Raw genomic sequence first — 40,869 nt, 5'->3', positions numbered from 1 at the left:
GTCACACTCACATGTGAAGATGGCGTCACGATCCCGTTGGTATGGCGTGTGTTTTGTCGCCAAACCGTCACAATCCAACGGTACCGTGTTAATCTAGTGTTAACCGTTGCGGCTGAAACCAGCTCGCGGCTAGGGAACCCAGATAAAAGTCCAGTCAGCCGCCAGCAAGGCTGCTTGGACGCGTTTTTTTCTCCGCCATCGCCAATCTCGCATCGAGGCTACTCCCCAATGACCCACTCCCGTTGTCTCCGGATGTCCAAGCTGACGCTTGGTCTCGTGGCTGCACTTGCTGCCGCTCCCGCCTTCGCCCAGAGCACCTCTGCAGGTGTCGGCGGCCAGGTAATGTCGGCTGCAGGCGCGCCTGTCGCCGGTGCGGAAGTCACCATCACGCATACCGAGTCGGGCACGGTCAGCCGTGCGACCACCGATGCATCGGGTCGTTACAACGCGCGCGGCCTGCGCGTGGGTGGTCCGTACACCATCACCATCAACAAGCCCGGCGCTGGCACCAAGACCGAAGAGGGTGTCTACCTCGGCGTGAGCCAGTCGGCGACCGTCAACGCCACGCTGAGCGGTGATATGGCCGCGACCAACCTGGATGCCGTCCAGGTCACCGCCGTCGCGGCCGGCTCGGAAGTGTTCAGTGCGACCAAGATGGGCGCCGGTACGAACATCAGCCGTCAGACCATCGATGCACTGCCCTCGGCCGGTGGCAACATCCAGGATTACGTCCGTCTGGATCCGCGCATTGCGCAGACCAACAAGGCCGACGGTCAGATTTCCGTAGGCGGCCAGAACCCGAAGTACAACGCGATCCGCGTTGACGGCGTGTCGATCAGCGACACCTTCGGCCTGGAAGACAATGGCATGCCGACCCGTCGCCAGCCGGTTGCGATGGATGCGCTGGAAGCGATCAATGTCGACCTGTCCAGCTACGACGTCACCATTGCCGGCGCCACCGGTGCGGTGATCGACGCGGTGACCAAGTCCGGTACCAACGAGTTCCACGGTTCGGTCTACGGCTCGTACCGCGACGGCGATTGGTTCGGCAAGGACCCGGCCGGTTACAAGTTCGACGGCTTTGACAACGAGCGCACCTACGGCATGACGCTGGGCGGTCCGCTGGTCAAGGACAAGCTGTTCTTCTTCGCCAACTACGAAAAGCAGGAGTGGAAGTCTCCGGGCGCAAGCGTGGCCGACAGTGCGCTGGGCAACGGCACGATCAGCCAGGCCCAGATCAATGAAGCGACGCGTCTGGCCAGCACCCTGTACGGTGTTGATGCAGGCAGCGTTGGCGACGTCGATGGCAGCACCGACCTGGAAGAGTACGCGGTCAAGCTGGACTGGAACATCAACGACAATCATCGCGCCAGCTTCCGTTACAGCAAGGTCGAGCAGAACCAGGCACGTACTCCGACCACCGGCGGTTCAATCGTCAACCTGAGCTCCTCCTTCTTCCAGCAGCAGAAGACGATCGAAAACTATGTCGCCCAGGTCTTCAGTGACTGGACCGACAACTTCTCGACCGAATTGAAGGCGTCGTACCGTGACTACACGTCGGCGCGCATCATGCCGGGCGAAAAAATCGCCACCACCAAGATCTTCTTCGGCGGCAACGTGGATTCTCCGACCGGTGAGTACATCATGTTCGGGCCGGACCCGAGCACCCCGGGCAACCTGCTGCAGACCAAGACCTGGAACGGCTACGCATCGGGCGTACTGACCCTCGGCGACCACGATGTCAAGTTCGGTACCGACTTCAGCAGCAACGACGTGTACAACATGTTCGTCCAGAACCTGTACGGCACGTACGAGTTCTTTGGCCTGGACAACTACGCTGCCGGCAACTGGAGCAACTATGTCCAGCACCTTCCGCAGCCGGGCCTGAGCGATGACACCATCGCCGCCAGCTTCAAGTACCGTGAGCTTGGCCTGTTTGCGCAGGACACCTGGTATGTCAACAACAACCTGACGCTGACCTATGGCGTTCGCGCCGACAAGCCGTCTGTCAGCGGTCGTCCGACCCTGAACGCGGCCGCCCTGGCCTCGTTCGGCCTGGACAACAGCTACGTCAACGGCAAGGACAAGTGGCTGGTTCAGCCGCGCTTCGGCTTCAACTACACCTTCGACTCGGACCGTCCGACGCAGCTGCGCGGTGGCGTGGGCCTGTTCCGCGGCGCATCGCCGCAGGTGTGGTTCGGCAATGCATTCAGCACCACCGGTCTCAACTACCTGCGCTACACGGGCGAGCAGGGCGGCACGATCAACTCGGGCAACTGGGCATATGAGCCGATCGTGGCGGATCAGGTCCGTCCGTCTGTCGGCACGCCGGAAACCAACGTCACCTACGTGAGCCCGGACTTCGAGCAGCCGTCGGTGTGGAAGGCCAACCTGGCGCTGGATCATGAGTTGCCGTGGTATGGCCTGGTCGCATCGGCCGAGTTGCTGGTGACCAAGGTCAAGAGCGATCTGTTCTACCGCAGCATCAACATCGGCGAGTCCACCTTCAAGGGTCAGGACGGTCGCGACATGTACTACGACCCGTCGCGCATCGGCCGCTCGTGGACCACCGGCAGCAATCGTTACAAGCGTGACCGCAACTTCGGCAACGTGTATGTGTTGGAAAACACCGACCAGGGCCGCAGCAGCCAGTTCACCGTTTCGTTGGCCAAGCCCTTCTCGCCGGAAAGTGACTGGAGCTGGAACGTGGGTTACACCTACACCGACTCCAGCATGGTCAGTGACATGACCAGCTCGACCGCCGGTTCGACGTGGAACTACAACTACATCTTCAATGCCAACGAAGAAACGATCGGTACCTCGCGTTACCAGATCCGCAATCGTGTCAGCAGCAGCATCAACTGGAGCCACAAGTTCTTCGGCGACTACAAGACCAGCGTAGGCATGTTCTACGAAGGTCGTAACGGCCGTCCGTTCAGCTACGTGTACTCCAACGATGCCAACGGCGAAGGCCGCAGCGGCAACGACCTGTTCTACGTGCCTGCCGGCCCTGGCGATGTGCTGTTCGGTACCCTGAGTGCGACGGGTCAGTTCACGGCCAACCCGGCGATGGAAAAGTCGTTCTTCGAATGGCTGTCCGCCAACCCGGATCTGGCCCGTTATGCTGGCCAGGCGGCACCGCGTAATTCCGGCCGTTCGTCCTGGGTGAACAGCTTCGATCTGCGCATCAGCCAGGAACTGCCGGGCTTCTTCAAGGGGCACAAGTCCGAGATCTGGCTCGATGTGATGAACATCGGCAACCTGATCAACAAGGACTGGGGCCATATTGAAGATTACGGCTTCTTCGCGAACCGTCGCGTGCTGACCGCTGCGGGCATGTATGACGGCAAGTATGTCTACAGCAACTTCAACCCGAACAATGTCGAGCGTCCGACGGTTGCCAATGGCAGCAACGGCAACGGCAACACCGGTGTGTCCCAGTGGTCGATGCAGCTGGGCTTCCGCTACAAGTTCTGATGAAGTGATCTAGCACCGCTGTACCCGGAACGGCCAGGGCAACCTGGCCGTTCTGCTGTCCGGCGCCATGCTTGCTCCCGCGCCGGGTTGCGCGTATGCTCAATTGGTTGCGCCGAAAAAGGCGCACGTACGGCGGCCCAAGGCAGCGCCGGGGCGCCACACATCCAACGGTCGGGTCTCCCCGGCCGTTTTGCTTTTTAAGGGGGCAGCGGTACAGTCGGACACCTTGAGGAAAGCAGAAAAGATGGAAATGAAAATCACCGAAACGCCGGCGCGCACGCTGCCGGTGCAGGACGCGCGGATCTACCCGCGCGGTGGGCTGGACGTGTTGTCGCGCGCCGAAGTGGCGCGCCTGCGCGACGCCTCCGGCGGCGGCATGCACGAGCTGCTGCGCCGCTGCGCGCTGGCCGTGCTGACCAGTGGCAGCGCGTCGGACGATCCGCGCGCCGCGCGCGATCTGTACCCGGATTTCGACATCCAGGTGGCGCAGCAGGATCGCGGTGTGCGCATCGATCTGGTCAACGCGCCGGCGATGGCTTTCGTCGACGGCGAGATCATCCGCGGCGTGGCCGAGCTGCTGTTCGCGGTGGTCCGCGACCTGGCCTACATGGCCATCGAAATGGGCCCGGCCTACGCCGCCGAGCTGGAATCCTCCGAGGGCATCACCAACGCCGTGTTCGGTTTGCTGCGCAACGCGCGCATCCTCAACCCGGGCGATCCGAACCTGGTGGTGTGCTGGGGCGGCCATTCGATCGGCCGCGATGAGTATCTGTACACCAAGCAGGTCGGCTACGAGCTCGGCCTGCGCGGGCTGGACATCTGCACCGGCTGCGGCCCGGGCGCGATGAAGGGCCCGATGAAGGGGGCCACCATCGCCCATGCCAAGCAGCGCAAGCATGTCACCCGTTACATCGGCCTGACCGAGCCGGGCATCATCGCCGCCGAGTCGCCCAACCCGATCGTGAACCACCTGGTGATCATGCCGGACATCGAGAAGCGTCTCGAAGCGTTCGTGCGGATCGGTCACGGCATCATCGTGTTCGCCGGTGGCGTGGGTACCGCCGAGGAAATCCTGTACCTGCTCGGCATTCTGCTGCGCGAGGAGAACAAGGACCTGCCGTTCCCGCTGATCCTGACCGGCCCGACCGTGGCCGCGCCGTACTTCGAGCAGATCGACCGGTTCATCCGTCTGACCCTCGGCGATGAGGCCGCCAGCCGCTACGAGATCGTCATCGGTGATCCCGTCGCGGTGGCGCGCCAGATGTCGGCCGGCATCAAGCGTGTGCGCGAGCATCGCCTGGCGCAGAAGGATGCGTTCTTCTTCAACTGGTCGATCGAGATTCCGTGGGAGTACCAGCAGCCGTTCGTGCCGACCCACGAGGCGATGGCAGCGCTGGACCTGCATCACGGGCGGGCGCCCCATGCGCTGGCGGCCGATCTGCGCCGGGCCTTCTCGGGCATCGTCGCCGGCAACGTCAAGGAGGATGGCATGCGCCGGATCGAGCAGTTCGGTCCGTTCGAGATTCATGGCGACGCCGACATGATGCAGGCCCTGGACGAGCTGCTGCGCGCGTTCGTCGAACAGCGCCGCATGAAGATCTCGGGCGAGTACCAGCCCTGTTACAAAGTCCTGGCCTGAGCCGGGCAGGGGGCTGACGGCGGGCAGGGGTGCCCGCGGCCAGCCCCGTCCGTGGTCCCGGGCGTCAACGCATTGACGCCTGTCGCCTCCGGGCGACCGTTCGTCCTGTCGCCGCTTGCCGCCGGGCGGCAGGGCGTCCATCTTCTGTGTCATCACGCTGGGGAGCGTTCCATGTCTTCACGCCGTTCCAACGGCTTCACACTCGTCGAACTGCTGACCACGGTCGCGGTGATCGCCATTCTGTCGGCGATCGCCTACCCGAGCTTCCAGGGCGTCATGCGCTCGAACCGGATCGCGACCGCCAGCAGTGAGGCGTCCGGCCTGATCGCGCTCGCGCGCAGCGAGGCGATCCGCAACAAACGCGGGGGCGGTGTCTGCGGCAGCGCCACCGGCACCAGCTGCGATGGCAGTTGGGACAAGGGCATGCTGGCCTGGGCCGACGTCGACGGCGGCGGCACGTTCAGCGATGGTGAGGTCGTGCTCCGTTTCATGGCGGTCAACACGGCGGTGAGCGCGGTGGGGCCCGACGCCGCCGCGATCGCCTTCGACGGCCGCGGCCGCCGCCGCAGCGCCGATCAGCAGGAAATCGACCTGCAGCCGGACAGCTGCAACGGGCAGCCATTGCGCCGTCGTCTGACGGTCAACGCGTCCGGCCAGCTCAGCACCCTCAAGGAGAACTGCTCATGAGACGTTTCCGTGCCTCCGGAGGGCGCAGGGCCGCCGGCGGTTTCAGCATGATCGAGGTGCTGGTCACCATCATCGTGCTGGCCTTCGGCCTGCTCGGCTTCGCGCTGCTGCAGACCATGAACGTGCGTTTCGTACAGAGCGCCAACTACCGTACCCAGGCGACGAACCTGGCTTACGACCTGATCGACCAGATGCGGGCCAACCGGTTCCAGTCGGCCTGGTACACGGGCGCGTCGTTCGCGTCCGGCACGGTGACCCGCGCCGCCTGTACGCGTCCGACCGGGACCGTGACCATCGGGCAGAACGTGGCCCGCTGGCAATGCCAGGTGGTGCAGGCGCTCGGCGAGGGCGCCAGTGCCACCGTCACCAACGTCAACGGCCAGGTGCAGGTGGACATCGTGTGGGGCGACCAGCGTTGGGACAAGGCCAACCCCAATGCGCGCACCACCTTTACTGCGGTGACCCAGCTATGAGCCGTGCGTTTCCCCTGCCGCGCGCCGTCGCGGGCATCTCCCTGATCGAGGTCATGGTCGCGATGGTGATCGGCCTGGTGCTGATGCTGGGCGTGATCCAGGTGTTCAGCGCGTCCCGCGAGGCCTCGCAACTGGCGCAGGGCACCGCGCGCGCGCAGGAGAACGCCCGGTTCGCGCTGGAGTTCCTGCAGCGCGACATCCGTATGGCCGGTCACTTCGGCTGCGTCAACGACCAGGCGCACTTCGTCAAGAACCAGGGCGATCCCGTGGTGAACATCGCCGGCGTTGCCACGGGCGATGGCAGCGCACTGGATTTCTCGGTCTCGATACAGGGCTACGAAGCCCCCAGCAGTGCCCCGGACAGCAACCTCACGCTGGGCGCGACCTGGGCGGAGCCGACTGACCTGCCGACGCCACTGAAGAGCCTGGTCCCGCGCGGCGGCAGCGATGTCATCGTGCTCCGCTACCTCGCGCCGGTGGGCGTGCCGGTGACCAGCATCAGTGCAGGCAGCGACAACACCATCGGCTTCGACGGCGATCTGGGCAGGCGGCTGACCGAGGAGGGTGTTGCCGCCCCCACACTTTTCGGTATCGCGGACTGCAGTCATGCAGACGTGTTCGTCGGCACCTATGCGGTGGGCAGCGTCACCGCCAGTGGTGCCACGCTCAGCCGCTACAACGTGCAGCCGACCGGTGAAACCATGCTTTACCGCGCCGAGTCGATCGCGTACTACGTGGGGACGTCGGCCAGCGGCGAACCGGTGCTGATGCGCGCCCGCGCCAACGCCGCCGGCAATTACGACGTGCGCGAGGAGCTCGTTGAGGGCATCGAGAACCTGCAGGTGATGTACGGCCTGGACACCACGCCGGTGATCAGCCAGACCCAGTTGCCGGTCGGCAACGTTACCGTGCAGGGCACGGCGGCCGACGTCAGCACGGGCAACGATGCAGTGGCGGCCAATCAGTGGCGCCGCGTCGGTCAGGTCCAGGTGGGCGTGCTGGCACGCAGCCCGAATCCCTCGATGGCCTCGTCATCTGCCGCCGCTGTGAATGATCCGCGCCTGCTGGGCGTGCGTTTCGTACCGGCGGCCGCGTCCGACGGTCGCTACCGCGCCGCATACGAATCGACCATCGCCCTGCGCAACCGTCTCTTCGGGAACTGATGCCATGAACCGGTCTTCCAGAACCTTCACCGCACCTGCGCGTCAGCGCGGTGCCGTGCTGTATGTCGCCCTGATCATGCTGATCCTGTTGGCACTGATCGGCATCGCCGGCATGCAGGTGGCCGGCATGCAGGAAAAGATGGCAGCCAACTATCGGGCCACCAACACCGCCTTCCAGGCGACTGAAAGCATGACCCGGCGCACCGAGCACGCCATCGAGGCGATCGCCAACCGCACCTCGCCGGCCAGCGATGCGCCGATCACGGCCAGCAACATCGCGCTGAACTGTGATGATGGCTACGACCCGGTTGACTGGGGCCGGAGGAAGTCCATCACCGGCGCCGATGCGGTCAACGTGCGCCGTATCGACTCCTGCATCATCGGCGGCGGCTCGCTGGGCATGGGCAAGGCTCTGGACCCGACCGCACCGATCTACCAGATCACTTCCTTCGCCACCGATGTGCCGGCCGGTCCGTCCTCGTCGGCCGTCATCGACACCGTATTCAAGCTCTGAGGGCTGCCGACATGATTTCCCGCAAACTCGGTATCACCGCAGGGGCAGGTGTGCTGCTGCTCGGTTCCGGCCTGTACTTCATGTACAGCCTGTTCGCTGCCCAGGGGCAGGGCGAACTCGCCACGGCGCCGCTCAATTCGGTCAGCTCGGCGCCCCCGGCTTTCATCATGGCCGTCGACGATTCCAACTCGATGACGTTCGAGCGCATCTTCGTCGGCGGCGACGGGCGTCTGCAGTGGAACGGCAGCAGTTTCTTCAAGTCGGCAGGTGTGTTCTACAACGTGGGTGTGGGTTGCAACAACAACTCGGTGGACTGCTATGTCTATCTGTTCCCGCACAACGGCTACAACGCCAGTTACACCGCCGGCCGGGCCGTTCCACCGCTGGATGAATTCGGCTTTGCGCGCTCGCCTGCCTACAACGCCGGCTACTTCAATCCGGCCGTGACCTACGAGCCGTGGCGCAAGGCCGACGGTGTGGGAGCTGCGGGTCTGTGGGATGCGGCGGTGCCGGGCAGCACCCGTGCCGATCCGCGTTCGGATTTCAAAACCGGCTACAACGTCATCTACAACCTGACGACCTCACGTGCGCTGACCTCTGAAACCTACAGCATCCTCACGGGCATGACCCTGCCCAAGGGTACGGTCTATTACTCCAGCGGCGAGACCTGCAACACCACCTATACCGATCGTCGTGGCAACGTGATCTCGAACAACGACGGTCTGCCCGACGCCAAGAAACAGTGGGTCGCGCTGGACAAGGCCTGGGTGGCACCGACCAACTGCACGGTTCCGCTGCAGTATTTCCCGGCCACGTTCTATCTGCCGGAAGCGGCGCCGGCCCCGGCCGGATACAAGACCGCCGACGCCAACCGCCCGATCATCAAGAACGCCTGTGGTCCGTCCTGCAATCTGCGTCGCTACACGATCATCTCGGACAACTACGACAGCGGCTACAACGACGCCATCAAGAACTTCGCCAACTGGTTCCAGTACCACCGCAATCGCATCCTGTCGATGGTGGGCTCGTCCTCGCATGCCATGCGCGAGATCGAGAATATGCGGGTGGGCTACTTCACCATCAACAAGCTCGTCGACGTGACCATGTACGACGTGGTGAAGCAGCGCGCCGACCTGTACAAGAAGATCTACAGCCTGGCGCCCAACGGCGGTACGCCGAACCGCGAAGCGGTGGACTTCCTGGGCAAGCAGTTCAGCCGCACCGGGCCCGGCGCGCCGGTGGCGTTGGCGTGCCAGCGCAACGGCGGCATGCTGTTTACAGACGGCTACACCAACACCTCCAGCAAGGTCCCCGACGGCACCGACTACGGGAACGCCGATTCCTCGGGCACCACGCACTTCAGTGGTGCGCCGTTTGGCGACAGCTACAGCAACACCATTGCCGATATCGCGGCCGCCTATTACGACGGACCGTTGGTACCGCTCCGCACCGACGACGGGTTCCCCGCCGGGCAGGTGCCGGTCAGCAAGCAGTGCAGCACGCTCAGCAAGACCTCGGCGGACTGGAAGCGCTTGGACTGCCAGACCAATCTGCACATGAACTTCTACGGCGTGACGCTGGGCGCCCAGGGCAAGATCTATGAAGTGAACCAGGCGGCGACCAAGGATCCGTACACGACCGCACCGAACTGGAATGGCAACGGCAAGCCGATGGACTCGGATGACGGCCGCGTCATCGACGAACTGTGGCATGCCGCGATCAACACCCGCGGTGAGTTCATCAACGCCAAGACCCCGGCCGAAGTGACCGCCGCGATGCGCCGTGTGCTGTCCGCCGTCGCCGCCGGCTCCTCGCCGTCGGGCAGCATCGCGTTGACGGGTGCGCGCATCGGCGCCGGCTCGCTGACCGTCACTCCGACCTATGAAGTGGCCAATGAAGGTACCGACTGGTTCAGTCGTCTGGCCGCCAATCAGGTCTCGGTCAATCCCAGCACCCGGGCAGCGGTCTACACCCCGATCTGGGAGGCCAGCAGCAAGTTCCCGCTTGCGGCCTCGCGCAAGATCTACTTTGCCAACGGTAACGGCATCAGCGAATTCACTTCGCCGACGGTCACGCTGGACATGCTCTGTGGCACGCCCACCGACCTCTACCCCGGCATGAGCCGCTGCGACAGCGCGGGGCTGACTGGCCTGGCCACGGATGCGTCGGCCACCGCCTATCTGCGCGGCGATGCGAGCGACGAGGTCCGCAACGGCGGCAAGCTGCGCGACCGCACCACGATCCTGGGTGACATCATCAATTCGTCGCCGCAGATCAGCGCCCCGATCGACGACTTCGGCTATGGCGCGCTGACGGATACGCCGGGCTCGACCTATGCGGCGTACCTGAAGAGCAAGCTGAACAACCGCTACATGGTCTATGTGGGCGCCAATGACGGCATGCTGCACGCCTTCGATGGCGGTCTGGATGCGGAGGGCAAAACCGCCGGCAATGGCGGACGTGAGCTGTTTGCCTACATTCCGGAGACCTCGCTGGGCCACATGGGCAACCTGCTCAAGCCCTACAACCCGCTCAACGCCAAGGACCAGGTGCCGCACCGGTACTTCGTCGACGGTCCGGTGACTGTGGGCGACAGTCACTACGATGGCGCCTGGCACACCACTCTGGTCGGTACCACCGGTGCCGGCGGGCGGGGTGTGTTCGCGCTGGACGTGACCAAGCCGGACAACTTCGGCGCCAGCAGCCGCCTGTGGGAGATCAACGACATTTCCGGCGGCTCTACGGATATCCGGAACAACATCGGCTTTGTGCTCGGCAAGCCGGTGATCGTGCCGTTCAAGTCAGGCAACACCGTGAGCTGGAAGGCGATCTTCGGCAACGGTTACAACAGCAAGAGCGGCAAGGCGGTGCTGTTCGTGGTGGACATCGGCACCGGATCGCCCAACGTGCGCATGATCGAAGCCGCCGAATCCGGCACGGGGGCGCCGTCGGGGGTCAACGGCCTGGGCAACATCGTGGTGCTGGATCGCAAGGACAATGGCGACTCCACGCGGATGGTGCGCGATGGGTACGCTGATACCGTGTATGGCGCCGATGCCAACGGTGCCGTGTGGCGCTTCGATCTTCTTGAGAGTGGCAACAAGGTGAGCAAGCCGGTGTTCACCACGCTGTCGCGCGTCGAGTCGCGGATGACCTACCGCCAGCCGATTCTTGGCGGCCTGGTCGCCGCCTCGGGCGAAGGCGGTGGCGTGCTGCTGATGTTCGGTACCGGCAGCTTCTCCTTCGCCAATGACGTGGCGGATGAAACCACGCAGTCGCTGTACGCCTTTACCGATCGTTCCGGTGCCACCATCACGACCGTCACACGCGACAACCTGCAGCCATATGCGGTGCAAGTGGGCAGCGATGGTGTCTCGCGCTCGATGACGACGGGAACCCGGCCCACCGGGCCCCTGGGGTGGTACATCGATCTGCCGCGGGGCGAGCGCATGATCGGCTATCCGGACGTGGTCGCCGGCGTGGTGTTCATGCCGACCTACGCGGCCCTGCTCAACTCGACGGGCTGCAGCACCGTCGGCAAGAACTGGCTGTTCGGCTTGGATGCCCGTTCCGGTGCGGCGGCGTTGTCGACCGTCCGGCTGGGCTCGCCGGGCGGCAAGTCCTACGCGGCGGGCACGGCGGCGGTCGCGCTGGATACCGGCGGCTCCGCACCGGTCAAGGACGTGGCGGTGTCGGTGGTGCCGCGTCTGCAGGCGCCTGCCAACCCGGGCGGCGGTGCCGCACCGCCCACCGTGCCGGGCAGCGGCTGCTGGATGGTGGTCAATGTGGCCGGCGCCCAGCCGATGTACCTGCCTTATCCCTGTGGTCGCCAATCCTGGCGCCAGATCCAGTAACGGAGACCGCACATGCGTTCGATGCTTTCCAACCGGTTCCGCGGCCATCGCCGCGGAGCCCCCGGCTTCACCCTGATCGAGCTGATGATCACCGTGGCGGTGGTCGCCATTCTGGCCGCAATTGCGTATCCGTCCTACCAGGACCAGATCCGCAAGTCGCGGCGTGCGCAGGCGAAGGCGGACATGGTGGAGTACAGCCAGATGGCCGAGCGTTTCCATACCGTGAACAACACCTACGCGGGCTTTGCACTGGGCGCGACCCAGACCCCGCGCGAGGGCGGCTCGGCGTGGTACGCGCTCACCATCCAGCAGACCCCGGCCACGTTCACCATCACCGCTACGCCCCAGGGCACGCAGGCGAAGGACAAGTGCGGCACGCTGACCATCAACCAGGCCAGCGTCAAGACGCCGGCCGAGGCGACGGTGTCCGGCTGCTGGTGATGCGGAACGGGGCAGGGTGTTGCATCGTCACGCGGCAACCTCTAGAATTCGCCTCCCCGCCCGAATAGCTCAGCCGGTTAGAGCACTTGACTGTTAATCAGGGGGTCGTTGGTTCGAGTCCAACTTCGGGCGCCAGATCATGCAGAAGCCGCGAGAAATCGCGGCTTTTGTCGTTTCCGACACTGCCTCGGCGGCCGCGCCGCTCAGGGACACGGTTCGGTGCCGCGGTAGGTCAGGGATCGCGCACGCCCGGTGTTGTTCACGATCACATCGCCACGCCGCTCGTCGCGCAGGCACAGCGCGATGGTCAGATTGCTGCCCAGGCTGCGCCCATTGGCGCCATAGCGCAGGGTGGGGCGTCCGGACGTGGCGGTGGCCCGGATGCCACGCGCGCGCTGGCCCGGCTGGTAATGCAGCACGTCGTCCGGCGCGGCCGGCTGATCCTGGCGGCGGCGGTCGCGGTAGATCAACCACCCTGCGCTCCAGTCCAGGCTGCAATGCCGCCCATCGTCGCTTGCGCACACGCTGACGGCATGGCGGCGGCTGATCGCCGTGCTGCGCGCGGCGGCGAATGCGGTCAGCAGCTGCATCCGCATCGTATCCACGCGGGTCCGATCGAGCACATCCTGGAAGCCGGGCAAGGCCAGCGTGGCCAGCCCTGCCAGCAGGCCCAGCGCCAGCAGCAGCTGGATCAGGGACAGGCCGGCCGCCTGCGGAGGGGGACGGGTAACCGGGCGCATCGGGAACGTCCTTAACAGCGGAGGTATCGACAGTGCGCGGTCCGCGCGGTGGGCGGTATCGGCACATCCCGGCCGCGGGCCTCGGCATAGCCCTCAGCCAGCCGTCACCAAGGCCCCCGGTATACTGGAGGGCCCGGGCAGTGGCGGCACCATGAGCGATCGCTTTGAACTTGTTTCCCCGTACTCGCCGGCCGGCGACCAGCCAGCGGCGATCGAGAAGCTGACGGCCAACTTCGAGGCGGGTGTCGCCAAGCAGACCCTCCTCGGCGTGACCGGCTCCGGCAAGACCTACACCATCGCCAATGTGATCCAGCAGGTGCAGAAACCGACGCTGGTGATGGCGCCGAACAAGACGCTGGCCGCGCAGCTGTATGGTGAATTCAAGGCCTTCTTTCCGCACAACGCGGTGGAGTATTTCGTCAGTTACTACGATTACTACCAGCCGGAGGCCTACGTACCGTCGTCGGACACCTTCATCGAGAAGGACAGCTCGATCAACGAACACATCGAGCAGATGCGCCTGGCCGCCACCAAGACGCTGCTGTCGCGGCCGGACGCGATCGTGGTGGCCACGGTGTCGGCGATCTACGGCCTCGGTGCCCCCGAGGACTACCTGTCGCTGCGCCTGATCCTGTCCAAGGGCGAGCGCATCGACCAGCGTGATCTGATCAACCACCTTACCCAGCTGCAGTACACCCGCAACGAATACGAACTGCACCGCGGCACGTTCCGCGTGCGCGGCGAAGTGATCGATGTGTTCCCGGCCGAATCGGACAGCGAAGCGGTACGCATCGAGCTGTTCGACGGCGAGGTCGAGCAGATCAGCATGTTCGATCCGCTCACCGGTGAAAGCCTGCGGCGGCTGCAGCGGTATACCGTCTATCCCAAGACCCACTACGCCACCACACGCGAGCGGGTGCTGTCGGCAGTGGATACCATCAAGGCCGAACTGAAGGTGCGGCTTGAGCAGCTGTACGAGCAGAACAAGCTGGTGGAGGCGCAGCGTCTTGCCCAGCGCACCCAGTTCGATCTGGAAATGATGGCCGAAGTCGGGTTCTGCAACGGCATCGAAAACTACTCGCGGCATCTCACCGGCAAAGCGCCGGGCGAGCCGCCGCCGACGCTGTTCGACTACCTGCCGCCGGATGCGCTGCTGGTGATCGACGAATCGCACGTGACCATTCCGCAGATCGGCGCGATGTTCAAGGGCGACCGTTCGCGCAAGGAAACCCTGGTGGAGTTCGGTTTCCGCCTGCCGTCGGCGCTGGACAACCGTCCGCTGCGATTCGAGGAATGGGAGGCACGCTGCCCGCGCAGCATCTATGTGTCCGCTACACCTGGACCGTACGAGCTGCGCGAAGCCGCTGACGAAATCACCGAACTGGTGGTGCGTCCAACCGGTCTGATCGATCCGGTGGTGGAGATCCGTCCGGTGGGCACGCAGGTCGACGACCTGATGAGCGAGGTCAACGAGCGCATCAAGCTGGGCGACCGCGTGCTGGTCACCACGCTGACCAAGCGGATGGCCGAGAACCTCACCGAATACCTCACCGAGCACGGCATCCGCGTGCGGTACCTGCACTCGGACATCGATACCGTCGAGCGCGTGGAGATCATCCGCGACCTGCGTCTGGGCAAGTTCGACGTGCTGGTCGGCATCAACCTGCTGCGCGAAGGCCTGGACATGCCCGAGGTGTCGCTGGTGGCGATCCTCGATGCGGACAAGGAGGGTTTCCTGCGCTCGACGGGGTCGCTGATCCAGACCATCGGGCGTGCGGCACGCAACCTGCGCGGCAAGGCGATTCTGTATGCCGACCGCATCACCCGCTCGATGCAGGCGGCGATCGACGAGACCGACCGCCGCCGCGCCAAGCAGGTGGAGTACAACGAACTGCATGGCATCGTGCCCAAGTCTGTGTTGCGTCCGATTACCGATGTGCTGGAAGGTGCGCGGTCGGAAGCGGCCGAGAAGGAGAGCCGCGGCAAGGGCAAAGGCAAGGGGGGGCGGATCGCCGAGGAGGCGGTCGATTACCGGACGCTGGAACCGGCGCAGATCGCCAAGCGCCTGCAGGTGCTGGAGCAGCAGATGTACCAGCATGCGCGCGATCTGGAGTTCGAGGATGCGGCCCGTGTACGCGATCAGATCCGCCAGTTGAAAGAGGCGAGCCTGGGCTGAACAACATCTTGTGAAAAATCTTCACAAAAGTGTTGCTCTTCCCAGGCGACGTCCGTAATATACGCGGCCTGCACCGACGCAATCGCGGCAGCGCAGAACGAAACGGGCGGTTAGCTCAGCGGTAGAGCACTACCTTGACATGGTAGGGGTCACAGGTTCGAACCCTGTACCGCCCACCACTTAAGTACCTGAGCAGTCAGAGGAAAGAGTGGATACGAACGAAGCCGGCCCTTGGGCCGGCTTTTTCGTTCTGGTCCTCCTGCAGGCGAGGTGCATGGGGGGCGATCACCCTGTCGCCCCGGAGTATTCCGACGCACGCAAGCCGTGGCGTCTGATGGTGGCTGCCATGACGCCGGCAGACGATGGCCGTTCCATCGCCGCGCCGACTTCCATGCCACGCTCGTCCTCCGCTGCGACCGCCGACAATGTGCCGATGTTTGGCAAGGCCTGTGCCGCCAGCCTGCTGGGTGGCGTGTGTGCGGTGGTCTTTGCCCCTGTCCTGCTGCCGGTGGCCATCGCATGGTGTGGCCTCGTTGTCGGCGCGGCTGCCTGGAGCGCGTGGCCGCGCGGGCGCTGGTGTGGCGGGTTGCTGCTGGGCGCGGGGTGGGCGGCGCTGCACGGGCATGCTGGCCTGGCACTGCAGTTGCCGGCCGCCGCGACACCGGCCGAACATGCCCTGCGCGGCCGGGTGCTCGACCTTCCACACCACGGCGAGCGCAGCACGCGCTTCCGCTTCCGTATCGACGACGACGCCGGCATGCCCGTTTCGCTGCGTGGACGCGAGGTGGTGCTGGGTTGGCACGATCCGGTCAGGCCGGACGCGTCACAGGGGCGTCATGCACTGCGTGCCGGCGCGCGCTGGTCGCTGGTCGCCAGGCTGCGGCCGCCGCGTGGCCTGCGCAACCCGGGCGGCTTCGATGCCGAACGCCAGGCGTTGCTGCAGGGCGTGGCGGGCAGTGGCTATGTCACCGCGCCGCATCGGGCCCGCGCGCTGGGCCCGCCGACCGGCCTGCCGGCGTGGCGCGAGCGCATGGCCCAGACCATCGCGGACCAGGTACGCGGGGAAGGGCGCCGCTTCGTCCAGGCGCTGGCGCTCGGTGATACGCGCGGCTTGACCGCGCGCGACTGGGAGGACCTGCGGGCCCTCGGGCTGACCCACCTGGTGGCGATCTCCGGTTTCCATGTCGGTCTGGTCGCGGCGGTCGCGGCCTGGATGGCAGCGCTGGCCTGGAGGCTGCTGCCGGTGCTGGGGCGGTACTGGCCACGACCGCTGGCGGCGGCGCTGGCGGCGGTCGCAGGCGCCGCACTGTACGCCGCCGTGGCCGGGTTCGCGCTGCCTACCGTGCGCACGGTGTTGATGATCGCCATCGTCGCGGCCGCGCGCTGCACCCGGCGGCGGGTCACCGTGGGGCAGGCATTGGCAATGGCGGCACTGGCTGTGCTGCTGTTCGACCCGCTGTCGGTTCTCGCGCCGGGCTTCTGGCTGAGTTTCGCCGGCGTCCTGTGGCTGGTGTGGTGCCTGCCCGGGACGGACCGGCATTGGCTGGCCGCATTTCTCGGGGCGCAGGGCGTGGCGACGGTGAGCCTGCTGCCCCTGACGGTGGCGTGGTTCGGCCAGGCGTCGCGCGCGGGGCCGCTGGTCAATCTGCTGGCCATTCCCTGGTGGAGCCTGGTCGTGGTCCCGCTGGCACTGCTCGGCACCGCGCTGGAGGCGCTGTACGGCGGCGCGGGGCGATGGCCGTGGCAGCTGGCCGCGTGGTGCTTCGACACCAGTTGGTGGCTGTTCGGCCACGTCGCCCGCCGGCCATTCGCGTTGTGGTGGCTGCCGCAGGCCGGGCCGGCCGCGCTGGTGCTGGCCGTGGCAGGTGTGTTCTGGCTGCTGATGCCGCGCGGCGGCGGCGGCCGGTTGCCGGCGCTGGCGCTGTGTCTGCCGTTGCTGTGGCCGGCGCGGCCGCTGCCGGCCGACGGGGAGGTCGAACTGCTGGTGGTGGATGCCGGGCAGGGCCTGGCGGTGCTGGTCCGCACCCGCACGCATGCGCTGCTGTACGACGCCGGCCCGGCCGTACCGGGCGGCTTCGATGCCGGCGAGCGGGTGGTTGTCCCGGCCCTGCACGCCCTGGGGACGCCGGTGTTGGACCGGGTGCTCCTCAGCCACGGCGACCTGGACCATGTCGGCGGCCTGGCCGCCGTGCGGCGGTCCCATCCGGAGGCGCGGCTGCTGGCGCCGTCGGGCGCGCTGTCAATGCCGGCGGCTGTGTGCCGTCGCGGTGACGGCTGGCGCTGGGATGCGGTTGATTTCCGGCTGCTGCACCCGCCGGCCGGGCAGGGCGGGCGCGGCAATGCCGCCAGTTGCGTGCTGCGCATCACCACGCCGCACGGGGCGATCCTGCTGCCTGGCGATATAGGCCGCCGCGAGGAGGCGGCACTGCTGGCGCAAGACGCACCGGGCCTGGCGGCCCGGGTAGTGGTGGTGCCGCATCACGGCAGCGCCGGATCGTCCACGCCCGGCTGGGTGGACGCGGTGGCGCCAGAGCTGGCACTGGTATCGGCCGGGCATGGCAATCGATTCGGCCATCCGCGGGACGAGGTGGTGGCGCGCTGGCAGGCACGGGGCGCGGAGGTGCTCACCACCGCAGACAGCGGCGCGCTGCGGGTGTGGCTGGGCCAGGACGGCCTGCAGGTGCGTGAACAGCGGCTTTTCCAGCCCCGTTGGTGGGATGCCGCGGAGCGGGCGCGGGCGACTGCTATCCTATCGACAGTCAAACAGGCGGCCGCAGGGCCAGAGGGTTGAAACGTGTGGGAACTGGTCAAGGCCGGTGGCTGGCCGATGGTGCCGCTGCTGCTGTTGGGCGTACTGGCTTTGGCGATCGTCCTGGAGCGTTTCTGGACTCTGCGTCGCAATGAGGTCCTGCCCCCGGGGCTGGGCCAGGAAGTGCGCAACTGGGCGGCACGCGGCAAGCTTGATCCCGGCCACATCCAGTCCCTGCGGGCCAATTCGCCACTGGGCGCGTTGCTCGCGGCAGCGCTGGAAGCCCGCAACCGCCCGCGCGACCAGATCCGCGAGCGCATCGAAGATGCCGGCCGCCACCTGGTGCATCGCATGGAGCGCTTCCTGAACGCCCTGGGCACCATCGCCTCGGCCGGCCCGCTGCTCGGCCTGCTGGGCACGGTGGTCGGCATGATCCAGATGTTCCTGGGCATCCTCGACCACGGCGTGGGCGATGTGAACCAGCTGGCCGGCGGTATCGGCAAGGCGCTGGTGTGCACGGCCACCGGCATGATCGTGGCGATTCCGGCACTGATGTTCCATCGCTACTTCAAGGGCCGCATCAACGGCTACGTGATCGAGATGGAACAGGAGGCGGGCGCGCTGCTGGACGCGCTCGATGCGCGTCCCGGGGTGATGACCGGTGCCGCCCGTCCTGCCGCTGCCGCACCGGTCGCGGGTACGCCCGTGACGGTCAAGGGCTGACGGATGCGCATCCGCAATGACCGGACCCAGGACGAGCCGCATATCGATCTGGTTCCGCTGATCGATGTGATCCTGGTCCTGATCATCTTCTTCGTGGTCACCACCACGTTCGATGCACGCTCGACGCTGCAGGTACAGCTGCCGACGGCGAGCCAGCAGAACAGCGCCGAGCCACCGCGTGCGCTGAGCGTGCTGGTGAATGCCGAAGGACGCTATTTCATCAACGACCAGGAAGTGCTGCGTACCGACGTCGAGTCGGTCAAGCAGACCATCGCCGCGGTCGCCGGCACCGATCGCGAGCAGACCGTCCTGCTGCGCGCCGATGCCCGTACTCCCTACCAGGCGGTCGTGACCGCACAGGATGCGCTCGGCCAGCTCGGCTTCCGGCGCATCGCCATCGCAACGGCCCCCGAGGTGCGTCCATGAGCAGCAAACACGCGCCGGTCTGGCCGATCTACAAACGCCTGCTGGGTTACACCCGCGCCTACTGGGTCTTCATGGTGGCGGCGGTCATCGGCATGGTGGTCGAAGCCCTGGCCGGCTATCACTTCAGCAAGCTGATGGAGCCGCTGGTCAACCGCGGCTTCGTCAACCCCGAACCGCGCATGGCGGTGATTCTGCCGCTGACCATCCTGGGGTTGTTCGTGGCGCGCAGCGCGGCGACCTTCGTCAGTGACTACGCCTTGGCCCGCACCGGTCGCAGCGTGGTGCGCGATCTGCGTGAGCAGGTGCTGGAGAAGTACCTGCACCTGCCATCGTCGCATTTCGATGCCGAGTCCACGCCGGTGATGGTCAGCCGTCTGAACTTCGACACCGAGCAGGTTACCCAGGCCAGTGCCGACGCACTCAAGACCCTGGTCGCCGACACGCTCACCATCATCGCCATGCTGGTGGTGATGCTGCAGATGAGCGTCAAGGTGACCGTGGCGATGCTGGTGGTGGTGCCGCTGATCGGCGTCATCGTCTCGTTCGTGGGCAAACGCTACCGGCGCATCAGCCGCGGCATCCAGGACGGCATGGGGACAATGGCGCAGACGGCCGAGCAGTCGCTGTCCGCGCAGCAGGAAGTGAAGGTGCATGGCACCCAGGCGCACGAGATGTCGCGCTATGCCCGCCTCGCCAACCGCATGCTGGGCCTCAACATGAAAGTGGAAACCACCCGCGCGGCGGCCTCCAGCGTGGTGCAGTTCCTGGCCGCGCTGGCGTTGGCGGTGATTGTGTGGGTGTCCACGCGCGAGGCGCTGGCCGGGCGGCTGAACGCGGGTCAGTTCATGGGCCTGATGATCTCCATGACGGCCATCATCCCGTCGCTGCGTCGCCTGACCAGTGTGCAGTCCTCGATCGCGCGCGGCGTCTCGGCTGCGGAACGCCTGTTCTCGATCCTGGACATGCCGGTCGAGCGCGACGAGGGCCGCAAACGCATCGGTCGCGCCAAGGGCGAGCTGGCCTTCGAGCATGTCATGCTGCGTTACCGCGAAGACACCGGCATCGCGCTGGACGACATCAGCTTCGTCGCACGGCCGGGGACGGTGACCGCGATCGTCGGCCGCTCCGGCAGTGGCAAGACCAGCCTGATCCGGCTGGTGCCGCGCTTCTATGAGCCCAGCGGTGGGCGCATCACCCTTGATGGCGTGGCCCTGGACGACTACCCGCTCGAGGACCTGCGCCGCCAGGTGGCGATGGTCGGGCAGAAGGTGATGCTGTTCGACGACACGGTGGGCGCCAACATCGCTTACGGCATGGACGCCACCGACGCACAGATCCGCGCGGCCGCCGAGGCCGCCAATGCCTGGGAGTTCATCGCGCGGATGCCGCAGCAGCTGCAGACGCCGGTCGGCGAGAACGGCGCGCTGTTGTCCGGTGGCCAGCGCCAGCGTCTGGCGATCGCGCGCGCGATCCTGCGTGATGCGCCGATCCTGATTCTGGATGAGGCGACTGCGGCACTGGACAACGAATCCGAGCGGCTCGTGCAGGATGCGCTGCAGCGCCTGATGCCCGAGCGCACCACGCTGGTGATCGCCCATCGCCTGTCCACCATCGAGCACGCCGACCAGGTGCTGGTCATGGACCACGGCCGTATCGTCGAACGCGGTACCCACGAGGAACTGCTGGCGCTGGGCGGCCTGTACGAGCACCTGCACAAGATGCAGTTCCGCGAAAGGCAGTCCTGATGGCCGGCAAGGGAACGCAGACGCCGTCGTACTGGTATGACGGCAGTCCGGTGCCGTTGCCGGCGCGGCTGCTGGCCCCCCTGTATGGCGGCGCGATCGCACTGCGACGGATGCTGTACCGGCGGCGCTGGTTGAAGCGTCACAGTCTGCCGGTCCCGGTGATCGTCGTGGGCAATGTGACGGCCGGCGGCACGGGGAAGACGCCACTGACCATCGTGCTGGTGAACCGCCTGCGCGAGGCCGGGTGGAAGCCCGGCGTCGCCAGTCGGGGCTACGGCCGCGACGAGGCCGCCACGCCGCGGTGGGTGGACGCGGCGACCCCCACCGCGTTGGGCGGCGACGAACCGGTGCTGATCGCCTGGAAGACCGGCGTGCCGGTGCGCGTCGATGCGGATCGCGTGGCAGCCGGCCGTGCACTGGTCGAGGCGGGCTGCGACGTCATCGTCTGCGACGACGGCCTGCAGCATTACCGGCTGGCCCGTGATATCGAGATCGAAGTGGTCGATGCCCAGCGCCGCTATGGCAACGGGCGGCTGATTCCGGCCGGTCCGCTGCGCGAGCCGGCCAGCCGTGCACGCGACTGCGATTTCCGCGTCGTGAACATGGGCCAGGCCAGCAATGGCGCCGACGCCTTGCCGTCCAGCGGCTTCGGCGAGTGGCCGATGCAGCTGCACATCGACCACGCCCAGCCGCTGCAGGGCGGGCGGGCGCGCACGCTGGCGCACTTCCGGGGCCAGCGCGTGCACGCGGTGGCCGGTATCGCGCATCCGCAGCGGTTCTTCGACATGCTGCGCGCCCAGGGCATCGGCGTGGTGCCGCATGCGTTCGCCGACCATCATGCCTACCAGCCCTCGGACCTGCGCTTCGGCAGCGAGCTGCCGGTGCTGATGACCGAGAAGGATGCGGTGAAGTGCAAGGCCTTCGCCAATGAGTGGCACTTCGCCGTGCCGTTGTCGGCGGAGTTGCCGGCGGCCTTCTGGGTGAACCTGCTGGACCGGCTGGACAAGCTCGGCAAGCGTTGACGGGCAGGGTGCCGGCTGCGGCACACTGCTCCCCATCATCCTGCCGGTCACGCGCCGGCGGTCCCGCCCCGCCGCTGCGCAGAGGTCTTCCATGAGTGCCCCCCTCGATTTCGTCGTCGCCATTCCCGCGCGCTTCGCGTCCACCCGCCTGCCGGGCAAGCCGCTGCGGCTGATCGGCGGCGAGCCCATGATCCTGCGCGTGGCACAGCGCGCGCTGCTGGCCGGCGCGCGCGAGGTGTGGGTCGCCACCGACGATGAGCGCATCGCCTCGGCGCTGGCAGGACTGGACGGCGTGCGCGTGGCGATGACCGCGGCCGACCATCTGTCGGGCACCGACCGCCTGGCCGAGTGCGCGCTCCAGGCCGGTTGGGCCGACGACACCGTGGTGGTCAACCTGCAGGGCGACGAGCCCTTCGCGCCTGCCGATGGCATCCGCGCCGTGGCCGAGGCGCTGGTCTACAGCGGTGCGGTGATGTCCACGCTGGCGACTCCGATCGAGGATGCCGACAGTCTGTTCGATCCGAACGTGGTCAAGGTGGTGCGCCGCGAAAACCTGGACGCGCTGTATTTCAGCCGCGCACCGATCCCGTGGCATCGCGATGCCTTCGCGCAGTCGCGCCACACCCTCTCCGGGTCGCACTGGCTGCGCCATATCGGCATCTACGGCTACCGCGCCCGTTTCCTGCGCCAGTTCGCCGCCTTGCCGCCTGGCGCGCTGGAGCAGCTGGAATCGCTCGAACAGCTGCGCGTGCTGGAGGCCGGTCATCGGCTGACCGTCGCGCTGTCGCCGGCTGTGTTTCCACCCGGCATCGATACGCCCGAGGACCTGGACCGCGCGGAGGCGTGGTGGAGCGCGCAGGCGTGAAGCTGCTGGTGGTGTGCCTGGGCAACATCTGCCGCTCGCCGATGCTCGAGGGCGCTCTGCGCGCGCGCCTGGCAGCATCGCCACTGTCGGGGCGGGTCAGCGTCGATTCGGCCGGCACCGGCGACTGGCACGTCGGCGAGCCGCCGGATCGGCGTGCGATCGCCTGCGCCGCGCGGCACGGCGTGGATATCGCCGGCCTGCGCGCGCGCCAGCTCCAGCGCGTGGATTTCGACCGCTTCGACCACGTCTTCTGCGCCGATGCCAACAACCTGCGCGATGCCGCGCGACTGGTCGGCACGGCCGGGCAGGCTCGCCTGTCGCTGTGGCTGCCGTGGGCCGGAATCGAGACCCCGGCATCGATCCCGGATCCGTACACCGGGGGGGAAGATCATTTCGAGCAGGTCTGGACCCTGGTGGACGCGGCGGCCCAGGCGACCGTGGCACGACTGTTGCATGACGCCGACTCCGGCATAATCGGGCCATGAACGTCCAGCCCGTCCAGGATCTCCCCGAGTTCGCCACCTGGCTCAACGCCGCCCCGACCACCCTGGCCGAACTGCAGGGCCGGCCGGTGGTGCTGGCCTTCGTCAACGCCGCCTCGGTGTGGTGCGCGCAGCGCCTGGCCGAACTGGAGTTGTGGCAGTCGCGCAACCCCGGCAAGGTGCAGCTGCTGGTGCTGCAGGTGCCGCGCTTCGACTGCGAACGCGACCCGGCACAATCGCTCAAGCTGCTGCGCAGGCAAGGGGTGACCGCGCCGGCGCTGCTCGACGCGGACTGGGACGGCTGGCGGCGCTTCAATGTCACCGCCTGGCCCACACTGGTGCTGCTGGATGCCCAGGGCCGTGAACGTGAGCGACTGGTCGGCCTGGGCGGTGAGCTGGAGCGCACCCTCAACGGGCTGTGCGAAGGCGCCACACGCCCCCTCGACGATGAGCTCAACGTGCGCCGCGAGCTGCATCCCGAGCCCCGCCTGCCGCTGAGTTTCCCGACCGGGCTGGCGGTGACCACCGAGCGCCTGTATATCGCCGACACCGGGCACCACCGTGTGCTCGAGTGCAGTCACGGGGGGCGCGTGCTGCGCCAGTTCGGGCTGGGTACTGCCGATTTCATGGACGGGGGGCCGGGCGAAGCCGCCTTCAACCGGCCGCAGGGGCTCGCGCTGGAGCGCGAGTGGCTGTACGTGGCCGACACCGGCAACCACGCCCTGCGCCGCATCCATCTGATTTCCGGCCAGATCGACACGCTGTGCGGCACTGGCCGTCCCGGTGAACCGATCGAAGGGCCGATCGCCGATCCGCGCCGCAGCCCGCTGAACCACCCGCAGGGCCTGGCCGTGTCCGACAACCAGATCCACATCGGCATGGCCGGCGACAACCGCATCTGGAGCTACCACCAGGGCCAGCGCGCGCTGAAGTGGCGTGCCGGGTCGGGTGCCATCGAGGAGCGCGACGGCGGCAGCCATATGGCGGCGTTTGCGCAACCGACCTCGCTGGCTGCCGTGCAGCAGGCGCTCTACGTGTGCGACGCGCTTGGCTCCTCGATCCGCGCGATGCAGCTGCGCGGCGATCTGGTGCAGACGCTGGTCGGGCAGGGCATGTGGTCGTTTGGTGACGAAGACGGTCCACGCGCCACTGCCCGCCTGCAGTATCCGCAGGCGATCGCGCTGAGCCCCGATGCGCCGCTGCTGTGGATCGCCGACACCGGCAACGGGCGCCTGCGCACGCTGCGCCTGGGCGGCGGTGAACTGAGCACGCTGGAACTGCCGCGCCGTCTGCATGGACCGGCCGGGCTGGCACTCGGCGGCGGGGCGGTATGGATCGCCGAGACCGATGCCCATGCCGTGCTGCGTTTTGATCCGGTCAGTGGCGTTCTGAGCGACGTCCCGATCAGCGAATGACCGTTTCTTCCGCCCCCGCCTTCGACGGCAAGGCATTTGCGGCCCAGCTGAGCACCGCCCCCGGCGTGTACCGCATGTATGCCGCCGACGACACGCTGCTGTACGTCGGCAAGGCGCGTGCGCTGCGCAACCGCGTGGGCAGCTATTTCAACGGCACGCCCAAGTCCACGCGGATCATGTCGATGCTGTCGCAGGTCGCGCGGATGGACGTGACCGTGACGCGCTCGGAGGCCGAAGCGCTGCTGCTGGAAAACCAGCTGATCAAGTCGCTGTCGCCGCGCTACAACGTCTCCCTGCGCGACGACAAGACCTACCCGCACGTGCTGCTGACCCGGGAGGACTGGCCGCGCATCGCACTGCACCGCGGCCCGCGTGCGGTGCCGGGCCGCTACTACGGCCCGTATCCGGGCGTGACCGCGGTACGCGACACACTCAACCTGATGCACAAGCTGTTCAAGCTGCGCAGCTGCGAAGACAGCGTGTTCCGCAACCGTTCGCGGCCCTGCCTGCAATACCAGATCGGCCGCTGCAGCGCGCCGTGCGTGGATCTGGTGGCGGCCGACGACTACGCCGAGTCGGTGCGCCGTGCGTCGATGTTCCTGGAGGGCAAGAGCGACCAGCTCGCACGCGAACTGGGCACGCAGATGCAGGCCGCCAGTGAAGCGCTGGAGTTCGAGCAGGCCGCGCGCCTGCGCGACCTCATCACCGCGCTGCGCAGCATGCAGACCCGCCAGTACGTGGACGGCCGCGCCGCCGACCTGGACGTGCTGGCCTGCGCCACCCAGGGCGCCAATGCCTGCGTGATGCTGCTGGCCTTCCGTGACGGCCGCAACCTGGGCACGCGGCCGTTCTACCCGCGCACCAACGGCGAGGAAAGCGCCGAGGAAGTGCTGGCCGCGTTCGTTTCCCAGTACTACGCGGAGCATTCGCCGCCACGGGAAATCCTGCTCGACCGGGAAATCCCCGATGCCAGCCTGATCGAATCGGCGCTGTCCACGTCGGCCGAGCACAAGGTGCAGCTGCGCTGGAACGTGCGTGGCGAGCGTGCCGGCTATGTCGAACTGGCCAGCCGCAACGCGCAGATCACCCTGGTCAGCGAACTTACCAGCCGCAGCGCCCAGCACGCGCGCAGTGAAGACCTGCGGCAGATGCTGGGCCTGGCCGAACCGGTCAAGCGGGTGGAGTGCTTCGACATCAGCCACACGATGGGTGAGGCCACGGTGGCCTCATGCGTGGTGTTCGACGCCAGTGGCCCGGTGCGCAGCCAGTATCGCCGCTTCAACATCAGCGGCATCGAGCCGGGCGACGATTACGCCGCGATGCGCCAGGCCATCGACCGCCGCTTCCGCCGTGCGGTGGAGGAGGACGGCGTGCTGCCGGACCTGCTGTTGATCGACGGTGGCGCAGGCCAGCTGGCCCAGGCCCAGGCGGCCCTGGCCGATCTGGGTGTGGAAGGGGTGATGCTGGTGGGTGTGGCCAAGGGCGTCGAGCGCCGGGCGGGGCACGAGGCGCTGGTACTGCCGGATGGCCGCGAGCTGCGTCCGGGCGCGGCCTCGCCGGCCCTCCAGTTCATCCAGCAGGTGCGCGATGAAGCCCATCGTTTCGCCATCACCGGCCACCGCGGCCGCCGCCAGAAGGCGCGGATGACCAGCAAGCTGGAGGATATCGCCGGTATCGGCCCGCGCCGCCGCGCCAGCCTGCTCAAGCATTTCGGCGGCCTGGTCGGGCTCAAAGCGGCCGGCGAGGCGGAAATCGCCAACGTGGAGGGCATCAATGACGCCCTCGCTGCACGCATCTACGCTAACCTTCATGGACTGCCCACGCCCGACGCGGCGGGCGAGTAGAGAGACGCAATGAAGTTGACCCTCCCCACCTGGCTGACGCTGCTGCGGATTGTGATGATCCCGGTGCTGGTGCTGGTGTTCTACCTCCCCTACAAGTGGACCAATTTCGCCTCCGCGGCGATCTTCGGCCTGGCCGCATTGACCGACTGGCTGGATGGCTGGATCGCGCGCCGCTACGACCTGGCCTCGGCGTTCGGCGCCTTCCTCGATCCGGTCGCGGACAAGCTGATGGTGGCCGTGGCGCTGTTCCTGATCGTGCAGGGCCATCCCACGCCGTGGATGGCATTCTGGGCGGCCGTGATCGTCGGTCGCGAGATCGCGGTGTCGGCGCTGCGCGAGTGGATGGCCGAGATCGGTCAGCGCGCCAAGGTGCGCGTCGCCCTGATCGGCAAGATCAAAACCACCGCGCAGATGGTGGCGCTGCTGTGCCTGCTGTACTCGGTGGCGCCGCATACACCGATGCACGAGATCTGGATGGGCGAAGTCGTGTTCCACATCGGCGACTGGACGCTGGCGATCGCCGCCGTGCTCACGCTGTTCTCGGGCCTGCAGTACCTGCATGCGGCCTGGCCGAGCCTGCGTGAAGACGAACGCGCCGCGCGTGAAAGCGCCAAGGCAAAAAAGAATGCCTGAGGGCTGTTGACAGCACCGCGTTTGGCTGTAAAATTTCGCCTCCCAAGCGGGAATAGCTCAGTTGGTAGAGCGCAACCTTGCCAAGGTTGAGGTCGCGAGTTCGAGTCTCGTTTCCCGCTCCAGATATAGGTTTTCAAGGCGGTTGATCGCAGTGGAAGCCAGCAGAAAAAGCGACCGGAAGGTCGCTTTTTCTGTTTCTGCGGTTGGTTTGGACACGCGCACTCACGGCATCGTGCGCGGCGCCGTATCGCAATCGTCTTCCAGCCTCAGGCGTTCATCACGAATGCCCACGCAGCGCTGGACGAGCCTGTCTTCCTCGACGGCCGCAAAACTCACCAGCCAAGGCGCGGGCAGTGAGCGGAAGGCCGCGACAGGTCCGTCGGCCAGATCGATGGCCATGTCGATCGAATCCAGACAGCTCTGCAGCAACATGAAATCGAGCTGGACCAGTGCGCCCTCGCGCACCCCGAGCAGCAGAAGGCCGTCTTCCTGTCCTGCGCCGCAGTAGCCCATCGGGGCACCGGGGCGCGATGCGGCGCTGATGAACAACAGCAGGCTGCCGTCCGCTTCCGTTGCGGCTGCGTGGCGTCCCAGTGCCATCACTGTGTCCGACCGGGACAGCGCGTCGCGCAGTGTCGGATTCACCCGCAGATCGGTAGGGCCGGCAGCGGACAGCAGCTGCGCACTGCCAGCGGCGCTGTCGATGCGCAGGTATGCGCCGCTGCCGTCTGCCAGTGGCAGATGGAGGGGCGGCGGCGCAGCCAGGGCAGGGCAGGCGCCTGCTGCGGCCACCGCGGTGCACAGGCCCAGCAGCCCGGTGAGAAGGTAATTCATGGCGCGGATTGTCACATGGGGGCGACGCGCTGCGCTGCGGGCGTGTCGCTTCATACCCGCTTCACCGGCACTTCATGGCCGCTCCGCCGGCGACCGCGATCCTGCACACCTCGCCTGCGCAGGACCACGCCACCAATGGAAACCGCTTCTTCCGCCTACGACTGGGATCTGGTGGTGGTCGGCGCCAGCTTTGCCGGCGCCGCCTGCGCGCTGGCGGCTGCGCAGTATGGCCTGCGTGTGTGTGTGCTCGAGCGCAAGGCCGATCCCGGTGCGCGCCTGCATACCACCGGCATCATCGTGAAGGAGGCGATCGAGCAGACCTGGCTGCGACGCGTGCCCGATGCACTGGTCCAGCGGGTGGAGCACGTGCGGATGTATGCCCCGAACCTGCGCAGCGTGCTGCTGGCAGCACCGGACTATTACTTCATGACCACCGATACGCCGAACCTGCTGCGCTGGCTGGCCAGCGAACTGCGTGCCAGCGGGGTGGCGCTGCGCCTGGGGCAGTCGTTCACCCATGCGCGGCGCGAGGGCGTGGGCTGGCAGGTGGAGGGTGTGGGGCGTGCCCGCTATCTGGTCGGTGCCGACGGCGCCACCTCGCGCGTGGCGGACCGGACCGGGCTGGGCCGGGTGCGGGACCATCTCTATGGCGTGGAGCAGGAGTTCGCCGGCGTGGTGTTGCCCGAGGCTGGTGCGCTTCACTGTTTTGCGAGCCGGCGGTTCGCGCCAGGCTACATCGGCTGGGTCGCGCAGAATCCGACCGGCGTGCAGGTCGGGCTGGCGCTGCGCCATGATCCCGCGCGTGCGCGGCAGCCGGACAGGGAGGGCTTCCTGGCGCACGTCCGCGACGCGGTGGGCCTGCCCGCGTCCGCCCAGGCCGGTGCCACCCGAGCGGGCCTGGTGCCGTGCGGGCTGCCGGACGGGCCGATCACCGCGCCCGGCGTGATCCTGACCGGCGACGCGGCCGGGATCGTCTCGCCGCTGTCGGCCGGCGGCATTCATTCCTCGTGGCGGCATGGATGGACCGTGGGCGATGCCATCGCGCTGCATCTGCGCGGGCAGGGGCCGGCACCGGAAAGCGTTGCCGCAGGCGCGGCACCGAGGTTCCGGGCCAAGCGGGTTCTGCGCTGGGCAATGGACCATCTGCAGATGGACTGGCCGCTGGACCTGGCCCTGCAGTCGGGGGCGATGCGGCGGGTGGCCGAACAGATCTACTTCCATCGACGCGGCATGCGCGTGTGAGGGCGGTCAATGGTGAACGCGGCCGTTCCACACCGGCTGAACAAGCATGTTGACGGCGTGAAGGAATCCCGACACAATAGCGCTCCTTCGACGCAGGTCGAGGGGCCGGAAGCCTCCAGCACCCCCGGGTGCGATGCAGTCGGAGCAGTCGAAAGTCTGCGGGAATAGCTCAGTTGGTAGAGCGCAACCTTGCCAAGGTTGAGGTCGCGAGTTCGAGTCTCGTTTCCCGCTCCATATTTCGACAGGGCCCCCTTGGGGCCTTGTTTTTCTCCGCGGTGGCACGCGGGCATCCCATGCGACGCCGTCGCGGCAGATGTGAAGCAACGTGTGAAAAGGCTGGTGTGTTGCTCGCGGTTTCGGTAACATACGCGCCTGATTTTGCGGGAATAGCTCAGTTGGTAGAGCGCAACCTTGCCAAGGTTGAGGTCGCGAGTTCGAGTCTCGTTTCCCGCTCCAATTATCGATCTACAGAGTTCCAAGGAAGTCTGCAGGTCCTTGAAAAAAGACGCTTCGGCGTCTTTTTTCGTTTTAGCGACGACTGCCTGAATCCCCCCGCAGCCACGAAATTCAAGTGCATTTTCAAGTGCAGCGATTCCGCGTAGCTGTCGTGGTCAACTGATCCCGGACACGACGTCAGGTTTTTTCTCGGCCTGAGCCGGAGCCGGCGCGTCATTGAACCGATGCGGTCGAATCCAAGTGTAGCGATGCATCAGATAATGACTGATGTCCCGCCGCGCTTCCTGGGCTGTCATATCGCCCACGATCGGTATCCATTCAGTTTCAATACTGCGCAGCACACGCCAGCGGCGCATCATCCCGGCAGTTTCCTCGACGACTCATGCTCTGGCGCATGCGGTAACGCCAGAGCCGTTGGCGACACTGGCGACTGCTGTACTGCGGGCCCTGGTCGGAATGGAACCGCAGCCCTTGAGGCCTGCCACGCTTCTCGCAAGCCATGTCCAACGCCTTGACCAGCAAGTCCGCGTCCGGCCACGCACCTTGAGCCGCGCGATCTGCTCGCCGTGTTCCCGCAGCACCGACACAAGACTGCGGCTGCCGGCGGCGCCGCGACTCTGCGTAAACAGTTCGTTGACTCGACTGCGCAACCGACGTCGTTCAACGTCTGGGGTGCGACGTCTGAGGCGATACTGTCCAGGCATCAGCGCTTTTGTCTGCGGACCAACACCGCTACCCCCGAGTGACCGGCAGGCGGCGATATCGCTATCGCCTCGATCAAGCACGAAAGCTGCGGCCTCGCGTTTGGATTCAGTGGAAAAGGAGGGAGAGTGTCGCGATCTTCATGGCGCCACACCACTTTTCCGGGTCAATCCTGGGAAGCGGGAGCCCCAGCCCGATTCACAGTTATGGATGAAAAGAAGCAGTATAGAAAATCGGCGCTTCCAATTTCGTCTGTCATCTGGCCGAATCTGATGCCAATTGTCATGGTTGCCTCAGTATTTCAATATCTGTCTGCTTGATTGAGTTGCTGGACTTTATTGGGATGTCATCTGACAGGGCTGTACCGATGTAGTCTCCGCTTGCGAGGCTGATGCCTGCATTCTCCTGTAATGCCTTCATCAGCTCCCATTGACCCAGAACAGGTCGCCGTGCCTGATTACTGGTTTTCCCTCCGCATAGTGTGCTGCTTATCTGCTTGGGGCAGCACTTCGCACCTGCTGTGCTGCTCTTCATGCCATCAGCAACACCGGCCTGGTCGCCTTTCGTGGTCGGAACGAGGCGCGTGTCGAACACCACCACCGGGTTTCCGTTGGCCGCACGGATCTGGCGGTTCCTTCTGCGGTTTGCAGTTCGGCAGTCACGGGGCAGGGCACGGGTGGGGGCGCGCGCCGACTCATCAGGGGAAGCGTGTGACAAGAGTTCGCGGGTGGAGGGGCGGCCTTTCGGTCTTCGTGGCGCGTTCGGACGAATGTTGCGAGCGTGAGGTCGGATGCAGGTGGACCATAGCGGACCACGGTAAAAAATTGTTGTTGCCAAGGGCTCCAAATGAGTACATAATCCTGCACATCGAAACGACGCGGTTGTATAAAACCTCAGTCATTTCAAGGAGATAGAGAGGGGATGACAGTCTCGTGTCCTGCTCCAACTCCCGACCAGGCCCCGTTCTCGGGGTCTTGTTTTATAGGGTCACCGGCCTGGTGGCAGAGTGGTCATGCAGCGGACTGCAAATCCGCGTACGCCGGTTCAATTCCGACCCAGGCCTCCATCTTGATTCAAACGATCAGCCCGCCAACAGCGGGCTTTTTGTTGTCTGCGCGCAGGGTGCTGGTTGTACGCTGAGGGGCACAACGCGTTGAACAGGAGTACTGCATGGGTGTGCTGGACATGATGGTTGCTCTGGCTGTTGCCGGCCTGTCGATGCCAGCCGGCGCGTCGGGCGGTGAGCGGCCCACGCCGCGCTACGAGATTTCCGTCGAGCGCCTGAACGTCGCCGCGGCTGCGGGGAAATCCGCAGGCGATGTGCTGTCCGACAACAACCTCAAGGCGCAGCTCGAATCACGGCTTGGCGACACCGACGTGGTGCGCGCGATTGTCGGCGACGCGGCACTGGCCGAGATGGTGGGGGCGAGCCATGTCCCCACCTGCGCGCCAGACTGTGACGAGCACGCCGTGCTGACCGTGCGCCTGATTCTGGAGGACCACAGTTCGCTCGACTTTCGCCTGCCGGTTCGCAGAACCACCGCTGACGCGCTTGAGGACACCGCACGTACCGCCAGCGGCGCGCGCATCACCCGTGGCGCGCAGTAGCCCGCGCGTTTCTTCCCGGGACCGTGTGCGCGGCGCTTTGCCGATCCTGTCGGTATGAATGCTTCAGGCAGCGCCCACTTCCCGAGGAGGGAATCGTGCAAGCATGATGGCCTGCTTGAACCTGGATATCACCCATGCCCCTGCGTGCGATTGCTTACGTCAGTGAGGCGCGTCCCAGCCTCTCCACTACCGCCCTGGAAGCGCTTGTCGAGGATGCGGCCCGCTTCAATGGCGTGGCTGGCGTCACCGGGGTGCTGCTCTACGACGGCGGGCGCTTTCTTCAGTACTTCGAAGGACCCGATGATGGGGTGTCGGCGGTGTACGAACGCGTCCTGCAGGCGCGCAGCCATGAGCACCTGGTCGAACTGGCGCGCGGGCGTGTTTCCAGCCGTGCGTTCCCCTACTGGGGCATGCGCTGGCTTGGCGTCGAACCCGCTCTGATCCGGCAGTTGAGTGCTGGTGACTGGCTCGGCTTCGCCCATCACCTGGAGCACGGGCCAGCGGTCACGGCCGGCATGGGGTTGCTGGTGCAGACGGTGGCGCCGCACGTCCCGGAGGCGCTGCTGGATCAGCACGCACGATAGCCGGCAGCCGGCACACCGCAGTTTTCGTCCTGCTCCGATGGCGGGCGTGCCGTCCGTTCATTAGCGTATCCCGGTCGGCGCACCATCCCATGCGCCGGCCTCCGGCGCGCAGTCGACTCTCCCTGGTCGTTTCCCCTCTGCGCGTGACGCCCCGCCGGGCATCGTCGTGACCGGACCTTTCACCTCGCCCCGCCGCGCCGCGGCACTGACATGACCCTGTCAACAACCCGGGCACATCATGGTGCGAGGCTGACGTGCAACTCTGAATAATTCAGGTACCTTGATGCGTACCCTGTCGCGGCCATTGACTTGGCGTGGAGAACGTGCAAGGTTGGGGTGAACCAGGGGTGAACGTACGTCTACGTCGCAATCACGCGGTTTATCGACACCACGCAGGGCAAGTCCACCGGAGGTCGTATGCAATACGGCGCACATGGCTTGGCTGAGGGAGTGCGGACCGAGCTGGAAGCCAGCTATGTCAAACATGGCTGTGGCCCGGAATTCTGGACAACATACCAGCGGGTGCTCGACCGCCTGGTACCACAAGGTACCTCGCGCACGCGGGTGACCAACGAACTGGCCCTGATCATCGAACAGCTGGGCATCGTGCGTCGCGCGCAGATGGTGCCGCCGCGCAGCCCGGGGCGTCCGCGCGCACGTTGACCACCGGCCGGGGAGTCCGGGGCACGGGGGAGCTCACCACCAGTGCCAACCGATGCACAGCAGCGCCAGCAGGCAGGTGCCGGCGGCCAGTGTGCGCGGACGCCACCAGCGGCGCCGTTGCTGTTGGGCACGGCGCGGACTTTCGTAACGGATCAGTCCCAGCGGGAACCGCCATGCCCGCATCTGCTCGTTGCAGGCGTCCACGCAGGCGCCGCAGGCGATGCAGTCGGCCTGCGGACCGGTTCGGATGTCCAGACCCATCGGACAGGCGCGCACGCATGCGGCGCAGTCCACGCAGTCGCCGAGCCGGTCCGCGCTGAAGTGGGGCATGGGACCGGCGATGTCGGCATGCGCGGCGCGGAAGGCATAGTCGCTGGCGCTGACTGGATCGAGCAGGCCCCGGCCACGTTCGATCACGCCGCCCTGGCCGGCCGGACGGGGGCCGCGCGGTTCGCCGCGGCGCGCGTCGTACCCCATGCGTGGGGTATCGGTGTCGCAGAATGCTGCCTGCACCCGCGCATAAGGGCAGAGGTGGCGACACACCTGCTCGCGCAGAAAGCCGGCATTGCCCCAGGTGGCGAGCGCATAGAACAGCACCCAGAAGCGTTCCCAGCCGCGCCATGCGGGCTGCCAGAGGGTGGCGACCAGGGTATCGATGGGCGTAAAGAACCCCACGAAGGTGATTCCGGTCCATAGCGCGACCATCACCCACAGCAGATGCCTGACGGCCCACGCAGCGGCCGGCCGGCGCACCACACGCGCGGTGGCGCGGTCGATCCAGCCGAACAGACGGCTCCAGAGCGTCTGTGGGCATCCGTACCCACACCACAGCCGGCCGCCGAGGTTGGTCAGCAGCACCAGGCCGGTCGCAAGCACCGCCAGCGCGCCCAGGACCACCCACGCATCCTGCGGCCACAGGGTCAGGCCGAACAGATCGAAGCGCCGTGCGGGGAGGTCAAGCAGCAGCGCCTGGCTGCCGTTCCAGCGCAGCCAGGGCAGGGCGTAGAAGACAGCCAGCAGCCCCAGCGACAACAGCGGACGCCAGCGGGGGGGCGCGCGCCGGCGGCCCACGGGGGGGAGCGGCGGTGCTGTGTCCACCAGGTGCAGGGGAACCCGTCGCGGCATGTTCATCCCAGTGGCAGGTCGTCGTCGTCCCGCTGCGGTGGCCGCAGCAGGAATCCGGTCAGCGTGCTGGCGGCGGCGGTGACGACCCAGAACATGAAGAAGCCGACCGAGTAACCCAGTTCGCGGCTGATCGCATGCTGCGGAAAACTGATCTGGTGCAGCTGCAGCGGGTCCACGAAGGCGAAGAACACCAGGCTGGCCAGACCGGCGGCGATGAAGCTGGGCCACAGCACGGCGCCCCAGTACTGGATCAGCCGTTGCCGGCGGGCGGGGTCGGGCGAGTCGTGCGGATCGTACATTGCAGCCCCGGTCAGGAGAGAGGGGCAGGGCGCGTCTATACTTCGCGCCACCGGAGGCCGGGGACGCCGCTGCGCGCATCCTGCAGGTGCGTCCAGCCTAGGCGCGGTGGAGGCCGGCGACATTGATCCTGATCAAGGCGTACACCTCCCCCGACCCGGAACCTGCTCCCCGTTCCAACCAGTTGGCCCCCATGCCGGAACTACCCCAAAACCCGTTGCCCGTTGCTGCGCCCGCCCTGTGCAGCGAAGCGGAGGTCACCCGCCTGGTGCATGACTTCTATGCCCGGGTGCGCGCGGAACCGCGGCTGGCGCCCGTGTTTGCCGCACGCGTGGACGACTGGGACGCGCACCTGGCCCAACTGGTGGATTTCTGGTCGGCGATGCTGCGCGGCACGCGGCGGTTCAAAGGGGCGCCGATGCCCAAGCACATGGCCATGAAGGAGCTGGACCGCGATCTGTTCGACCGCTGGCTGTGCCTGTTCCGGATCACCACGGCCGAGTGCGGCAATCCGCCCATGCAACGCCTGGCCGATGACGTGGCCGCGCGCATTGCGGACACGTTCTGGCGACGCTTCCAGATGCTGCATTGGCCGAGCCTGCCGATGCTGGGGCAGCCACGCCTGGATTGATCTGGCGCAATGCGCGCCGGTTCCGGTCTTGGCACGCTGGTGGCATGGATATGATCACGCCCGCCGCTGCCGGCCTCGCCTGGCACTTCGACCCCGAGCTGCTGCGCCGTCACGACCGGCCCGGACCGCGCTACACCTCGTATCCGGCTGCGCCGCACTTCCACGACGGCTTCGACGCCGCCGCGCTGGAAGGGGCCATCACCGCCAGCAACGTCACGGCGCGCGCGCTGTCGCTGTATGTGCATGTGCCGTACTGCACCAGCCCGTGCTTCTACTGCGGCTGCAACCGGGTGATCACCCGCGACCGCAGCAGGGGCGAGGCCTACGTCGCCCGCGTGCTGCGCGAGGCCGACCGCATTGCGCCGCTGTTCGATCCCGCGCGCGAGGTGATCCAGCTGCATCTGGGCGGCGGCACGCCCAACTTTCTCGATGCGGTCCAACTGCGCGCGCTGATCGACGGCCTGCGCAGCCGCTTCCGATTCAGCGCGTCGGCCTCTCGCGATTTCTCGATCGAGCTGGACCCGCGCTTCATCGCGCCTCCGGACATCGCCGTGCTCGCCGAGCTGGGCTTCAACCGCGCGAGCCTGGGCATCCAGGACTTCGACCCGCAGGTGCAGCAGGCGATCAACCGCGAACAGGGGGTGGCGCCGACACTGGCGATTCTGCAGGCGTGCCGCGCCTACGGCCTGCGCTCGGTCAATGTCGACCTGATCTACGGGTTGCCGCGGCAGACGCTGTCGGGCTTTGCACAGACGCTGGAGACCGTGCTGCGCGAGCGCCCGGATCGTCTGGCGGTGTACGGCTACGCGCATCTGCCGCACCTGTTCAAGGCGCAGCGGCAGATCGCCGACAGCGATCTGCCGACGCCGGAGCAGAAGCTGGCGCTGCTCGGCCTGGCGGTGCAGCGCCTGGGTGATGCCGGTTACCAGTACATCGGCATGGACCACTTCGCACTGCCCGACGAGGACCTCTCCCGCGCGCAGCGCGCTGGCCAGCTGCACCGCAACTTCATGGGCTACACCACCCACGCCGATACCGACCTGGTCGGACTGGGCGCCAGCGCCATCAGCCACATCGGCCCGCACTACAGCCAGAACCCGCGCGAGCTGCCCGCCTGGGAGCAGGCCGTGGATGCAGGACGGATACCGGTGTGGCGTGGCCTGGCGCTGGATGCCGATGATGAACTGCGCGCCGAACTGATCGGCCAGCTGATGTGCCAAGGCGAGGTGGATGGGCGCGCGGTGGCAGCGCGCTACGGCGTGGATTTCGACAGCTACTTCGCCGACGGCCTGGCCGCGCTGGCACCGCTGCAGCAGGACGGCCTGGCCGAGCACGACGCCGGCATCGTGCGTGCCACCGAACGCGGCCGGCCGCTGCTGCGGCTGCTGGCGATGTGCTTTGACCGCTACCTGGCGCGTCCCGACCAGCCGGTGCGCTACTCGCGGGCGATCTGAACGGCGCGCATTCCAAATCCGGGCGCGATCAGGCACCCTATGGCCGCGGCCCGGATGGCGAAACTGGTAGACGCATCGGACTTAAAATCCGCCGGGGGCAACTCCATGCCGGTTCGATTCCGGCTCCGGGCACCAGCCACCGACCCTCCGTCCCCCGTACGGCGGACATGACGCATCTATCCTGTCCCGTCCCCGGCGCGGTGCCGCAAGGGCGCGGACCCACCGACGCCCTGCACGGGCAACCCGATCTGCATCGGGGGGATGGTAAGGACAATGGCAATCTGGCGGTAGGCGGGCCGTGCGGCGCGTGCGGCGCATCAATGCGCCCGCATCTGCGTTCTTACGTCGGCGCCGCGCCCAGCGCGTGCAGTGCGTGCGCATATTTTTCTGTCAGGCGCTGCGCCATCGCGTCGGGCAGGTACGCCAGGCGTGCCGGGTCGCGGTTGTCGGCGATGTCGGCCAGCTTGACCTTCAATGCCAGTGGATTGGCGCGGATGGCCGCGTAGTAGGCCTCGGCCGTGATGCCGTCGCGGCGGGTCAGGCACTGGACCGCGGCCACGATCGGCGCCGGAAAGGCGTCCACCTCGTCGGCGAAGTCCGGGCAATCCTCCACCACGTCGTGCAGCCACGCCACGGCTTCGGCCTCCGGGTCGCCGTGCACCCGGGCGGCGACCCGGGCAACATGGCCAATATAGGGATGCCCGGCTTTATCGACCTGGTCGGCATGCGCACGGCGGGCAAGCGCGGCGGCACGAAGCGCGATATCGATGACGCCTTCTCCCTGTTGACCGGAACCGCATTATGCGCGGAGAACGACACCGCGCGGCAGAACGCAAACTTTACGCAGCGCCTCAAGGGCCGCATTACGCTGTGCGACACACACCATCATGGACAGGGAAACATGGCAAAGGCGACGCGTGCAGGGATGGCACTGATGGGGGCGCTGCTGGCCTGGACGGCGGCGGTGCATGCGCAATCGCCTCAGCCGCCGGTGGTGGACATGGCGCCGGTGGTGGTCTCCGGCGCGCAGCCCGGTCCTGGACTGTGGAGAGTCTCGTCCAGCGACGGACACACGCTGTGGATCCTGGGCACGGTCAGCCCGTTGCCGGCCACGCTGGAGTGGCGGTCGGACGAGGTCGATGCCGTCGTCGCCGAGGCGCAGCAGATGTTGGCCGCACCGGGCTGGACGCTGGACGCCGACATTGGTTTCTTCAAGGGGTTGACCCTGTTGCCGTCGGCGATGAAGGCCGCGCGCAGCCCGGATGGGCGTCGCCTGCAGGAGGTGTTGCCGCCCGCGCTGTACGCGCGCTGGGAAGTCCAGAAGAAGCGGTACATCGGCCGCGATGGCGGTATTGAGAAGGACCGGCCTCTGGTGGCGGCAACGGAGCTGTATGGCGCGGCGCTGAAGAAGGTCGGTCTCAAGCAGCGCTCCGTCGTCTCGGAGGTGCTGGACAAGGCAGCCAAAGCGCACGGTCACACGCCGGTCTCGACGCGGCTGGTGATCCGCATCGACGACCCGCGCCAGGCACTCAAGGACGTGCGCGCCAGCAGCCTGGACGACGTGGCGTGCTTCGAACGCACCCTGGACGTGGTGGAGAGCAAGTTGCCGATCCTGGTCGAGCGCGCGAATGCCTGGTCGGTGGGTGACATCGATGCCCTGCAGCGGATGGCCGTGCAGAGCCAGTACGGTGCCTGCGTGGACGCGGTGGAGCGCAGCGAGTTTGGCCGCCGCCGCGGCCTGACCGACCTGGACCGGCGCGCGCAGGAGAAATGGCTGGGCCATGCGCGCGATGCCCTGAAGCGCAATACCGTGACGTTCGCGGTGGTGCCGGTGTTTTCCCTGCTTGCCCCCGGTGGCTACCTGGACGAGCTGCGCCGGTCGGGGTACGAAGTGGAAAATCCCTGAGCGGATGCGACGGTTTTCTGACGCGCGGACCGGTCGGGAGTGTCGCGCCGGTCATCTATCAACGCATAAACGTTCATGGCATAGTCAGTAAAACTCCTCTGGATACTCTTTCATGCCGCTGTGTGCGATTGCGTACGTAAGTGACGCTGTCGATGGGATTCAAGCTTCCGATATAGATCAGATACTGGCGGCGGCTGGCAGCTTCAACAAGGTTGCCGGGGTGACGGGCGTGCTCATGTTCGACGGCCACCATTTTCTCCAGTATTTCGAAGGCCCGGACGACGGCGTCAATTCGGTTTACCACCGGGTGCTCAATTCGCGCGTCCACCGCAATCTGCGACAACTGCTGCACGCCCGGATTCCGGCCCGCAACTTTCCGCGCTGGACGATGGCGTCGGCGGCGATCGAGCCCGAGGTGCTGGCCAGCATCGCCGATGGTGCCTGGGCCAGGTTCGCGGTCGAGCCGCCGGCAGCGGATGGCCGCACTGTCGGATTCACCCGCCTGCTGGAACTGTGGACAGGCGTGCATGGCGAACTGGAACCTGCGGCGCTCACGTTGGGGTCGTAACACAATGATCACGGTTGCCCGTCTAAGCTGTGCCTACCAGCTGTGATCAGTCATGCGGGGTACCACCCTGGGGCTGTCTGAAAGGGTAGTAACCGCAGCTGGACCACTTTGCAGGCCGTCGTCCGTACTCTCCACGGGCGGCGGCCATTGTTTTTGGGGCGGGAGGGAATCTTTGTGGCGGGCCGGTGCACGCGCTAGTCTTGCCGGCATTGCAAAGCCCCGGGCGCCGTACCCCATGAAGTTCGTCGATTCTCCCCTGTTCCAGCCCGTTGCCGCCCTCCACCCGTCCGGAGGGAAGGCGTGAGCGCGGTGGTCACGGCCGCTACGCGCCCCGATATTGCGATCATCGGCCTGGGATATGTCGGGCTGCCGCTGACGGTGGCCTTCGGGCGCGAACTGCCGACCCTGGGATACGACATCGACCCGGTGCGGGTGGCCGAGCTGCAACGCGGACACGATCACACCCTGGAGATGGAGGCTGCCGAGCTGGCCTCGGCGGTCCACGCACGCTACACCGACCGCCCCGACGCGCTGGCCGCCTGCAACGTGTACATCGTCACCGTGCCGACCCCCATCGATGCGATGGAACAACCGGATCTGGAGCCGTTGCGCAGCGCCAGCATGCTGATTGCCGGCATGCTCAAGCGTGGCGATCTGGTCATCTACGAATCCACCGTCTACCCCGGTACGACCGAGGAGGTCTGCGTCCCGCTGCTGGAGGCCGGCTCCGGGCTGGTGTTCAACCAGGACTTCCACTGCGGGTACAGCCCCGAACGGATCAATCCTGGCGACCGCGAGCGGCGCCTGGCCGACATCCGCAAGATCACGTCCGGGTCGACGCCCGCGGTGGCGGCCGTGGTCGACGCGCTGTATGCGCGCATCATCCGCGCCGGCACCTGGCCGGCGCCGTCCATCCGCGTGGCCGAAGCCGCCAAGGTGATCGAGAACATCCAGCGCGACGTCAACATCGCGCTGGTCAACGAACTGGCGCTGATCTTCGACCGGCTCGATATCGACACGCAGGACGTGCTGGATGCGGCCGGCAGCAAATGGAACTTCCTGCCGTTCCGCCCCGGGCTGGTCGGCGGCCACTGCATCGGCGTGGACCCGTACTACCTGCTGCACAAGTCCGAAAGCGTGGGCTACCACCCCGATCTCATCCATACCGCCCGCCAGGTCAACAACCGCGTCGGCGCACACGTTGCGCAGCGGGTGCTGGCCTTGCTGGCGGGGCGGGGCCGGGCCCCGGCCCGGTCGCGCGTGCTGGTGCTGGGGGTGACGTTCAAGGAAAACTGCCCGGACCTGCGCAACAGCCGTGCGCTGGAGCTGGCGCAGACGCTGCAGGCCAGCGGTGCGCGGGTGGAGGTGCACGATCCGTGGGTGGGTCCGGCCGTGTTGGCTGATGCCGGTGTCGACTGGATCGATGCCCCGGCCCCGCACGCCTACGACGCGGTAGTGCTGGCGGTGGCGCACGCGCGCTTCCGCGCCTTCAGCGCCGAGGACGTGCGTGCGCTGCTGGCGCCCGGCGGTGTGGTGTACGACGTGAAGTCGGTGTGGCCGCGCGACGTGGTGGACGACCGGCTGTAGACTCGAAGACGTCTTTGATTCGAGGAATGCCATGCATCGGTACCTTGTCTACCTGCTCGCCATCCTGCTGTTCCCGGTCTGCCTGTGGCTGGCCGGTATCTGGCCCGCCTGGTACTGGGGCGTTGGCATCAGCGCCGTCGTGGT

At 66.7% G+C, this 40,869-nt stretch carries 35 protein-coding genes, 7 tRNA genes and 1 pseudogene (1 of these 43 cut by a window edge); 36 read left to right on the top strand and 7 right to left on the bottom strand.

The genetic code is table 11. The annotated features are described in order from the left end of the window. Positions 1 to 228: 228 nt before the first annotated feature. The 9 genes from OC534_RS13630 (at position 229) to OC534_RS13590 (ending at position 12,383) form a co-directional block, all read left to right on the top strand. Positions 229 to 3,477, top strand: a complete 3,249-nt coding sequence (locus OC534_RS13630) for a TonB-dependent receptor (protein ID WP_017356377.1) — start codon at positions 229 to 231, stop codon at positions 3,475 to 3,477. A 250-nt stretch (positions 3,478 to 3,727) separates the two neighbouring features. Then, positions 3,728 to 5,116 carry a nucleotide 5'-monophosphate nucleosidase PpnN gene (gene ppnN, locus OC534_RS13625; protein ID WP_017356378.1) on the top strand — a complete coding sequence of 463 codons (1,389 nt, stop codon included), beginning with the start codon at positions 3,728 to 3,730 and terminating at the stop codon, positions 5,114 to 5,116. A gap of 171 nt (positions 5,117 to 5,287) precedes the next feature. Next, positions 5,288 to 5,803, top strand: coding sequence for a GspH/FimT family pseudopilin (locus tag OC534_RS13620; RefSeq protein ID WP_017356379.1), 516 nt, complete (start codon positions 5,288 to 5,290; stop codon positions 5,801 to 5,803). Then, positions 5,800 to 6,276 (top strand): type IV pilus modification protein PilV, encoded by a 477-nt coding sequence (gene pilV / locus OC534_RS13615; protein ID WP_017356380.1) that lies wholly within the window; start codon positions 5,800 to 5,802, stop codon positions 6,274 to 6,276. Before OC534_RS13620 ends, pilV begins: the two co-directional genes overlap by 4 nt. Next, the gene (locus OC534_RS13610) at positions 6,273 to 7,439 is read left to right on the top strand and encodes a PilW family protein (protein ID WP_262071968.1); all 1,167 of its coding nucleotides are present in this window, start codon (positions 6,273 to 6,275) and stop codon (positions 7,437 to 7,439) included. The genes pilV and OC534_RS13610 overlap by 4 nt, the downstream gene beginning before the upstream one ends. 4 nt (positions 7,440 to 7,443) lie before the next feature. Beyond that, positions 7,444 to 7,953 carry a PilX N-terminal domain-containing pilus assembly protein gene (locus OC534_RS13605; protein WP_017356382.1) on the top strand — a complete coding sequence of 170 codons (510 nt, stop codon included), beginning with the start codon at positions 7,444 to 7,446 and terminating at the stop codon, positions 7,951 to 7,953. Between the two features lie 11 nt (positions 7,954 to 7,964). Further along, on the top strand, positions 7,965 to 11,807 hold the full coding sequence (locus tag OC534_RS13600; protein ID WP_262071967.1) for a PilC/PilY family type IV pilus protein: 3,843 nt from the start codon (positions 7,965 to 7,967) through the stop codon (positions 11,805 to 11,807). A gap of 12 nt (positions 11,808 to 11,819) precedes the next feature. Further along, positions 11,820 to 12,248, top strand: a complete 429-nt coding sequence (locus tag OC534_RS13595; RefSeq protein WP_017356384.1) for a type IV pilin protein — start codon at positions 11,820 to 11,822, stop codon at positions 12,246 to 12,248. Between the two features lie 58 nt (positions 12,249 to 12,306). Continuing rightward, positions 12,307 to 12,383: transfer RNA gene (locus OC534_RS13590), tRNA-Asn, on the top strand. Positions 12,384 to 12,451: 68 nt separating this feature from the next. Here the strand turns inward: OC534_RS13590 and OC534_RS13585 are convergent. Beyond that, positions 12,452 to 12,988 carry a GspH/FimT family pseudopilin gene (locus tag OC534_RS13585; RefSeq protein ID WP_166472822.1) on the bottom strand — a complete coding sequence of 179 codons (537 nt, stop codon included), beginning with the start codon at positions 12,986 to 12,988 and terminating at the stop codon, positions 12,452 to 12,454. Positions 12,989 to 13,139: 151 nt separating this feature from the next. Here OC534_RS13585 and uvrB point away from each other — a divergent pair, with 151 nt between their 5' ends. The 13 genes from uvrB (at position 13,140) to OC534_RS13520 (ending at position 27,190) form a co-directional block, all read left to right on the top strand. Beyond that, positions 13,140 to 15,164, top strand: a complete 2,025-nt coding sequence (uvrB, locus tag OC534_RS13580) for an excinuclease ABC subunit UvrB (protein ID WP_136006990.1) — start codon at positions 13,140 to 13,142, stop codon at positions 15,162 to 15,164. A gap of 104 nt (positions 15,165 to 15,268) precedes the next feature. Further along, a tRNA-Val gene (locus tag OC534_RS13575) sits at positions 15,269 to 15,343 on the top strand. A 95-nt stretch (positions 15,344 to 15,438) separates the two neighbouring features. Further along, positions 15,439 to 17,955: a DNA internalization-related competence protein ComEC/Rec2 gene (locus OC534_RS13570; RefSeq protein WP_316044084.1), complete on the top strand. Its 2,517-nt coding sequence runs from the start codon at positions 15,439 to 15,441 to the stop codon at positions 17,953 to 17,955. 3 nt (positions 17,956 to 17,958) lie between these two features. Next, a complete protein-coding gene (locus OC534_RS13565) occupies positions 17,959 to 18,636 on the top strand; it encodes a MotA/TolQ/ExbB proton channel family protein (protein ID WP_136006988.1) in 678 nt (225 codons plus the stop codon). Between the two features lie 3 nt (positions 18,637 to 18,639). Next, positions 18,640 to 19,062 carry a biopolymer transporter ExbD gene (locus tag OC534_RS13560; protein WP_136006985.1) on the top strand — a complete coding sequence of 141 codons (423 nt, stop codon included), beginning with the start codon at positions 18,640 to 18,642 and terminating at the stop codon, positions 19,060 to 19,062. Beyond that, a complete protein-coding gene (gene msbA, locus OC534_RS13555; RefSeq protein WP_136006983.1) occupies positions 19,059 to 20,807 on the top strand; it encodes a lipid A export permease/ATP-binding protein MsbA in 1,749 nt (582 codons plus the stop codon). The genes OC534_RS13560 and msbA overlap by 4 nt, the downstream gene beginning before the upstream one ends. Next, positions 20,807 to 21,829 (top strand): tetraacyldisaccharide 4'-kinase, encoded by a 1,023-nt coding sequence (gene lpxK, locus OC534_RS13550; RefSeq protein WP_262071966.1) that lies wholly within the window; start codon positions 20,807 to 20,809, stop codon positions 21,827 to 21,829. The genes msbA and lpxK overlap by 1 nt, the downstream gene beginning before the upstream one ends. A 91-nt stretch (positions 21,830 to 21,920) precedes the next feature. Next, a complete protein-coding gene (kdsB, locus tag OC534_RS13545; protein WP_017357523.1) occupies positions 21,921 to 22,694 on the top strand; it encodes a 3-deoxy-manno-octulosonate cytidylyltransferase in 774 nt (257 codons plus the stop codon). Beyond that, positions 22,691 to 23,179: a low molecular weight protein-tyrosine-phosphatase gene (locus OC534_RS13540; protein ID WP_262071965.1), complete on the top strand. Its 489-nt coding sequence runs from the start codon at positions 22,691 to 22,693 to the stop codon at positions 23,177 to 23,179. The genes kdsB and OC534_RS13540 overlap by 4 nt, the downstream gene beginning before the upstream one ends. Next, positions 23,176 to 24,591: a hypothetical protein gene (locus OC534_RS13535; RefSeq protein ID WP_017357521.1), complete on the top strand. Its 1,416-nt coding sequence runs from the start codon at positions 23,176 to 23,178 to the stop codon at positions 24,589 to 24,591. The genes OC534_RS13540 and OC534_RS13535 overlap by 4 nt, the downstream gene beginning before the upstream one ends. After that, positions 24,588 to 26,435: an excinuclease ABC subunit UvrC gene (uvrC, locus tag OC534_RS13530; RefSeq protein ID WP_017357520.1), complete on the top strand. Its 1,848-nt coding sequence runs from the start codon at positions 24,588 to 24,590 to the stop codon at positions 26,433 to 26,435. The genes OC534_RS13535 and uvrC overlap by 4 nt, the downstream gene beginning before the upstream one ends. A 9-nt stretch (positions 26,436 to 26,444) precedes the next feature. Then, positions 26,445 to 27,068 carry a CDP-diacylglycerol--glycerol-3-phosphate 3-phosphatidyltransferase gene (pgsA, locus tag OC534_RS13525; protein ID WP_017357519.1) on the top strand — a complete coding sequence of 208 codons (624 nt, stop codon included), beginning with the start codon at positions 26,445 to 26,447 and terminating at the stop codon, positions 27,066 to 27,068. A 46-nt stretch (positions 27,069 to 27,114) separates the two neighbouring features. Further along, positions 27,115 to 27,190 (top strand) — tRNA-Gly (locus tag OC534_RS13520). Positions 27,191 to 27,290: 100 nt separating this feature from the next. Here the strand turns inward: OC534_RS13520 and OC534_RS13515 are convergent. Continuing rightward, the gene (locus OC534_RS13515; RefSeq protein ID WP_153164370.1) at positions 27,291 to 27,956 is read right to left on the bottom strand and encodes a hypothetical protein; all 666 of its coding nucleotides are present in this window, start codon (positions 27,954 to 27,956) and stop codon (positions 27,291 to 27,293) included. A gap of 81 nt (positions 27,957 to 28,037) precedes the next feature. Here OC534_RS13515 and OC534_RS13510 point away from each other — a divergent pair, with 81 nt between their 5' ends. The 3 genes from OC534_RS13510 (at position 28,038) to OC534_RS13500 (ending at position 29,600) form a co-directional block, all read left to right on the top strand. Then, a complete protein-coding gene (locus OC534_RS13510; RefSeq protein ID WP_136006972.1) occupies positions 28,038 to 29,144 on the top strand; it encodes an NAD(P)/FAD-dependent oxidoreductase in 1,107 nt (368 codons plus the stop codon). A 158-nt stretch (positions 29,145 to 29,302) separates the two neighbouring features. After that, positions 29,303 to 29,378, top strand: a tRNA-Gly gene (locus OC534_RS13505). 146 nt (positions 29,379 to 29,524) lie between these two features. Continuing rightward, a tRNA-Gly gene (locus OC534_RS13500) sits at positions 29,525 to 29,600 on the top strand. Between the two features lie 155 nt (positions 29,601 to 29,755). Here OC534_RS13500 and OC534_RS13495 read toward each other — a convergent pair. Beyond that, positions 29,756 to 30,385: pseudogene (locus tag OC534_RS13495) on the bottom strand (DDE-type integrase/transposase/recombinase). Between the two features lie 199 nt (positions 30,386 to 30,584). Beyond that, positions 30,585 to 30,902, bottom strand: a complete 318-nt coding sequence (locus OC534_RS13490) for a hypothetical protein (RefSeq protein ID WP_206147285.1) — start codon at positions 30,900 to 30,902, stop codon at positions 30,585 to 30,587. A gap of 392 nt (positions 30,903 to 31,294) precedes the next feature. On the opposite strand from OC534_RS13490, the gene OC534_RS13485 reads away from it, so the two are divergent. The 4 genes from OC534_RS13485 (at position 31,295) to OC534_RS13470 (ending at position 33,157) form a co-directional block, all read left to right on the top strand. Beyond that, positions 31,295 to 31,368, top strand: a tRNA-Cys gene (locus OC534_RS13485). Between the two features lie 104 nt (positions 31,369 to 31,472). Next, the gene (locus OC534_RS13480) at positions 31,473 to 31,910 is read left to right on the top strand and encodes a hypothetical protein (protein WP_153164323.1); all 438 of its coding nucleotides are present in this window, start codon (positions 31,473 to 31,475) and stop codon (positions 31,908 to 31,910) included. A 134-nt stretch (positions 31,911 to 32,044) separates the two neighbouring features. After that, on the top strand, positions 32,045 to 32,494 hold the full coding sequence (locus OC534_RS13475; RefSeq protein ID WP_136006323.1) for a BLUF domain-containing protein: 450 nt from the start codon (positions 32,045 to 32,047) through the stop codon (positions 32,492 to 32,494). 417 nt (positions 32,495 to 32,911) lie between these two features. Beyond that, positions 32,912 to 33,157: a hypothetical protein gene (locus OC534_RS13470; protein WP_136006325.1), complete on the top strand. Its 246-nt coding sequence runs from the start codon at positions 32,912 to 32,914 to the stop codon at positions 33,155 to 33,157. 33 nt (positions 33,158 to 33,190) lie between these two features. Here OC534_RS13470 and OC534_RS13465 read toward each other — a convergent pair whose 3' ends face one another. Then, the gene (locus OC534_RS13465; protein ID WP_262071964.1) at positions 33,191 to 34,282 is read right to left on the bottom strand and encodes a 4Fe-4S dicluster domain-containing protein; all 1,092 of its coding nucleotides are present in this window, start codon (positions 34,280 to 34,282) and stop codon (positions 33,191 to 33,193) included. A gap of 2 nt (positions 34,283 to 34,284) precedes the next feature. After that, entirely contained in the window at positions 34,285 to 34,581 is a 297-nt protein-coding gene (locus tag OC534_RS13460; protein WP_262071963.1) for a DUF4118 domain-containing protein, read from the bottom strand. 191 nt (positions 34,582 to 34,772) lie between these two features. On the opposite strand from OC534_RS13460, the gene OC534_RS13455 reads away from it, so the two are divergent. From OC534_RS13455 to OC534_RS13445, 3 genes are all read left to right on the top strand, one after another. After that, the gene (locus OC534_RS13455) at positions 34,773 to 35,210 is read left to right on the top strand and encodes a group III truncated hemoglobin (RefSeq protein WP_136006333.1); all 438 of its coding nucleotides are present in this window, start codon (positions 34,773 to 34,775) and stop codon (positions 35,208 to 35,210) included. Positions 35,211 to 35,254: 44 nt separating this feature from the next. Further along, complete coding sequence (gene hemN, locus OC534_RS13450) at positions 35,255 to 36,664, top strand: oxygen-independent coproporphyrinogen III oxidase (RefSeq protein WP_136006335.1); 1,410 nt, start codon at positions 35,255 to 35,257, stop codon at positions 36,662 to 36,664. A gap of 48 nt (positions 36,665 to 36,712) precedes the next feature. Beyond that, positions 36,713 to 36,799 (top strand) — tRNA-Leu (locus OC534_RS13445). A gap of 205 nt (positions 36,800 to 37,004) precedes the next feature. On the opposite strand, the gene OC534_RS13440 is transcribed toward OC534_RS13445, so the two are convergent. Beyond that, positions 37,005 to 37,427: an HD domain-containing protein gene (locus OC534_RS13440; RefSeq protein ID WP_262071971.1), complete on the bottom strand. Its 423-nt coding sequence runs from the start codon at positions 37,425 to 37,427 to the stop codon at positions 37,005 to 37,007. Positions 37,428 to 37,565: 138 nt separating this feature from the next. On the opposite strand from OC534_RS13440, the gene OC534_RS13435 reads away from it, so the two are divergent. The 4 genes from OC534_RS13435 to OC534_RS13420 all read left to right on the top strand — a co-directional run. Continuing rightward, the gene (locus tag OC534_RS13435) at positions 37,566 to 38,570 is read left to right on the top strand and encodes a TraB/GumN family protein (protein ID WP_262071962.1); all 1,005 of its coding nucleotides are present in this window, start codon (positions 37,566 to 37,568) and stop codon (positions 38,568 to 38,570) included. Positions 38,571 to 38,682: 112 nt separating this feature from the next. Continuing rightward, positions 38,683 to 39,138, top strand: coding sequence for a BLUF domain-containing protein (locus OC534_RS13430; protein WP_153164321.1), 456 nt, complete (start codon positions 38,683 to 38,685; stop codon positions 39,136 to 39,138). A 300-nt stretch (positions 39,139 to 39,438) separates the two neighbouring features. Beyond that, positions 39,439 to 40,725 carry a nucleotide sugar dehydrogenase gene (locus OC534_RS13425; RefSeq protein WP_136006340.1) on the top strand — a complete coding sequence of 429 codons (1,287 nt, stop codon included), beginning with the start codon at positions 39,439 to 39,441 and terminating at the stop codon, positions 40,723 to 40,725. A 31-nt stretch (positions 40,726 to 40,756) separates the two neighbouring features. After that, on the top strand, positions 40,757 to 40,869 hold the 5' end (the start) of the coding sequence (locus OC534_RS13420; RefSeq protein ID WP_136006342.1) for an FMN-binding glutamate synthase family protein. It continues 1,510 nt past the right edge of the window; 113 of the gene's 1,623 nt are visible here — the first part of the coding sequence; the start codon lies at positions 40,757 to 40,759; its stop codon lies beyond the right edge, outside the window.

The organism is Stenotrophomonas sp. Marseille-Q5258, assembly GCF_946900935.1.
GTDB classification, from domain to species: Bacteria; Pseudomonadota; Gammaproteobacteria; order Xanthomonadales; family Xanthomonadaceae; genus Stenotrophomonas; species Stenotrophomonas nematodicola.
Note: the sequence above shows the minus strand (reverse complement) of the source record. Positions and strands in the feature narration are given on the sequence as shown.

Coding starts and splice junctions, on each gene's coding strand:
- OC534_RS13630 (WP_017356377.1), top strand. CDS start 229: ATGACCCACTCCCGTTGTCTCCGGATGTCCAAGCTGACGCTTGGTCTC.
- ppnN (WP_017356378.1), top strand. CDS start 3,728: ATGAAAATCACCGAAACGCCGGCGCGCACGCTGCCGGTGCAGGACGCG.
- OC534_RS13620 (WP_017356379.1), top strand. CDS start 5,288: ATGTCTTCACGCCGTTCCAACGGCTTCACACTCGTCGAACTGCTGACC.
- pilV (WP_017356380.1), top strand. CDS start 5,800: ATGAGACGTTTCCGTGCCTCCGGAGGGCGCAGGGCCGCCGGCGGTTTC.
- OC534_RS13610 (WP_262071968.1), top strand. CDS start 6,273: ATGAGCCGTGCGTTTCCCCTGCCGCGCGCCGTCGCGGGCATCTCCCTG.
- OC534_RS13605 (WP_017356382.1), top strand. CDS start 7,444: ATGAACCGGTCTTCCAGAACCTTCACCGCACCTGCGCGTCAGCGCGGT.
- OC534_RS13600 (WP_262071967.1), top strand. CDS start 7,965: ATGATTTCCCGCAAACTCGGTATCACCGCAGGGGCAGGTGTGCTGCTG.
- OC534_RS13595 (WP_017356384.1), top strand. CDS start 11,820: ATGCGTTCGATGCTTTCCAACCGGTTCCGCGGCCATCGCCGCGGAGCC.
- OC534_RS13585 (WP_166472822.1), bottom strand. CDS start 12,988: ATGCGCCCGGTTACCCGTCCCCCTCCGCAGGCGGCCGGCCTGTCCCTG.
- uvrB (WP_136006990.1), top strand. CDS start 13,140: ATGAGCGATCGCTTTGAACTTGTTTCCCCGTACTCGCCGGCCGGCGAC.
- OC534_RS13570 (WP_316044084.1), top strand. CDS start 15,439: ATGGGGGGCGATCACCCTGTCGCCCCGGAGTATTCCGACGCACGCAAG.
- OC534_RS13560 (WP_136006985.1), top strand. CDS start 18,640: ATGCGCATCCGCAATGACCGGACCCAGGACGAGCCGCATATCGATCTG.
- msbA (WP_136006983.1), top strand. CDS start 19,059: ATGAGCAGCAAACACGCGCCGGTCTGGCCGATCTACAAACGCCTGCTG.
- lpxK (WP_262071966.1), top strand. CDS start 20,807: ATGGCCGGCAAGGGAACGCAGACGCCGTCGTACTGGTATGACGGCAGT.
- kdsB (WP_017357523.1), top strand. CDS start 21,921: ATGAGTGCCCCCCTCGATTTCGTCGTCGCCATTCCCGCGCGCTTCGCG.
- OC534_RS13535 (WP_017357521.1), top strand. CDS start 23,176: ATGAACGTCCAGCCCGTCCAGGATCTCCCCGAGTTCGCCACCTGGCTC.
- uvrC (WP_017357520.1), top strand. CDS start 24,588: ATGACCGTTTCTTCCGCCCCCGCCTTCGACGGCAAGGCATTTGCGGCC.
- pgsA (WP_017357519.1), top strand. CDS start 26,445: ATGAAGTTGACCCTCCCCACCTGGCTGACGCTGCTGCGGATTGTGATG.
- OC534_RS13515 (WP_153164370.1), bottom strand. CDS start 27,956: ATGAAGCGACACGCCCGCAGCGCAGCGCGTCGCCCCCATGTGACAATC.
- OC534_RS13510 (WP_136006972.1), top strand. CDS start 28,038: ATGGAAACCGCTTCTTCCGCCTACGACTGGGATCTGGTGGTGGTCGGC.
- OC534_RS13480 (WP_153164323.1), top strand. CDS start 31,473: ATGGGTGTGCTGGACATGATGGTTGCTCTGGCTGTTGCCGGCCTGTCG.
- OC534_RS13475 (WP_136006323.1), top strand. CDS start 32,045: ATGCCCCTGCGTGCGATTGCTTACGTCAGTGAGGCGCGTCCCAGCCTC.
- OC534_RS13470 (WP_136006325.1), top strand. CDS start 32,912: ATGCAATACGGCGCACATGGCTTGGCTGAGGGAGTGCGGACCGAGCTG.
- OC534_RS13465 (WP_262071964.1), bottom strand. CDS start 34,282: ATGCCGCGACGGGTTCCCCTGCACCTGGTGGACACAGCACCGCCGCTC.
- OC534_RS13460 (WP_262071963.1), bottom strand. CDS start 34,581: ATGTACGATCCGCACGACTCGCCCGACCCCGCCCGCCGGCAACGGCTG.
- OC534_RS13455 (WP_136006333.1), top strand. CDS start 34,773: ATGCCGGAACTACCCCAAAACCCGTTGCCCGTTGCTGCGCCCGCCCTG.
- hemN (WP_136006335.1), top strand. CDS start 35,255: ATGGATATGATCACGCCCGCCGCTGCCGGCCTCGCCTGGCACTTCGAC.
- OC534_RS13435 (WP_262071962.1), top strand. CDS start 37,566: ATGGCAAAGGCGACGCGTGCAGGGATGGCACTGATGGGGGCGCTGCTG.
- OC534_RS13430 (WP_153164321.1), top strand. CDS start 38,683: ATGCCGCTGTGTGCGATTGCGTACGTAAGTGACGCTGTCGATGGGATT.